Raw genomic sequence first — 57,179 nt, 5'->3', positions numbered from 1 at the left:
GCTGATGAATCGCGATAACAAACAAGACGAGCAGGTGGCCCTGGAAGTCGTCGATGCAGTGCTCGGTGGTGCGGCGTTGAAAGACGTGCAAGGCATCAGCGACGAGCACATGGGCAGTCTCTATGCCTTCGCCTTCCAGTTCTATGAACAGGGGCGATTGGATGATGCCGAGAAGTTCTTTCACTTCCTGTGCATCTACGACTTCTACAACAGCCATTACTGGATGGGACTGGCTGCGGTGCACCAGCTCAAGCAAAACCACCAAAAGGCGATCGACCTTTATGCGATCGCTTTTGCCCAGGGCAAGAACGACTACCGGCCAATGTTGTACACCGGCCAGTGCCATCTGGCCCTGGGCAAGGTCGGCAAGGCCCGGTTGTGTTTCGAATACGTGCTTGAACAAGCCACGGAAGACGATCTGCGCGAGCAGGCCAAGGTGTATCTCGACACCCTGGCTCACATGGAACAGCAATGTTCGGAGGACTGAACATGAGTGAAATCAGAAACACCGCAAGCCCCGCATTCCAGGGCGCAATGAGCCGCAGCGAGGCCTTTGAAAAATATGGTGCGGCTGCCAGCAAGGCCGCCAGGACCGTGGATTATCAGGAGGCCGGCCAGAAAGCGCTGGCAGACCTGATGTCAGTGACGTACGAAGGTCACAACTGCCCGCCCGCCACCAGTACGGGCCGGCCTGTGCTGCACCCGCCAGCGCCGCGCGCCGATGGCAACAAACAGGAAACCAACGGCGATCTGTTCACGTTATTGATGGCGATGATCAGTGAGCTGATCGGCGAGGTCGACGTCAAGAAACTGAAAAACCGCCTGGCGATGCTGCAGAGCATGGCCGGCGCCAGGCAGCAGGCCCATCAAAACCTGTCGGCGCAATACACCGCTGCCGTCGAGGCCATGGCGGCGGCCGAGGGCAATGTTGGAAGCGGCCAGGAACACCTCGATCAGTTACAGGAACGGGTCCTGCATTTCCAGGGGTTGCTGGCAGAAAGCGAAGCGCGGCTGGCGCAACTGGACCCTGAATCACCTGAGTATGCGCAGGAGCTGGCGCGTCGCGACCAACTCAGAGGCGACTTGGCGAGCCATACCCAAACCCTGCAAACAGCAACGGCTGCGCACCTGAAACTGATCGAGGTCGCCAACGCCTGTGCCAGAACAGTCACTGCCGTGGTCGCCAAAATGCAGGAGTCCAGCGTCAACGGTTCCGCCATCAAGGACACCGATGAAAAGGCCCTCAGCAGCAGTGCGCTGGCGTTGCTCAATCGCTTGAAAATCATCGAACTGCTCGGCGAATCAGCGCAGCACAAAGAAGAGCTCAGCCAGGAGCTTTTCCAGGAGCTGCAAGCCAGGCTGCAGGAACACATGCAGCGTGAGTCGGATAAATACCTGGAAGAAGTCCGCAAGGCCGAAGCACTGCAAAAAACCATGGGCTGCATCGGCAAGATCATCGGGGCGATATTGACCGTCGCGACCATCGTTGCCGGGGTCATGACCGCTAACTTGCCGCTGATCGTGATAGGGGTGGTTGGCGCGGGAGTCATGATTGCTGATGTGGTGGTGGAGGAAAAAACCGGCAAGTCGTTCATGGCCGAAGCCATGAAACCGCTGACCGTCGTCATGCAGGAAGCCATCAAGCGGTTCAGCGAGCTCTACACCCAATTGCTGATAGAGCTGGGCGTTGATGAAGACAAGGCCAAGGAAATCGGGCAGATCGCCGGCATGATCCAAGGCATCGTTTCGACGTTGGCCGCCGTGGCGCTGGTGGCCATTGTCGGGGCGCAGGTGATCGGGCCGATGGTCAGTGCCGTCGCCTCGAAACTGGCGTCGGTGGTCGCCCAGGCCGCGCCCGCCGCGATGCAAGCGATGAAGCAAGTGGCTACTTCGGTCGGCAACACGTTGACCCAGATGCTCACGCAGTTGCGTGGGTTCATCACCAACGGCGCCGATCCGGTATTGCTGGCCCGTTATGCCGCCAACCTGGAGATCGCCCAGGCTGTCACCGAGTTCGGCAACGTGGCGGTGCAAGGCGGGTTGCAAATAAAAAGCGGCCAGCACCAGGCCCAGGCTGCCGTGCACCTGGCCGATGTGCGTGTACGCATGGCGATCAGCGAAGAAATCAGCGCCTACCTCACCCAGGTGGTCGACGACTACGGCCAGGCGATGCGTGAGCGAACCCGCCAGATCGAACAGCTCTTCGCTGACATGCAGCGCAGCCATTCCGTCAGCCTGCTAATGGCTCGGCATGTTTGAACTTCACCGCTAACAGGTATCTACGATGACCCAATACGTTACGACCAGGATGGCTCCGGTTGTCATTGCCCACGAGCTGAGCAACGACGCGGGGCTGAGCGAATTAGTCGCCCAGGAACAGTTTTCGAAACGCAAGTCAGTGACGGGCTCGAGCCTCGACAACATCACCGCACAGCAAGTGCTCCAAAAAACCACCGTCCCAGCGCCCTCGGCGGCGGAGCTCGAGCGTCAGATCAACGCCTACCAGCCCACCGATTCGGACTGGCAAGACTTCCTGGCCGCTTCGATGATGCTCAGCGATGAGGTGCGCAACGAGCTGATCTTTGACCCAGGCGCCTGGGAGAAACACGTCAACGTGTTGGTGTCGGTGATCATTGCGTTGAATGTTGCGCGAGTGGTCAACGCGCAACTGCGTGGTCATTTCAACGTCATGGCCTCCGATGCCGCCAAGGCCCAAGGCGCGGCCATTGTCGAGTCGGGCAAGGCAGCGCTGTACGGCGCCATTACCGCCGCAGTGGTGTCCGGCGTTATCGCCGGGTTCGCCATGCTCAAGACTTTCCAGGGCCAGGCGTTGAAGCATGCGGACATCGACCTGCATAGGCGTAACGCGATGGATGCCGGCAATATCGAACGCGACCTCAAGCTGGGTCGTAACCGTGAGCACTGGGACCCAAAAGAGGTCTATGCATTCGACAGTTTCGATAAATCCGGTCATACGAAAGTCAGTACGTTCCAACCCAAGGGGTCGGTATTGACCGATCAGGAGAACGCCTGGTTCGACAAGCGAATCCTCAGGGCTCAGAAGGTCGGGCAGACCTCCGACTGGCTGAGCCAGATGAGCAGCAAGGGGATCGAAAGGAAACTGGAAACCGGCCGTGCACTGAGTGCCATGTCCACGAACCTGAGCCAGGTGGTGGCGAACCTGGTGCGCCTGTCCGAGCATGCCGCGCGGGAGAAAGAGGTGCTGATGCAAAGTGCGCAGAGCAGCCAGAAGAGCCTGGCCGATGAAGCCGGCCAGAAAGACGCGGCCGACGCGGCGCTGTTGCAGAAAATAATGGAGCTGGTGATGCAGCTGTTTCAATCGCGCAGTGATGTTGTTCGTGGCATGACGGCTTGAGGGATTAACGAGATGAATATTCAGGGTTCTACATCAACAACAAGCCAGCCACTGACCGACGTCCCCCTTGCAGACCATGCACCGACTCCACCTGAAATACCCACGGCAGTTGCACCAATGTTCAACCCGACGGAGTCGTTGGAGCGTTCGGTAAAGCAGCTCAATCGTCATCTAGAGCGCGGGCTCGTTTGTTCATCGGGGATCACCCTGATAGCCAAGGAGCTGATTGCCGAGGGCGCGGAAAAAGTCAACCTTGCAGACTTTGTCGAACAGACCCACGCCAAGCGGATCCGCTCGGAAATGTGGGCGCTGCAATTTCGCCAATGTTGCGCTGTGATGACCCATAGCCAGAGCGCAGGGCTTTTGGATAAAAGTCAGCTCCAGCCGCTCAATGACGAACAAAGCAAAAGCCTGCACGCCATCCGAGCACATCTGGAAGAGAAGAAGCCTCTTGAGATCGCCGAGGCTCTGGATGCGACGATAAATTCATCGAATGACTTCTTCGAAAAACTGCTCGAACTGATCGACCTGATCAAGAACGGCTACCTGGCCGGTTATGAACACGTCATTTCGGCCTATTCTGACTTCTTTGCCGATTTCAACGCCCAAATCACTGGAATGATGAAGAACTGGATCGAAGGCACGAGCGACGGCAAGGAGGTCAAGTTGAATGCGGGCGCATTGTTCGCCGCCTTGACTGACCTGATCGCTAAATACACCCATCCTAATCCTGACTCTGTTCTTTTCCCCAAACCGGGTGACGACGGGGTCGGCAGGGACGAAGCCGAGAAGTGGCGTATTGCACTGGGCCTGCCCCCGCAGTGCCTCAAGCCAAACGCCGATGGCACCTGGTGCGTCGTCATTGATACAGGCCCGCTCCATAGGATGAAAGACGGTTTGCCGCCCAGCGGCACGGTGACCTGGGATACCGCCAAATTCAACGCCTGGCAAAGCGGTATCAACGCTCAAGAGGAACGCATGAAAAACATGCTGCAGTCCTTCACGCAGAAATACTCGAATGCCAATTCTTATCATGACAATTTCAACAAGACGTTATCGGCGCATTTGAATCAGTATGCGGATATGTTGAGAGCGATGTTGAATTTCTGAAGTTGAGTAAAAGTAGTGATGTTTAATCTGGCTAGGTGTGTGTTTTTCACGCCTGTTTTTTAGGAAAGAAAAATGTCAGGAAGTCCAGTTGATCGGCTTGAAAGTATTCAGCTGATCATCAAGTCATTGGTGGCTGGTATTTCTCTTGGTGGTCGAGTCGTTGGAGGCGGTTCGCGGTTGGTCGAGGACCTGTATATCGATTCCACGGATTTGGTTGAGCTTGTCCTGGAAGTGAATAACGCTTTCGGTGTTGAATTGTCCGAAGATGAGGTGGGGGAGTGGCGGACGGTGCAGGATATATTCGATTCCGTGGTGCGGGACGTTTAAGTTTTTGTTCGCCCTTCCCAGTGCGCTTAGGTTTTATACCTTGATTCTATTGGATTCATTCCTACGATTCTGGTCGTGGTTTCCTACGTCAATAACATTCAACACCCTACGGAATCCCTCTACGCATCTTCCTATAGTCACGCAGCTCGCCATCCCGAGCCTGTTACCCACAGGCTCAATCGCGCTTCAGTAACTTTCTATAGAGAAACCTCAGAGTATGGACAGTACAACTGATCAAACGCTGGTGAAGTCATTCGTTTTTGACCACTGGCTATTGCAAAGCGATGGAACGCTGATGCGAGATGGACAAGGAGTTCATGTTCCACCCAAAGAACTGCACGTACTACGCCTGTTGCTGAAGTCAGCGGGTACGGTCGTCAGTAAGGATTATTTGCTGGACCAGGTCTGGCCGCGGATGGATACGGCGGAGGAGTCGTTGACCCGTTGTATCTACGCGTTGCGCAAGTTGTTCAAGGAGAACAAGGATTACATTGCGACGATTTACGGCCAGGGTTATCGATTCACCGGTTCTGTGGTTGAACTCGAGGTGCCGAGCCAGGCGAGAGCGGTGGCGCCCTCACTGGCTGTGTTGCCTTTTCGCAATCTGGACGAGACTGCCGCGCTGGATTTGCAGGATCTGATGATCCGCCAACTCACCACGGCGTTCGGCGAGGCGTTGCACGTCATTCCCTCGGGGGTAATCGCAGTCTGCGGGGCAGCAGACGATGTGCGTTCGTTGGCTGGGCGGTTGTCGGCGGATTATTGTTTGAGCGGGCGCTTTATCGGCTCGGGCGAGCAGCGACATTGGTCAGTGGAGTTGATTCATGGCCGCGACCAGGCCTTGCTGCATGGGCAAACGCTGGACGCCGGTGACCTCGGGGAGGCGCTTGGGGTGTTGACCTGCCTGGTTGCCCAACGCGTACCCGGGTTGCGTCCGGTCGGTGAGCGCTGTGGGTCGTATGCGGTGGCGGTGGCCTATCTCAATGGGTTGTGCAGTGTGCAGCAGCACACGGTGCAAAGCCTGCGCGATGCCCTTGTGCTGTTCAGGCAGTGCGTGAAGCTCGATGCCGGGTATGCACCACCCTGGTGTGGTTTGGCCGATGTGTGGCTGGGGCAAGCGTTGATGGGCCTGGGCGACCCGGTACGCGCAATCGACGAAGCGCATTCGGCGGTTTCCAGTGCCTTGGCCCTGGACCCCGGCAGCATTCCGGCGTTGACGCGCCTGGCGTTGCTCACCAGTTTGCGCGGCTGCGAGCAGGCGGCGCAGGTGTTGTTCCGGCGCTGCCTGTTGTCGGCCGATCAGGCTGACGTGCTGTACTTTCACGCCTGGCATCACTGGTTCTGGCGGCGCAACGAGCAGGCGGCGCACATGATCGACCAGTGCCTGGAGCAGGATCCGGGTTGTGTCCGGGCGCAGATCTTGCGGGTGCGCATTCATGAACAGCTGACTTGGATCAGCGAGAGGCGCCTGGCATGAAGCGGCGCCGGAAAACCTGGTTATGCGTGCCGGTGTGTCTTGGCCTGGGGTTAGGCATGTCCCAGGCGCACGCCTGGTGCTGGAGCAAGGCGGGGCAATTGCATGCCATCGAGCCCGAGCTGCTGCAAGCGATTGCCGATGTCGAATCCGGGCTGAAGCCAGATGCAATCAACCACAACCGCAATGGCACCCGCGATATCGGGCTGATGCAGATCAACAGCATTCACCTGTCGCGCCTCGGTGCCGAGGGCATCACCGAACAGCGCCTGCTGGAGGAGCCTTGTCTGTCGGTGGAAGTCGGGGCATCGGTGCTGGCCGGGTTTATCGCCCGCTATGGCTACAACTGGACGGCGGTCGGCGCCTATAACGCCGGCAATTCCCCCCATCGTCAAGCTGCGCGGCTGCGCTATGCGCGCAAAGTCTGGCAGCGCTACCAGGTGTTGACCCAGGCCCGGGAATGAGGGCGCCGTGAACAAGGGCTGGCTGAGGATTCTGATCCTATGCAGGACGCAATCGGCAGAATTGGATCAGGAATCCTGCGGCCAGCCTTTCTAACCTACCTGCTCATTCGACCTTCCTGGAGTTTGGACGGTGACAGTCCCGACGGCCCCCACGCTACAGCCCTGCATGCTGCGGATCCTCAACGGTCCGTTGCAGGGCTGCGAATTCCCGCTCGGCGAGGGCACGACCCTGTTCGTCGTCGGGGCAGTGGAGGTGTTGGGGGACGGCGCACGTGTTGCCAGCGTGCCGGCGGATACGATCTTCATCCCCCTGGAGGAAGGTGGCTGCAATTTCGAGGTATTGGCCGACCAGGCCACGCCGGACGGTGTGCCGTTGCGCTTGCTTGGCGATTCGGTCGAAGTTCGTCACTGCGTCTTCCAGGCTCGTATGCAACTCGGCGGGTTGCAAGTGGCCTTGCGTCCAGCAGATCAATCCTGGGCGCCCGAGTGCCTCGCTCCGGCAGATAGCCCGTGCAATGCCGCCGCGTTCAGAGGATGGCGTGTCCATTGGACCCGTTGGATTGCCGGTGCTCTGGCGCTGGTTGTGTTGGTCACCGCGGTCAGCCTCTGGTCGATGCCGGGGCCGTCACCTGAAACCGACATTCGTGCGTTGATTGCCGGCGCCAGTGCGCCGGTCCAGGTACTGCGCGGTCGTGATGAGGCGGTTTATGTCTTTGTGTCTTCCGAACGCGATGCCGGTTGGAGCCGGCAGGTGCTGACGCGTCACGCCCGCGTGAACAGCGAGGTACTGCTGCTGGACCAGGAGCGTCGCCGGCTGGAGCAACTGCTGGTCGACCATGATCCGCAGCTGGCTTGGCATTTCCTGGACCTCAAGGATCCGTCGGTGCCGCGCCTGTTGCTCAGCGCACAACGCAATCTGCTCACGCCCGACAAGGAGGCCAAGCTGCTCGATACCTTGCTCGCGGCTGCGCCTTATGCCCGCGACGTGGTGGTGCAGAGGCAGGATGACGCGCTGTTGGCCGCTGTTGCGCAGGCTGGGTTGCAACGTCTGGCACTGACCTTCAGCCGGCTCGAACACGAAGACGCGGTCGCGTTCGCTATCGAGGGCAACCTGCAGGATGCCGAGCTGGCTGCCGCTCGCCAGTATGTCGAGCGTTTTTACCGGCAGTGGGGTGATCGCTACGTGCATTTCACTGTCGAGCTCAAGGACGACGCGCTCAAGGGCAAGTCGTTTCAAACCGGCCCCCAGGGCTACGTCAAGACGAGCCCCTCGTCCTGGCATTTTTCCAACAAACAGAGCAGGTGACGTATGGCTGATACTGGTATCCCGATCATGTTTCCCCAATTCCCCGATGACTTTCTCGGAGAGCAGGCGGCTGCGTTCGAGCGTGGCGCCCAAGGCCTTAAAGATGCACTGGATCAAGCGCTGGAGGACCTCAAGCTCGATGCCTCGGACCCTGGAAAGCTGGCGGCCTACCAGACCGCGTTTTCCTCCTACACGGTGTTCCGCAACGCCCAGACCAACACGATCAAGGGCTTCAAGGATATCGACATGGCGATCATTCAGGCGGCCCGCTGACGCTTTCCCTTTCGATTGGCCATTGCTCGTGACGATGGCCATTTCATGAGTGCATCGTATGTCCATTCAGAATCTTGCCCCGTCGCTTATCGCCCGGTCCGCCTTCGTTGAGTTGCGTGGCGCGCAGGAAGGTCCGATCGTTTCCCTGGAGTCGCGCTTGATCGAAGCGTTTGCCGGTTCCGCCGTCGACAGCGCGCAAGAGGTCTCGGCGATCAATCAGTTGCTGCAACGTCCGGATATCACCGACCCTGAAGTATTGGCCCAGTTGCAGGAGCTGACAGGGCAATACAACGTGGATATCAACTTGCTCAACGTGCTGGTGCGCAAGGCCGTGGGCACGGCAGAAACCCTGTTGCGTGCATCATGAAACCGGGCGTGCTGTTGCTGCTGTTGTGCCTCGCGCTGGTGGGGTGCCGCCAGCCGAACCTGCTGGAAGGACTGGATCAGCAGCAGGCCAATGAAGTGCTGTCGGTGCTGCAGCGCAACAACATCGCGGCGGTGAAGGTCGACACCGGCAAAACCGGCTATGCGGTGAAAATCGACGCGCTCGATTTTTCCGCGGCCGTCGATCTGCTCAATCTCTATTCGTTACCTTCCCGGCCACGTCTGCAAGTGGCCGAGATGTTTCCGTCCGATTCCCTGGTGGCCTCCCCCCGTGCGGAAAAGGCCCGCTTGTATTCAGCGCTGGAGCAGCGCATCGAACAGTCGCTGAGTGTGCTCGAAGGCGTGGTGTCGGCACGGGTCCATGTCAGTTACGACCTGGAGGCAGGCGAGGGCGGGCGCAAGCCACCGCCGGTCCACCTGTCGGCGGTGGTGCTGCATGAACGCGATGTCGAAGCGCAATTGCTGATCACCGACATCAAGCGTTTCCTCAAGAACAGTTTTGCGGCGGTGGAGTACGAGAACGTCTCGGTGGTGCTGTCCAAACGCTCCCCGACCCAGCATGTGGCGCCGTCGGCAGTCGCCGCACCGGGGCCTTCACCGTGGCCATGGTGGGCGGCGATCAGCGCGCTGCTGCTGGCCGGTGGCGCCGCCTGGGTCTTCCGCCAGTGCAGCGCGGGGCGGCGTGATGTCGGACCTTGAGTGCCTGGAGCAAATCCTCGCCGAGCCTTTGTCGTATCTGCACCCCCAGCGCCTGGTTGTACCGGCGGGATTCGAAGGCGGCGAGGCCCACACTTTGCTCAACCGCATCGTGCTCGAGGGGCTGGGACTGCAAGAGCCGTGGCCTTCGACGCCGCTGACAAGCGTGGCGCAGCTATGGGTTCGCCATTGGCGACAATTACCCTATATCGCCTTGCTGATGGGCGCCTATCGCTTGATGCCCGACCTGGCGCGGGGCGCGGCGCTGCAGTGCTTGCCCGTGTCGGTTCGCCGGTTCGCCAGCTTCAATCTGGGAGTGCGAGGCGGTCTGCCGGTGGAGTGCGCGACGGTTTCAATGGCGCGGGTCGAGGCGGCCGGCCTCAATGCGTTGTGGAGCTGGAACGAGCACGTTCCTCATCTATTGCTCGAGCGCCTGAGCTTGCAGTTCTGCGAGCCGGTCGTTCGCTTGCATCGGCAATGGCCCGTGACGAAACCTGATCCAACCCTGTTCTTTTTGGCGGTGCAGCATGCTCGACTCCATCCGAACCCTGACTGACCTGCCCGCGTGCGAAGACGTGCGCCTGGCCCGCGAAGACATCGCCGCCGCGCGCCGTCGTCAGCGCTTGCAGTTGGAAGCCCAGCGCCGCGCGCGCGCGTGTGTCGAGCAGGCACACCGCGATGCCGAAGCGCTGCATGCCCGGGCGTTTCAACAAGGTTATGCCGAGGGCATCCTGCGTGCGACCGAGCATCTGGCCGATGGCTTGCTGAAATCGCAACGCCTGGGGCTGCAATTGCGCAGCGATCTGGCCCTGGCCGCCCGTGATCTGCTCGCGCAAGCCTTGAGCCACCCGCAATGGCTGGATGAAATGCTGGAGCGCTGGCTGGCGGGGCAGGCGGGCGACTCGGGCGCGGTCCTGCACCTGTTGTTGCCGCTGCATTGCCGCCCGCGCGGCAATGCACTGCGCGAACGCTTGCGCACGCGCTGGCCCGGCGAGCTGATGCTGGAATATCACCCACAAGACCGCTATGTGCTGCGGCTGGCGGATCAACTGTTGGAGTTCGATGTCGAGACGACCGGCGAACGGCTGGAATCCCGGTTATTAGCGAGCATCGCCAGCCTGCCGGAGGCGGTGCGCTTGTTGGATCAGGCCTCAAGGCAGGCGCTGGCGGACATGTGCGCAAGCTTCACCGATTTCGCGCCAACCGACACTGCCGAGGTTCGCCATGAAGATTGAATCCATGACGGTTTCCAGCCTGTTGGAGGGTGGCGCCAATTCATCGGTCGAGACGCTGGAATCACGGCTGCTGGCGGCCCGCGAGCAAGCACCTGACAGCAAACGCCCGGACCCTGAGTTCGAGCACTTGTATCAATTGTTACTGGCGATGGAGGGGCAGGGGGAAAAGGTGATTCATGAATTCCTCCGTACGTTGCGCGGGCCGGATGGCACAACGGCGGCGTACCCCACCGCCCAGGCGTTGATGGCGATCACGCTGCAGGTTTTGGTGCGATTGAAGGACGAGGGTTTGGAAAAATCGCAGCTCTATAAAGAGGTCAGCGGTGCCAATGGCCTGGCGTTCGCGATGGATCTGTTTACCAAAAGCTTTATGCGCGATGTGTTCCAGCCGATGGGGGATGAGGCTTGGGAGAAGAGTGAGTGGTAAAGACGGCAAGACGGGCGATGCCTGTCTGTTAAAGGAAGAGAGGGTAAACAGTGATTTCGTGGCGAGGGAGCTTGCTCCCGCTGGGGCGCGAAGCGGCCCTTCCTTGGGGCTGCTGCGCAGCCCAGCGGGAGCAAGCTCCCTCGCCACGGTTACGTGTATTCCAGGCAAGCCGATGAGTCAGGCGTTTGCTGCGGGAGTGGTGCGTGCGTTGACGTAAGCCGTGCCGGGACGTAGCGCGAACACGACGGCGGCGACTAGCGCGTTGACGATATGGTCGACTATTTCTTTTGAAATGGGCAAGGTTGAAAAGTATAGGGATGCCGAAGTGACAACGGCCATGATTATCTGGCCTATGGAGGTTCGTATCGCATTGGTGGACAAGAGCTGATTGGCCGCCTGCTCGGCAGTGGGTATTCGTACAGAGATGGGGTCGATCCGAAAGCCTCCTTCAGGCGGATCTTTTTGGAAGGCGCGCATTGCCTCGCCCATGAATATTTGGCCGAAGACGTCGGCTCCGGCGTTGAAGCCGCCCCGCTTGAAATCGTCTTCCAGTACCGGTTTCAGGGATTCGACAATTTGCTCGGCCCGGGCCTCAGCCGACAGATTTGGATCATGCGGCGTATTGGCCTGTTGTTCCATCCAAGCCGACAGTTGAAAGGCCAGGCCTTCCGTCTCAGAGGGTGGGGGTTTATTCCCTGCTGCCATGGCATACCCGGCGCCGGAGTGTGGCGCGGTGTAGTTCATGGCGGTGAAGGACAGGAACTGGAGCATAGCGTTCAGCGTGCCTGCGGCTGCCGTACCGCTGGGGTTGGGTTTTGTATTGTCGCCGGTGGGGCAAAACAGGCTCACCAGATCCTGGGCAAACGTGTAGAACAACATGGCCGGGCCGGAGGATGCCAATGCTGGCAGTGCGGAGGGCACGGCTATGGCAGCTGCCAGGGCCAAGGCCGATATTGTGAGGGTGATGAAACGTGCCAGGCGCGTTTCGGCGTTTGCGGTTCCATTGCACTCGTCCCTGATGGCTCCGAGGATATTCAGCAATGGGCCGATGCACTGGGCAATCCCACCGAGCACACTGCGTGTCAGTGGCGAAGCCGCATTGGATTGGAGGGCCTTTTCCTGGAGGAACCCGACCAGTTGCCTGATCACCGTAAGGGCAAAGGTGACCAGACCGCTGCGTAGGCCGGAAATGGTCAGGTTGCTGGCCCAGCGTCCGAGATCGCCTTCGAATTCGTTGCGGGCCAGTTTGCCTAGGCAATCACTGATCCAAGTAAGGATGGTCAGGGCGCGTTGTATGAATGTGTCGGAATCTGACGAATGCTTTGAGCCTTCGAACATCCCCATATCAATCACGAAATCTTCATCGTATGCCTCCTTTAGGATTTCCCTAAAGGCTGTATAAGCGCGCAAGTCGGCTTGATCTTCTCGCTCTGTAATGATTGTCTTGAGTGCTTCCTCAACCCCCTTCAGTCCAAACCTCAACTGTTCCGACGAAAGCGGGCTTCTCTGCTCGGCTGGGATGATGTCATCGAGCATCTCGATAATGGTATCGGTTGGCCCCCTCTCAATGTCGATGACCGTGTCCGGTTTATGGGCGCGAACGGAGTCGTTTGGAATGGGTTGCGCTATAGATGCGCCTAAAGATGAGACAGACATTTTTTGATCCTGCGTGACGAAGGGCTACTGGGTTGCTGCCATTGCAGCTGCATCGGTCTTTTGCAGGTTTTTGGCGCTTGCAACTATCAAATAGCGCTCCGACGCAAGGGCCGCAGCGTGTCGATACCCAGATGGAACCCGGAATCCAAGTGGTTCTCGCCGCTGACGCTCCTGCTCGGTATAATCCCGTCACTTTTTATCGCCCAGAGCCCACCCCACCCATGTACACCCTGGCCCGTCAGCTGCTGTTCAAACTTTCCCCGGAAACCTCCCACGATCTGTCCCTGGACCTGATCGGCGCGGGCGGGCGTTTGGGCCTCAACGGTCTACTGTGCAAGGCCCCGGCGAAATTGCCGGTGACGGTCATGGGCCTGGAATTCCCCAACCCGGTGGGGCTGGCGGCGGGCCTGGACAAGAATGGCGCGGCCATCGACGGGTTCGCCCAGTTGGGTTTCGGTTTCGTGGAAATTGGCACCGTCACCCCGCGCCCGCAGCCGGGCAACCCCAAGCCACGGATCTTCCGCCTGCCGCAAGCCGAGGCGATCATCAACCGCATGGGCTTCAACAACCTGGGCGTCGATCATCTGCTGGCTCGTGTGGCCGCGGCCAAATACAAGGGCGTGCTGGGCATCAACATCGGCAAGAATTTCGACACGCCGGTGGAGCGCGCCGTCGACGACTACCTGATCTGCCTGGACAAGGTCTACGCCCACGCCAGCTACGTGACCGTCAACGTCAGTTCCCCCAACACCCCGGGGCTGCGCAGCCTGCAGTTCGGTGATTCGCTCAAGCAACTGCTGGCCGACCTGGCTCGGCGGCGCGCCGAACTGGCGTTGATTCACGGCCGGCACGTGCCGCTGGCGATCAAGATCGCCCCGGACATGACCGACGAAGAAACCACCCAGGTGGCCCAGGCCCTGATCGAGACGGGCATGGACGCAGTAATCGCCACCAACACGACCCTGGGGCGTGAAGGTGTCGAAGGGCTGGAACACGGTGATGAGGCGGGCGGTTTGTCTGGCGCGCCAGTGCGTGACAAGAGCACCCACACCGTGAAGGTGCTGGCCGCTGAATTGGCGGGGCGCTTGCCGATCATTGCCGCGGGCGGAATTACCGAAGGCCGCCACGCCGCCGAGAAGATCACCGCCGGGGCGAGCCTGGTGCAGATTTATTCGGGCTTTATCTACAAGGGGCCGGCGTTGATTCGTGAATCGGTGGATGCGATTGCGGCGTTGGGTTGATTTCTTCAGGCTGGTCAGGTCCATTTGTGGCGAGGGGATTTATCCCCGCTGGGCTGCGCAGCAGTCCCCAAGACGGCTTGCCCGATAAACCAGACACACCGAGGCGCTGGTAATAAGGGCCGCTTCGCGCCCCAGCGGGGATAAATCCCCTCGCCACAATCGTGTCTTCAGCCCAGGCCGAAACCCAGGCATTAAAAAGGGCTCCTCGAAGGAGCCCCCTGGGCCGTAGCCCGCCGTCCGGATGGGACGTGCGTGGTTAAATCGATATGGGTGTCAGATTGTCGAGTTCTTGAGTATTAAGCCCTGTGTCAGCCGACGGCGTGAAGTTCGTTGAGTCTATGGATACCCGCAGTGCCGGTCATACCGTCCCAGTTGTCGCCGCGTCCTTCTCGCCAGCCATTGATCCAGGCTTGACGTACCGACGGTAGAGTAAAGGGGCAAAGCTCACGGGATTTACCACCAACGCCATATTGGTAACCACGTAAAAATGCTCTTTCCAACGGATCACGCTTAAGTCTTCTCATAGGGTGTTGCCCTCACTTGTTGACTGTTACTTAGCGTCGACCTCTATCGAGGCCGGGGCAGAATCATTCTGCCGTTGGTGGCTCGTTGCCGGCGTGACGAGCCGAGGTGTTGACGCCGTTGCGACGTCAACCTGTGTTGAGTTCTAACCAAAGCGTCACATGGATGGAATGATCGTTTTGTCATAAGCACGTAACAATAAAGATGTTAGGGCGATAAGTAACTTGATGTTCGTTGACCGCTTTTGAGCAAGACCCCTGTATGATCGGCCCTGCGCCGAAAGGGGTAGGTCTGGCTCGGATGAGAATGTCCTCCCGCTGCACTCGGGTACTATTCGACGAAAGGGTCGAGTTTTCACAATTTGTTGCACAGAATCTTTTATCTGCCTTCGCATCTAAGCTCTTTTAACCTGAGCGGCGAGGGTGGCACGGCACACTTTCGTGCCACGCGGGTGCTCTTGAGAAAAGCACCTGATTGAACCCGGCCCGGCAATGCGTTGCCCGGTCCACTTAGCCAAAGGCTCTGGAAATCCCATGTCCGATCGTTTCGAACTCTTCCTCACTTGCCCCAAGGGCCTCGAAGGCCTGCTCATCGAGGAAGCCGTCGGGCTTGGCCTTGAAGAGGCGCGCGAGCACACCTCGGCCGTGCGCGGCATGGCCGACATGGAAACGGCATATCGCCTGTGCCTGTGGTCGCGCCTGGCCAACCGCGTGTTGCTGGTGCTCAAGCGCTTCCCGATGAAGGACGCCGAAGACCTGTACCACGGTGTGCTGGATGTCGACTGGCAAGACCACATGCTGGCCGATGGCACCCTGGCGGTGGAGTTCAGTGGCCACGGCTCGGGCATCGACAACACCCATTTCGGCGCCTTGAAGGTCAAGGACGCCATCGTCGACAAGCTGCGCACGCCGTCGGGCGAGCGACCATCCATCGACAAGCTCAACCCGGACCTGCGCATCCACCTGCGCCTGGACCGCGGCGAAGCGATCCTCTCCCTCGACCTTTCCGGCCACAGCCTGCACCAGCGCGGTTATCGCCTGCAGCAAGGTGCCGCGCCGTTGAAGGAAAACCTCGCCGCCGCGATCCTGATTCGCGCCGGTTGGCCGCGCATTGCCGCTGAAGGCGGGGCGCTGGCCGACCCGATGTGCGGCGTGGGCACGTTCCTGGTGGAAGCCGGGATGATCGCCGCCGACATGGCGCCGAACCTGCGCCGCCAGCAGTGGGGCTTCACCGCCTGGCTCGGCCATGTGCCGGCGTTGTGGAAGAAACTCCACGAAGAGGCCACCGACCGTGCCGCCGCCGGGCTGGCCAAGCCGCCGCTGTGGATTCGCGGCTACGAAGCCGACCCACGGCTGATCCAGCCGGGCCGCAACAACGTCGAACGTGCCGGCCTGAGCGAGTGGATCAAGATCTATCAAGGCGAAGTCGCCACCTTCGAGCCGCGTCCAGACCAGAACCAGAAGGGCCTGGTGATCTGCAACCCGCCGTACGGCGAGCGTCTGGGCGACGAAGCCAGCCTGCTTTACCTCTACCAGAACCTCGGTGAACGCCTGCGCCAGGCCTGCTTGAACTGGGAGGCGGCGGTGTTCACCGGCGCGCCGGACCTGGGCAAGCGCATGGGTATTCGCAGCCACAAGCAGTATTCGTTCTGGAACGGCGCCTTGCCGTGCAAGTTGCTGCTGATCAAGGTGTTGCCGGACCAGTTCGTCACTGGCGAACGTCGCACCCCGGAACAGCGTCAGGCCGAGCGTGAACAGGCCGCCTACGATCAGGCCCCCGAAGTACCGCAAGAGCGCCAGTACAACAAGAACGGCAACCCGATCAAGCCAGCAGCGGCGCCGGCCCCAGTGGTCGAGCAGGCGCGGTTGAGCGAAGGCGGGCAGATGTTCGCCAATCGCCTGCAAAAAAACCTCAAGTTGCTGAGTAAGTGGGCCAAGCGTGAAGGCGTGGACTGCTATCGGGTCTACGATGCCGACATGCCGGAATATTCCATGGCCATCGACCTGTACCACGACTGGGTGCACGTCCAGGAATACGTCGCGCCGAAGTCCATCGATCCGGAAAAGGCCTCGGCCCGGCTGTTCGACGCCCTGGCGGCGATTCCCCAGGCGCTGAACGTGGACAAGAGTCGCGTGGTGATCAAGCGTCGCGAGCGCCAGAGCGGCACCAAGCAGTACGAGCGCCAGAGCGCCCAGGGCAAGTTCACCGAGGTCAACGAAGGTGGCGTGAAGCTGCTGGTCAACCTCACCGACTACCTGGACACCGGGCTGTTTCTCGACCATCGGCCGATGCGCCTGCGGATCCAGAAAGAGGCGGCCGGCAAGCGTTTCCTCAACCTGTTCTGCTACACCGCGACCGCCAGCGTCCACGCTGCCAAGGGTGGTGCTCGGAGCACCACCAGCGTCGACCTGTCGAAAACCTATCTGGATTGGGCACGGCGTAATCTGTCGCTCAATGGTTTTTCCGACAAGAACCGCCTGGAGCAGGGCGATGTGATGGCCTGGCTGGAAGCCAGCCGTGACGAGTACGACCTGATCTTCATCGACCCGCCGACCTTCTCCAACTCCAAGCGCATGGAAGGCGTGTTCGATGTGCAGCGTGACCACGTCCAGTTGCTGGACCTGGCCATGGCGCGCCTGGCGCCGGGCGGTGTGCTGTATTTCTCCAACAACTTCCGCAAGTTCCAGCTCGAGGACAACCTCGGCGAGCGTTATGCGGTGGAAGAGATCACCGCCAAGACGATCGATCCGGATTTCGCCCGCAACGGCAAGATCCACCGCGCCTGGAAGATCATGGCGCGTTGAGTCGGGGCTGATTGGATCCAAGAAGCCTTGTAATTCAAGGCTTCTAGCCTCGTTTGGGGACTGGCTAAAGTGATGGCGAATAGCTATAACTTAGGCTGTGTCCAGGGCTGTGCCTATGCCTGGTTCCTTTCTGAGTTGTATTTATGGCATTGCATCAGGTACGTCCCAGGATCCTGGGCTTTATCAGCGAAGACGTGTCGGCCTGGCTGGTCGCTTCGCTGGTCCTGCTGGCCGGTATGTTCCTGACCGGGTTGCTGACCTGGGCGATGATGAACCTGTTCAATCAGCAATTGCGCCAGCGCTTCGAGCTGCAAGCCGAGGAGCGCTTCAGCCGCATCGAAGAACGATTCCAGGATCAGGAGCAACGCCTCGACAGCCTCAGGCGTTTCTTTGCCAACTCCGAAGGGGTCTCCAACAACGAATTCCGTGGTTACGCCGACGCACTGTTGCGCCGCACCCGGGCCTTCGCCTGGGCGCCGAGGGTGCTGCCGGACGAACGGTACGCATTCGAACAGCAGGCGCAGGCTGAAGGGGCCACTCAATTCACGATCCGCGAGGTGGACGGTAGCGGTGGCCTGCGACGGGCCGCCGAACGGGACGAATACGCACCGCTGCTCTACATCCAGAGCCAGGCCTCCTACGGGACACCGCTGGGCCTGGACCTGCTTTCCGAACCCTTGCGCCGTGCCGCCGTTGAGCGGGCCCGCCAGCGAGGCGGACCGGTGGTCTCGCAGCCATTGGACCTGATGGGCGCCGACCCGGTATTTACCCGTGGTGTCCTGCTGGTTGCGCCGGTCATCCGGGAATCGGCCAGCGAACCGTTCGGCTACGTGGTGGCGGCCATCAGCATGCGGCAACTGGCGGGCGATGGACTGCCGGCGTCCGGCCACGACAATCTGTCGATGCGTATCATGGATCCGTCTCCCCAAAGCGGCGAGGAGGCGCTGTTCGAGTCCCGCAACCCGCCGGGCCAGAGCGATTTGGCGGCGACCCGCTTGCTACGCCTGGCCGATCGCGACTACCGGGTGGAGCTGCGACCCAGCCGGGTGTTCCTGTCTACCAATCATTCTTCAGTCACCAGCATGGTGATATTCGGCGGTTTGCTCAGCCTGCTACTCAGCGCCTTGCTCTATGTGCTGGTCAGCCAGCGGCAGCGGGCCTTGAAACTGGTGGAGCAGCGTACCCGTGAACTGCGCGCCCGGGAGCAGGAGCTGCGCGGTACCCATGGCCAGTTGCGCGGTGTGCTGGACGCCGCGACCCAGGTCGCGATCATCGCCACTGACCTGCGTGGCGTCATCACCACCTTCAACGCCGGTGCCGAACAGATGCTCGGTTACCAGAGCTGCGAGGTCCTGCAGAGCATGACCCTGGAAAGCCTGCATGTACCGCGCGAACTCCAGGCCCGCGCCGCCCAGCTTGGCGCGCGTTTTGGCAAGCCGATTCCGACGTGTCACGCGATGCTGCTCGAGGGCGGCGAGCAGGGTGGGCAACAGGCGCGGGAGTGGACCCTGGTGCGCCGCGATGGCAGCCACTTGACCGTGAACATGCTTGCCACACCGATGCTCGATGACCAGGGGCTGTGGGTCGGGCACCTGGCGATCTGCATCGATATCACCGAACGCAAGCGTGTCCACGAAGCATTGGCTGCCCGTGACTTGTTGCTGAAAAAGCTCAGTGCCCATGTGCCCGGTGGCATCTACCAGTTCAAAATGGATTTCAATGGTCGCTTCAGCGTGATCTATGCCAGCGACGGCATTCGCGACATCTATGAAATGGAACCCGATGTGCTGGTGCAGAACGCCGAGGCGATTTTCTCGCGGATCCACCCGTTGGACAGCACGCGCGTCCGCGCTTCGATTCGTGCTTCGGCCCATACCTTGAGCCCGTGGCGGGAAGAGTATCGGGTGCAATTGCCCCTGCGCGGGCTGCGCTGGGTACGTGGCGAGGCCACGCCCGAGGAACTGCCCGGCGGCGGAGTGTTGTGGCATGGCTATGTCTCGGATATTTCCGACCTCAAACGGGTGGAAGAAGAGCTGCGGGCCTTGTCCGTCACCGATGCGCTGACCGGCATTCGCAACCGCCGCTATTTCCAGGATCGCCTGACTTCGGAGATGGCTCGGGTCGAGCGCGGTTCCGGGGGGCTGGCGGTCATCATGCTCGACATTGACCACTTCAAGCGCATCAACGACCAGCATGGCCATGCAGTGGGCGACCGGGTATTGCAAGCGGTCTGCCAACGCGTCGCCCAGCGGTTGCGGCGCACCGATGTGTTTTGCCGGCTGGGTGGGGAAGAGTTCGTCGTGCTGTGCCCGGACACCGACAGCGAAAGTGCCTACACCTTGGCATTGGAGCTGTGGGAAGGCTTGCGGGCGGCGCCCATCGAGGGTGTGGGGTTTGTCACCGCCAGCTTCGGTATCGCCACCTGGCGTGCCGGGGAGGGCGCCGATGCGTTGCTGCTAAGGGCTGACTCGGGCGTGTATGCGGCCAAGCAGGCCGGGCGGGATCGGGTTGAGGTGCAGTTGGGCTAGCCACATATCATCGCGATATCGATGGTTCAGTTGATGAATAGGCTGAATGACATACCGCTATCGCGAGCAGGCTCGCTCCCACATTGGGTTTGTGCTGTGTTAGAGCACCGAAGCTGTCTGCGGCAGTTTCGGCTGGCGATACAGGTCCAGCAGCACCTGGTCCAGCACCGACGAGGCGCCCCATGGTTTTGGATCGTTGAGAATCGCCACCACCGCCCAGGTATTGCCATTGATGTCACGGCTATAGCCGGCGATGGCGCGGACGGTGTTCAGGGTCCCGGTCTTGACGTGGGCTTCGCCGGCCATCGCGGTGGTCTTCAGGCGTTTGCGCATGGTGCCGTCGGTGCCGGCAATCGGCATCGAACTGATGAACTCGGCCGAGTACGGGCTGCGCCAGGCGGCTTGCAGCATGGCCGCCATTTCCCGGGCGCTGACCCGTTCGGCGCGGGACAGACCGGAGCCATTCTCCATCACCAGGTGCGGCGCGGTGATGCCTTTCTTGGCCAGCCACTGGCGCACCACCCGCTGCGCCGCCTTGGCGTCATCACCGTCGGCTTCGTTACGGAACTGTGCGCCGAGGCTCAGGAACAGTTGCTGGGCCATGGTGTTGTTACTGTATTTGTTGATGTCGCGGATGATCTCCGCCAAGTCCGGGGAGAACGCCCGGGCCAGGACCTTGGCGCTGCTCGGGGTCGCTGCCAGGCGGTCCTTGCCCTGGATGCTGCCGCCCAGCTCTTTCCAGATCGCTCGCACCGCACCGGCAGTGTAGGTGGCGTGATCCAGCAACGACAGGTAGGTCTGGGAGCTGCAACCGTCCCCGAGCTGGCCGCCGACGGTCACTGTCACGCTGCCGTCTGCTTGCGGTACCGGGTTGTAGCGCACGCCGCCGGCGCATTGCTTGGAATTGACGGCCTTGACCTGGTTTTCGATGCGAATGCTGGCGATCGGCGGCTCCACCGACACCAGCACCCGGCCGCTGTCATTGCGGGCAACGAAGCGCAGGGCCTTGAGGTTGACCAGCAGCGAGTCGGGCTTGACCAGGAACGGTTTGTTTTCGTCGTTGCCGTCGTCGTTGAACTCGGGCAGTTGCGGCTGGATGAAGAATCCACGGTCCAGCACCAGGTCGCCGGTGACCTGCTGCACGCCGTTGGCCCGCAGATCGCGCATCAGCAGCCAGAGTTTTTCCATGTTCAGCTTGGGATCGCCGCCGCCCTTGAGATACAGGTTGCCGTTGAGGATCCCGCCGTTGAGAGTGCCGTCGGTGTAGAACTCGGTTTTCCACTGGTGATTGGGGCCGAGCATTTCCAGGGCCGCGTAGGTGGTCACCAGCTTCATGGTGGACGCCGGGTTCACCGAGACGTCGGCGTTGTACAGGGTAGGAGTGCCGGGGCCGTTGAGTGGCACCATCACCAGGGACAGCGCGTCGTTCTGCAGCTTGCTGTTCTTGAGCGCCTTTTGCACGTTGGGCGACAGGGCGGTGTTGATGGTGGCGGCGTAGGTGGTGACAGGGAGGGCCAGGGGAAGAAGAAGGCTGGCCAGAAGCAGTGGACGCAAAGATTTGATCATTTGAAATAAAACCCTACGGGCGAGGGGGAAAAGACGAGGGCATGAAAATGAACGCCCTCAACGGTCATGAAAGTGTCGGCATTATGCCCCAAGCCGCAACGGCTGGGGCCGTGCCTGAGCCCTTCGGCTGCTATTTTTTACCGACGGTAGGTCGATACGCCCGATCAGTCGGGCAATCGACGCATCAAACTGGTAAAGTGCCGGCCGTTATTACTTATGAGGATTGTTCCAATGGCGACTAACCGTTCCCAGCGTCTGCGCAAAAAACTGTGCGTGGATGAATTTCAAGAGCTGGGTTTCGAACTGAACCTGGATTTCAAAGAAGATCTGGCCGATGAGGCTATTGACGCTTTCCTCGACGCTTTCCTGAAAGAAGCCATGGAAGCCAACGGCCTGGGCTACGTCGGCGGCGACGACTACGGTCTGGTTTGCCTGCAGAAGCGTGGCTCGGTTTCCGAAGAGCAGCGCGCTGCCGTTGAAGCCTGGCTCAAGGCGCGTCCTGAGCTGACCAGCGTTGAAGTCAGCCCGCTGATGGACGTCTGGTACCCGGAAAAGCCGATCAATCCGGTCGCTTGATGGTCAGAAACCGGCAGCCCTTTCGGGCGCCGGTTTTTTTGTGCCAGTCTGTTGGGTGGCTGTTGCCCTTCAGGCCGCTATCGCGAGCAAGCTCGCTCCCACAGGGGATGTGTGTCGTTCACATCACTACTGTGGGAGCGAGCTTGCTCGCGATGCTTTCAATCGTTGCTCCAGTTCAGGATCAGCAGCGTCAGTATCCCCGCCACAATCCCCCAGAACGCCGAACCGATGGAGAACAGCGTCAGCCCCGACGCCGTGACCATGAAGGTGATCAGTGCCGCTTCCCGCTCCTTCACTTCGCTCATGGCGATGCTCAAACCGTTGATGATCGACCCGAACAGCGCCAAGGCCGCGATGGACAGCACCAGCTCCTTGGGCAGCGCCGCGAACAACGCCGCCAGCGTCGCGCCGAACACCCCGGCAATCCCGTAGAAAATCCCGCACCAGACCGCCGCCGTGTAACGCTTGTTGCGATCTTCGTGGGCATGGGGGCCGGTGCAGATGGCCGCGCTGATGGCCGCCAGGTTGATGCCATGGGAACCGAACGGTGCCAGCAGCAGCGAGGCGATGCCGGTGCTGGTGATCAGCGGCGATGCCGGCACGTTGTAGCCGTCGGCCCGCAGCACGGCGATGCCGGGCATGTTCTGCGAGGTCATCGCCACCACGAACAACGGAATGCCGATGCTGATGGTGGCCGCCAGGGAAAAGTGCGGCGTGGTCCAGACCGGCGTCGCGACTTCCAGGGCAAAGCCGCTGAAGTCCAACAGCCCCAGCAGGCCCGACAGCGCCGTGCCGATCAACAGTGCCGCCAGTACCGCGTAACGTGGCGACAGGCGCTTGACGATCAGGTAAGTGAAAAACATCCCCAGCACCAGGCCGGTGCGATGCTGGGTGGCGACGAAGATTTCGCTGCCGATCTTGAACAGGATCCCCGCCAGCAACGCCGCCGCCAGTGACGCCGGAATACGTTTGACCAGGCGCTCGAAACTGCCGGTCAGGCCGCAGATCGTCACCAATACTGCACAGGTAATATAGGCGCCGATGGCCTCGCCATAACTCACGCCACCCAGGCTGGTGATCAGCAGTGCTGCGCCGGGTGTCGACCAGGCGATGGTGATGGGCGTGCGATAGCGCAGCGACAGGCCGATGGAACACACCGCCATGCCGATGGAGATCGCCCAGATCCACGAGGAAATCTGCCCGCTGGTCAGCCCGGCTGCCTGGCCGGCCTGGAACATCAGCACCAGGGAACTGGTGTAGCCGGTCATCATCGCGATGAACCCGGCGACGATGGCTGAAGGCGAGGTATCGGCCAATGGACGAAGTGGCGTGGTCGTGACTTCGGTCATGGTGGGCGGTGGTCCTTGTTGTAGATTGGCTGGGCTTGATCGCGCCACAGATTTTGGGTTTGCAGCCTAAACTCAACGCAGTAGCCGATTGCAATACAGCCATGCCCGCAAACAGCCGTACAGTCGTGTTGCCATCAGAGGTTGTGTACAATCGAGCTGTTTTTTACGCGATACTTGCCAGCGACCCGCTGTGCCGTATTACAGTCACGGTCAATTCGCCGCAGTTCTCCCGACTCGAGTGCCCATGAACGAACAGTTGCAGCCCCTCAAGAAACAACCGCGAGCCGGTAAAGCCGGCCGCAGCGGAACCCAGGACGATATTGTCTATGCGCATATCTTCGAGGCCATCCTCGAACAACGCCTGGCGCCCGGTACCAAGTTGAGCGAAGAGGCACTGGGGGAGATTTTCGGGGTCAGCCGCACGATCATTCGCCGGGCGCTGTCACGCCTGGCCCACGAAGGCGTGGTGCTGCTGCGGCCCAACCGCGGCGCCGTGGTGGCGAGCCCGAGTGTCGAAGAGGCTCGCCAGGTATTCATGGCCCGGCGCCTGGTGGAAAGGGCGATCACCGAATTGGCGGTGCAGCATGCCACGGCCGAACAATTGGCTGAGCTGCGGCAGATGGTCAGCGACGAGCGCGACAGTTTTTCCCGTGGCGACCGCGGCGCCGGCATCCGTCTGTCGGGCGAGTTCCACCTCAAGCTGGCCGAAGCGGCGAAGAACGCCCCGCTGATCAGCTTCCAGCGCAGCCTGGTGTCCCAGACGTCGCTGATCATCGCCCAGTACGAAAGCGGCAACCGTTCCCACTGCTCCTACGACGAACACACCCAGTTGATCGACGCCATCGAGGCCCGCGATGCCACGCTGGCAGTGGACCTGATGATGCATCACATGGACCACATCGACAGCAAGCTCAACCTCGACGAGGAAAGTGCGTCGGATGACTTGCATGCGGTGTTCTCGCACCTGCTGCAGAGCAAGAAGCCTGGGCGGTCGACGGCCAAGCTCTGAGGGTTGAATCAGTCATACCGCCAATCGCGAGCAAGCTCGCTCCCACAGTGGATTTGTGTTGTTCACATAACCTTTGTGGGAGCGAGCTTGCTCGCGATGGCGATTCAACAGGCAATAAAAATCTACCGCTGATGCACCAACTTACCGGCCGCATACGTCTGCGCCACCGTCCGGTCATCCCCCAGCGTCATCAACACGAACAACCGCTCGGCAATGTCCTTGGCCTGCTTGAGGCGATAACCCAGCAGCGGCGTGGCGTTGTAGTCCAGCACCAGGAAATCCGCGTCGGTACCCGGCTGCAACGTGCCGATTTTGTCCTCCAGGCGTAGGGCTCGGGCGCCGCCGAGGGTGGCCAGGTACAGCGACTTGAACGGGCTCAGCCGCGCGCCCTGCAACTGCATCACCTTGTAGGCTTCGTTCAGGGTTTGCAGCAGCGAAAAACTGGTGCCGCCACCCACGTCGGTACCCAATCCCACGTTCACTTTATGCTTCTCAGCCATCGGCAGGTTGAACAGGCCGCTGCCGAGGAAGAAGTTCGAGGTCGGGCAGAAGGCGATGGCCGAACCGGTCTCTGCCAGGCGTGCACATTCGTCGTCGCACAAATGCACGCCATGGGCGAACACTGAGCGCTCGCCGAGCAACTGGTAGTGATCGTAGACGTCCAGATAACCCTTGCGCTCGGGGAACAGCTCCTTGACCCACTGCACCTCCTGCAGGTTCTCGCTGATGTGAGTCTGCATGTACAAGTCTGGGTATTCCCCCAGCAACTGACCGGCCAGGGCCAGTTGTTCCGGGGTGCTGGTGGGGGCGAAGCGCGGGGTCACCGCGTAGTGCAGGCGGCCCTTGCCGTGCCAGCGCTCGATCAGTGCCTTGCTCTCGGTGTAGCTGGATTCGGCAGTGTCGACCAGGTAGTCCGGGGCGTTGCGGTCCATCATCACTTTGCCGGCGATCATCCGCAGATCAAGCTTCTGGGCCACTTCAAAAAACGAATTCACCGATTGCGGGTGCACGCTGCCGAACACCAGTGCGGTGGTGGTGCCGTTGCGCAGCAACTCCTTGACGAAAATATCGGCCACGGCATCGGCGTGGGCCTTGTCGGCGAACTGGCTTTCGCAGGGGAAGGTGTAGGTGTTGAGCCAGTCCAGCAATTGCTCGCCATAGGCGCCGACCATGCCGGTCTGTGGCAGATGGATGTGAGTGTCGATCAAGCCGGGGGTGATCAGCGCGTCCTGGTAATGAGTGACTTCGATGTCCGCTGCCAGGGTCGGCAGCAGGTCATGGGCGTGGCCGAGGGCGCTGATCTGGCCGTTTTCCACCACCAGCAAGCCGTCTTCGAAATATTCATAGGACGCCTCGATACCGACTTCAGCTGGGTCGGCGAGGCTGTGGAGCAGGGCGGCGCGGTAGGCTTTGCGTGTCAGGGGCATGGGAATTCTCAACGAGTGTTCAACGGTTCGCCTGGCTACGGCGCGAGGCCGGCAGCAGCTTGGCAATCGGTTCGGCGCGGGCGGTGCGCTGGCCGAAATCGGCGTTATAGGTGGCGATGATTTCGCCGGCGATGGAGATGGCGATTTCCACAGGCAGCTTGCCTTTGACTTCGCCGATGCCCATCGGGCAACGCATGCGCTGCAAGGTGCTGCTGTCAAAACCACGATCACGCAGGCGATGCTCGAACTTGACCCGTTTGGTCTTCGAACCGATCAGGCCGAAGTAGGCAAAGTCGTTGCGCTTGAGGATCGCGGCGCTCAGTTCCAGGTCGAGCTGATGGTTGTGGGTCATGACGATGCAGTAGCTGCCGACGGGCAATTCGTCGACTTCATCCAGTGGCTCTTCGGTGACGATCTTGCGCACGCCATGGGGCAGGTGTTCGGGAAACTCCGTCTCCCGCGAGTCGATCCAGCGCACCTTGCAGGGCAGGCTTGCCAGCAGCGGCACCAGGGCGCGGCCGACGTGGCCGGCGCCGAACACGGCGATTTGCGCCTGGACCTGGCCCATGGGTTCGAACAGCAACACGGTGACGCCGCCACAGCACTGGCCCAGGCTCGCACCCAGACTGAAACGCTCCAGATGGGTGTTCTGCTGACCGCTGGCGAGCATGTGCCGGGCGATTTCCATGGCCTTGTATTCCAGGTGTCCGCCACCGATGGTGTCGAACGTCTGGCTGGCGCTGATGACCATCTTCGAGCCGGCGTTGCGCGGGGTGGAGCCGAGTTCTTCGATGATCGTCACCAGCACACACGGTTCACCGCGGGTTTGCAGGTCGGCGAGGGCGCTGATCCAGTTGTACATATTCACCTCGACATCTCTTTGTCTGTTCCGGCCTCATCGCGAGCAAGCTCGCTCCCACATTGGATCGGCGTACACAAATCCCCTGTGGGAGCGAGCTTGCTCGCGATAGCCGCGCGCGGTCTAAAGCGAAGCCAGCTCGGCCTCGGCTTGCGCAGGCTTCACGGTCTTCAACTGCCGCATCTGCTCACACCCCCACAACACCCGTTCCGGCGTTGCCGGGGCGTCGATGTTCGGTTGGTGCTGGTAATCCCCCAGGCTCGCCACGGCGTCCTTGATGGCGCACCACGCGGCGATGCCGAGCATGAACGGCGGCTCGCCCACGGCCTTGGAGTGGAACACCGTGTCTTCGGGGTTCTTGCGGTTTTCCACCAGCTTGACCCGCAGGTCCAGCGGCATGTCGGCCACGGCGGGGATCTTGTAGCTGGCCGGGCCATTGGTCATCAGCTTGCCCTTGTCGTTCCACACCAACTCTTCCATGGTCAGCCAGCCCATGCCCTGGATGAAACCACCCTCGACCTGGCCGATGTCGATGGCCGGGTTCAGCGAGGCGCCGACGTCGTGAAGGATGTCGGTGCGCAGCATCTTGTACTCACCGGTGAGGGTGTCGACGATCACCTCGGCACACGCCGCGCCATAGGCGTAGTAGTAGAACGGTCGGCCACGGGCCTGGCTGCGGTCGTAGTAGATTTTCGGGGTCTTGTAGAAGCCGGTGCTCGACAGCGAGACCTGGGCGAAATACGCCTGCTGCACCAGCGCCTCGAAGGTCAGGATGTGATCGCGCACCCGCACATGGCCGTTGTGGAACTCCACGTCCTCTTCGCTGACCTTGTACTGCCGCGCGGCGAATTCCACCAGGCGCCGCTTGATGGTTTCGGCGGCGTTCTGCGCCGCCTTGCCGTTCAGGTCGGCACCGCTGGAGGCGGCGGTGGGCGAAGTGTTCGGCACCTTGTCGGTGTTGGTCGCGGTGATTTGCACGCGGTCCATTTCCACCTGGAACACCTCGGCCACTACCTGGGCGACCTTAGTGTTCAGGCCCTGGCCCATTTCGGTGCCGCCATGGTTGAGGTGGATGCTGCCGTCGGTGTAGACGTGGATCAAGGCGCCGGCCTGGTTGAGGAAACTGGCGGTAAAGGAAATGCCGAACTTGACCGGGGTCAGCGCCAGGCCCTTTTTCAGGATCGGGCTATTGGCGTTGTAGCGACGGATCGCTTCGCGGCGCTCGGCGTACTGGCTGCTTTCTTCAAGTTCGGCGGTCATTTCCTCGAGCATGTTGTGCTCGACGGTCTGGTAGTAATGGGTGACGTTGCGTTCGGTCTTGCCGTAATAGTTGGCTTTGCGCACCGCCAGCGGATCGAGCCCCAGGTGCCGGGCGATGGCATCCATCACCTCTTCGATGGCGACCATGCCTTGGGGCCCGCCGAAACCGCGGTAAGCGGTGTTTGACGCGGTGTTGGTCTTGCAGCGGTGGCCGTTGATGGTCGCATCGCCCAGGTAGTAGGCGTTGTCGGCATGGAACATTGCCCGGTCGACGATCGAGGCCGACAGGTCCGGCGAGCACCCGCAGTTGCCGGCCAGTTCCAGGGCGATGCCGTGCAGGCGCCCGCGACTGTCGAAGCCGACGTCGTATTCGATGTAGAAGGGGTGGCGCTTGCCGGTCATCAACATGTCTTCGACACGGGGCAGGCGCATCTTGGTCGGCTGGCCGGTGAGGTGTGCGATGACGGCGCACAGGCACGCCGGGCTGGCGGCCTGGGTTTCCTTGCCGCCAAAGCCGCCGCCCATGCGCCGCATGTCCACCACGACTTTGTTCATCGACACGCCCAGCACTTCGGCCACCAGTTTCTGCACTTCAGTGGGGTTCTGGGTCGAGCAGTAGACGAGCATGCCGCCGTCTTCGGTGGGCATCACCGAGGAAATCTGGGTTTCCAGGTAAAAATGTTCCTGGCCGCCGATGTGCAGCGAGCCCTGGATACGATGTTCGGCGCTCGCCAGTGCCGCGGCCGAATCGCCGCGCTGGTGGGTGTGGCTGTCGAGCACGAAGTGCCGCTTGCGCAGGGCCTCGACCACGTCCAGCACCGGTTCCAGGTCTTCGTATTCGACGATGGCCGCCATCGCCGCCTTGCGCGCGGTGTCCAGGTCTTTGGCGGCGACAGCCAGCACCGGTTGGCCGACGAACTGCACGTCATCGATGGCCAGCAACGGATCGCCGGGCAGCAGCGGGCCAATGTCCTTCAGGCCGGGGATGTCTTGGTGGGTGATGGCGATGCGCACGCCTTCGAAGGTGTAGCAGGGCGTGGTATCGATGCGCAGGATACGGGCGTGGGCGCGGTCCGACAGCCGGGCATAGACGTGCAACTGGTTCGGGAATTCCAGGCGGTCATCGATGTACTGGGCCTCGCCGGACACGTGCTTGGCGGCGCTGTCATGCTTGACGCTGCGGCCCACGCCAGTGGTGAGATCGCGGGCGAACAGCTCGGCCAGTTCGGCTTGGGTCTTCTCTACGGTGTGATGGTTAGACATAAGCGGTCACCCGAGTCTCGATGTGCGGCGTTTGCAGTTCGATGAAGTATTTGCGCAGCAAGTTGCGGGCGCTGAGCAGGCGGTATTCCTTGCTGGCGCGGAAGTCCGACAGCGGCGTGAAATCCTCGGCCAGGGCTGCGCAGGCGCGTTCAATGGTGCTGTCGGTCCACGGCGCACCGATCAATACCGCCTCACAATGTTTGGCGCGTTTTGGGGTCGCGGCCATGCCGCCGAAGGCGACGCGGGCGTCGCGGACCATGCCGTTGTCGATGCGCAGGTTGAACGCCGCGCATACGGCGGAAATGTCATCGTCCAGGCGCTTGGACACCTTGTAGGCGCGGAACGCCTGTTCGGCGCTGGCTCGCGGCACGATGATCTTCTCGATGAATTCGCTTTCCTGGCGGGCGGTGACCCGGTAGTCGATGAAATAGTCTTCCAGGGCCAGGGTGCGGCGGGTCTGGCCCTTGCACAGCACGATCTGCGCGCCGAGAGCGATCAGCAGCGGTGGCGAGTCGCCAATTGGTGAGGCGTTGCCGATGTTGCCGCCCAGGGTGCCCTGGTTGCGGATCTGCAGCGAGGCGAAGCGCTGCAGCAATTCGCCAAAGTCCGGGTACTCGGCTTTCAGGGCTTCGTAGCAATCGGAGAGGGCGGCGGCGGCGCCGATCTCCAGGCGATCGTCGAAACGCTCGATACGCTTGAGTTCGGCGACGTTGCCCACGTAGATCATCACCGGCAGGGTGCGGTGAAATTGCGTGACTTCCAGGGCCAGGTCCGTGCCGCCGGCCAGCAGGCGCGCCTGGGGATAAGCATCGTAAAGATCAGCCAGGTCGGCGACGGTCAGAGGTACCAGACAGCGCTTGTCGCCAGTGTTGAGCTCACCGGTGTCGGTCGGTGCGATGGCTTTGAGGCGGGCGACGGTCTCGGCCTCACGGGCATCGAACTGGTCTGGCTGCTTGCCACAGCAGGCCTGCTCGGCGGCGGCCAGGATCGGCCGGTAGCCGGTGCAACGGCAGAGGTTGCCGGCCAGGGCTTCGTGGGCTTGATGGGCGTCGGGTTGTTCGCTGTTCTTTTGCAGGGCGAACAGCGACATGACGAAGCCCGGTGTGCAGAAGCCGCATTGCGAGCCGTGGCAATCGACCATCGCCTGCTGGACGCTGTGCAGTTGGCCCTGGTGCTTGAGGTCTTCGACGCTGATCAGTTGCTTGCCGTGCAGGGACGAGACGAAGGTCAGGCACGCATTGAGGCTGCGATAGCGAATGCGTTCGTGGCCATCGGCGTCCGTTTCCAATTCGCCTACCACCACAGTGCACGCGCCACAGTCGCCACTGGCGCAGCCTTCTTTGGTGCCTGGTTTACCAACGTGTTCGCGCAAATAGTTGAGCACGGTCAGGTTCGGGTCCAGGGCGTGCTCGCTACGGAGTTCCTGGTTGAGTAAAAACTGGATCACGGAAGGCCTCGCAGACTCATTATTGTTGTATCGACGTGGGCCTGAATTTATCAGGTCTGACTTTTCGGTCAACGATTTTCTGACTTAAAGGTCAAGAAAAGCCATTTGGTCGATGAACAACGATCTATGGACACTGTAGAACCCTGTGGGAGCTGAGCTTGCTCGCGATGACGGCGGTACATTAAGTATGGATGCAAGCTGATATACCGCTATCGCGAGCAAGCTCGGCTCCACAGGACTTTTTTGCTTGAATCGTGCCAAAAACCCGGTACAGGCCCTGCGCCATGACGTATCGAGTGCGCTACACTGCGCCGCTTGTGCAAATCGAAGAGTTTGAAGGACAACCATGACGTTCAAGGCCCCGGACAGCCTCGCCGAGCAAATCGCCCATCACCTCGCCGAACGCATCATTCGCGGCGAAATGAAACCGGGAGAGCGCATCCAGGAGCAGAAGGTCACGCTGGCGCTCAACGTCAGCCGCGGCTCGGTCCGCGAGGCCTTGCTGATCCTGGAACGACGCCATTTGATTGCGATCCTGCCGCGCCGTGGCGCACACGTCACCGAACTCACCGAACACAAGGTGCGCAGCCTCTGCACGCTGATGAGCGAGCTGTACATCCTGTTGGGCAACGCCGTGGCCCATGGCTGGAAAGAGCAAGCCGACATGGCGCCGTTCGTGGCGATCCAGCAGCGTCTTAACGACGCCTACGCGCGCCAGGACATCCGCACTTTCGTCGATGAAAGCTTCAGTGTGATGCGCGCTGCCTATCCCTTTGCCAACAACCCGTACTTGCAGGAAACCGTCGAGAACCTGCAACCGGCCATGAGCCGTGCCTATTTCCTGGCCCTGGACCAGCGCAAGGCTGAAATGAGCGAGTTCCTCGACCTGTTCCAGCGCCTGCTCGCTGCTGTGCTGGCCCGTGATTTGCCGCAGATCCGCATCGTGCTCACGGCCTACGCCCAGCGCAGTTGCGATCTGGTGGTCTCTGCACTGACGAAGGCCTGAACGTGCGGCTCAAGTGCATCAAGCTGGCGGGGTTCAAATCCTTCGTCGACCCGACCACGGTGAACTTCCCCAGTAACATGGCGGCGGTGGTCGGGCCCAATGGTTGCGGCAAGTCGAACATCATCGACGCCGTGCGCTGGGTGATGGGCGAAAGTTCGGCCAAGAACCTGCGCGGCGAGTCGATGACCGACGTCATCTTCAACGGCTCCACCAGTCGCAAGCCGGTGAGCCAGGCCAGCATCGAGTTGGTGTTCGATAACTCCGACGGCACCCTGGTGGGTGAATACGCGGCCTATGCGGAAATATCCATTCGTCGCAAAGTGACCCGCGACAGCCAGAACAGCTATTTCCTCAATGGCACCAAGTGCCGGCGTCGCGACATCACCGATATCTTCCTCGGCACCGGCCTGGGCCCGCGCAGCTACTCGATCATTGAGCAGGGCATGATCTCCAAGCTGATCGAAGCCAAGCCCGAAGACCTGCGCAACTTCATCGAAGAAGCCGCCGGTATCTCCAAATACAAGGAACGGCGACGCGAGACCGAAAACCGCATTCGTCGCACCCACGAAAACCTCGCGCGCCTGACCGACCTGCGCGAAGAACTCGAACGCCAGCTCGAGCGTCTGCATCGTCAGGCCGAGGCCGCGAAGAAATACCAGGAATACAAGGGCGAGGAGCGCCAGCTCAAGGCCCAGCTTTCCGCCCTGCGCTGGCAAGCGTTGAACGAGCAGGTCGGCCAGCGCGAGGCCGTTATCGGCAACCAGGAAGTCAGCTTCGAGGCCCTGGTGGCCGAGCAACGCAACGCCGACGCCGCCATCGAGCGACTGCGTGATGGGCACCACGACCTGTCCGAGCGCTTCAATCTGGTGCAGGGGCGCTTCTATTCCGTGGGGGGCGACATCGCCCGGGTCGAGCAGAGCATCCAGCACGGTCAGCAACGGCTGCGGCAGTTGCAGGATGACTTGAAGGAAGCCGAGCGGGCGCGTCTGGAAACCGAATCGCACCTGGGTCACGACCGCACGCTGCTGCTGACCCTTGGCGAAGAACTGGACCGGCTCACGCCAGAGCAGGAAATCACCAGCGCCGCCGCCGAAGAGGCCGCCGCAGCCCTGGAAGAAGCCGAGCTGACCATGCATGGCTGGCAAGAGCAGTGGGACAGCTTCAACCTGACCTCGGCCGAGCCCCGGCGCCAGGCTGAAGTCCAGCAGTCGCGCATCCAGCAGTTGGAAACCAGCATGGAGCGCCTGGCCGAACGTCAGCGCCGCCTGTCCGAAGAACGCGCCTTGCTCGCGGCGGACCCGGAAGACGCTGCGATTCTGGATCTGAGCGAGCAACTGGCGGCCAGCGAAGCCACCCTCGAAGACTTGCAGGCCAGCGAAGACGCCCAGGTCGAACGGCTCGAGCAACTGCGCCAGGCCTTGCAGCTGGCCTTGCAGAACCAGCAGCAGGCCCAGGGCGAATTGCAGCGGCTCAATGGGCGATTGGCCTCGCTGGAAGCTTTGCAGCAAGCCGCGCTGGATCCGGGCACCGGCACCGCCGAATGGCTGCGCGACCAGCATCTGGCCGAGCGTCCGCGACTGGCCGAGGGCCTGAAGGTCGATGCCGGTTGGGAACTGGCGGTGGAAACCGTGCTGGGTGCCGATCTGCAGGCGGTGCTGGTGGATGACTTTGGCGGCTTCGACCTCTCGGGTTTCACCCAGGGCGATCTGCGCCTGCTCAGCCCGGCTGGCGACGGGGTACGAATCCCAGGCAGCTTGCTGGACAAGGTTGAGGCCCAGGTCGACCTGTCGCCCTGGCTGGGGCAGGTCAAGCCGGTGGACAGTCTTGAGCAGGCCTTGGCCCTGCGTGGGCAATTGGCGGCCGGCGAAAGCCTGATCAGCCGTGACGGGTATTGGGTCGGCCGGCATTTTCTGCGAGTGCGCCGGGCCAGCGAAGCCGAGAGCGGTATGCTCGCCCGTGGTCAGGAAATCCAGCGCCTGGGCGCCGAGCGCGAAGAGCGCGAGGCCAGCGTCGAAGCCCTGGAAACCGAATTGCAGAACCTGCGGGCGCAGCAGCGTCAACAGGAAAATGGCCGCGAACACCTGCGGCGGCTGTTGCAGGATGAGGCGCGCCAGCAAGGCGAACTCAAGGCGCAGTTGTCGGCCGGCAAGGCCAAGGTCGAACAGCTGGCGCTGCGCCGTACCCGCCTCGAAGAAGAAATCGCCGAACTGGGCGAGCAGCGGGCGCTGGAGCACGAACAGATCGGCGAGGCGCGCTTGCAACTGCAAGAAGCCCTCGACGCCATGGCGCTGGACACCGAGCAGCGCGAACTGCTGCTGGCCCAGCGTGACAGTCTGCGCGAGCGCCTGGACCGGGTGCGCCAGGAAGCACGCCAGCACAAGGACCATGCCCATCAGTTGGCGGTGCGCCTGGGCTCGCTCAAGGCCCAGCACGATTCCACGCGCCAGGCCTTGGAACGGCTGGAAATGCAGTCCGAGCGCCTGACCGAAAAACGCGAGCAGTTGAGCCTCAATCTGGAGGAGGGCGAAGCGCCGCTGGAAGAGCTGCGCCTCAAGCTCGAAGAGTTGCTCGACAAGCGCATGAGCGTCGACGAAGAGCTCAAGACTGCGCAGATCGCCCTGGAGGACGCCGACCGTGAACTGCGCGACGCCGAGAAGCGCCGCAGCCAGGCCGAGCAGCAATCGCAACTGATCCGCGGCCAGATGGAACAGCAGCGCATGGAGTGGCAGGCCCTGACGGTGCGGCGCAAAGCCTTGCAGGACCAATTGCTGGAAGACGGCTACGACCTCGACGGCGTGCTCGCCACCCTGGTGGCCGGGGCGAACGAGAAGGAAGCCGAGGAGGAATTGGAACGCATTGCCCAGCGCATCCAGCGCCTGGGGGCAATCAACCTGGCGGCCATCGACGAGTACCAGCAGCAGTCCGAGCGCAAGCGTTACCTGGACGCCCAGAACGACGATCTGGTGGAAGCGCTGGAGACCCTGGAAAACGTCATCCGCAAGATCGACAAGGAAACCCGCAACCGCTTCAAGGATACCTTTGATCAGATCAACGGCGGTTTGCAGGCACTTTTCCCAAAAGTTTTCGGTGGCGGCAGCGCTTACTTGGAACTGACGGGCGAAGATTTACTCGATACAGGGGTGACAATCATGGCGCGTCCTCCTGGCAAGAAGAACAGCACCATCCATTTGCTCTCCGGTGGCGAAAAGGCGCTGACCGCGCTGGCCCTGGTCTTTGCCATCTTCAAATTGAACCCGGCGCCGTTCTGCATGCTCGACGAGGTCGACGCACCATTGGACGACGCCAACGTAGGCCGTTACGCACGGCTGGTGAAGGAGATGTCTGAAACGGTGCAGTTCATCTACATCACCCACAACAAGATCGCCATGGAAATGGCCGATCAGTTGATGGGCGTGACCATGCATGAGCCGGGCTGTTCGCGGCTGGTGGCGGTGGATGTGGAGGAGGCCATGGCCATGGTGGATGCCTGAACAACGGCTTGTAGGGCTTCTACTTGGAACGCTGTAGGTATTTTTTACCCTTAGGCCTGTTGTTCAAATCACAGATTGGGCACAAGCCTGTGCGACAGACGGTGTAAAGTTATCTTTGGTCGTGCTAGTTTAATGTCAATTTTTCGTATGCGTGGGCAAAATGCCATTCAGAACATAGAGTTGGCGCCACGTTTTAAAGCGGTTTGCAAATAGCTAAGCCCCTTATTTTTCAGCATTTTTATAGAGGCACGGGATTACATGGAAATCGGTCTGCGCGAGTGGCTGATCGTCATCGGCATCATAGTCATTGCCGGTATTCTTTTCGACGGCTGGCGTCGCATGCGCGGCGGCAAGGGGAAACTGAAGTTTCGCCTGGATCGCAGCCTGTCGAACCTGCCCGATGAGGATGACAGCGCCGAACTGCTGGGCCCGCCGCGGGTGCTGGACACCCACAAGGAGCCGCAGCTGGACGAGCACGACTTGCCGTCTATGAGCGCACCTGCCCGTGAGCCACGGGAATCGGGTTCCAAGCGCGGCAAGCGCAACAGCGAGCCGTCCCAGGGCGATTTGAACCTGAACCTCGACCTGGATGGTGGGCCGAGCTTCAGCAGCCGCGACAACGATTTCCCGGACGAGAACAAAACTTCGGGCGCTGACAAAGACCAGGCCCAGGCTGAAGAAGTGCTGGTGATCAGCGTGATCTGCCGCGACCCGGCTGGCTTCAAGGGCCCGGCGTTGCTGCAGAACATCCTCGAAAGCGGCCTGCGTTTCGGCGAGATGGACATTTTCCATCGTCACGAGAGCATGGCCGGCAATGGCGAGGTGCTGTTCTCCATGGCCAACGCCGTCAAGCCTGGCGTGTTCGACCTCGACGACATCGATCATTTCAGTACGCCGGCGGTGAGTTTCTTCCTCGGTCTGCCGGGCCCGCGTCATCCCAAGCAGGCCTTCGACGTGATGGTGGCCGCGGCTCGCAAGCTGTCCCAGGAGCTCAATGGCGAACTCAAGGATGACCAGCGCAGCGTGCTGACTGCCCAGACGATCGAGCACTACCGCCAGCGCATCGTCGAATTCGAGCGCCGGGCACTGACCCAGAAACGCTGAAGTCGCCAGAGTCTTTATGGCTGGGGCTTTTTGTGGCGAGGGAGCTTGCTCCCGCTGGAGGGCGAAGCCCTCCCAAAAAGTCTTGAAAAAATGAGCAGCCCAGGCTGCTCTTTTGCTTTATGAGAGAACACCCATGAACGCCGTTGAAACCCGCATCCAAAAGCTGCGTACCGAGCTGGATCAGCACAACTACCGTTACCACGTCCTCGATGAGCCAAGCATCCCGGACGCCGAGTACGATCGCTTGTTCCACGAGCTCAAGGCCCTGGAAGAGCAACACCCGGAACTGGTAACCAGTGATTCCCCAACCCAGCGGGTCGGCAGCGTGGCACTGTCGGCGTTCAGCCAGGTGCGCCACGAGATCCCGATGCTCAGCCTGGGCAACGCCTTCGACGAAACCACCATGCGTGAATTCGACCGCCGGGTGACCGAAGGCCTCGACCTGCCCATGGGCGATTTGCTGGGCGGTGGCGCGGCGGTGGAATACAGCTGCGAGCCGAAGCTCGATGGCCTGGCGGTCAGCCTGTTGTATCAGGACGGCATGCTGGTGCGCGGAGCCACGCGCGGTGACGGCACCACGGGCGAGGACATCAGCGTCAACGTGCGTACCGTGCGCAACATCCCCCTCAAGTTGCAGGGCAGTGGCTGGCCGCCAGTGTTGGAAGTGCGCGGCGAGGTGTACATGTCCAAGGCCGGCTTCGAGCGCCTCAACGCCACGCAACTGGAAGCGGGTGGCAAGACCTTCGCCAACCCGCGCAACGCCGCGGCGGGGAGCCTGCGCCAGCTGGATTCCAAGATCACCGCCAACCGCCCGCTGGAATTCTGCTGCTACGGTATCGGTCAGGTGACCGCGGACATTGCCGATACCCACATCGGCAACCTCAAGCAGCTCAAGGCCTGGGGCCTGCCCATCAGCCGTGAATTGAAGCTGGCCCACGGTATTGACGAATGCCTGGATTACTACCGCGACATCGGCGAGCGGCGCAATGCGTTGCCTTATGAAATCGACGGGGTGGTGTTCAAGGTCAACAGCATCGCCTCTCAGCGCGAGCTCGGTTTCCGCGCCCGGGAACCGCGCTGGGCCATTGCCCATAAGTTTCCCGCCTCTGAAGAACTCACCGAATTGCTGGACGTCGAGTTTCAGGTCGGCCGTACCGGCGCTGTCACGCCCGTGGCACGCCTCAAACCAGTCAAGGTCGCTGGCGTGACCGTGGCCAATGCCACCTTGCACAACATGGACGAAGTGGCGCGCCTGGGTCTGATGATCGGCGACACCGTGATCATCCGCCGTGCCGGCGACGTGATCCCGCAAGTGGTGCAAGTGATCATCGAGCGCCGCCCGGACGATGCCCGCCCCGTGGAGATCCCCCAGCAGTGCCCGGTGTGTGGTTCCCATGTCGAGCGCACGCAACTGATCAAGCGCAGCAAGGGCCGTGAAACCATCAGCGAAGGCGCGGTGTACCGCTGCGTCGGTCGCCTGGCCTGTGGTGCGCAGCTCAAGCAGGCCATCATTCATTTTGTGTCGCGCCGGGCCATGGACATCGAGGGGCTGGGGGAGAAGAGCGTCGAGCAGCTGGTGGATGAGGGCCTGGTGGGATCGCCCGCCGATCTGTATGCCCTGACCTTCGAGCAGGTGGTCGACCTGGAAGGCTTCGCCGAACTGTCGAGCAAGAACTTGCTGGCAGCTATCGTCGACAGCAAAAAACCGAGCCTGGCGCGTTTTATCTACGCCCTCGGTATCCCGGATGTGGGTGAGGAAACCGCCAAGGTCCTGGCTCGCTCTCTTGGTTCGCTGGAGCGTGTACAGGCGGCTTTACCCCAGGTGCTCACCTACTTGCCTGACGTCGGCCTGGAAGTCGCCCACGAGATCCACAGCTTCTTCGAAGACCCACACAACTGCCAGGTGATCAAGGACCTGCTGCGCCACGGCCTGGAGATCCAGGACCAAGGCGAGTTGGGCGCCGAGTTCTCCGCCAGCACCACCCTGGGTGGCTTTCTCGACAAGCTGAACATCCCTTCGGTCGGCCCTGGCGGGGCGCAGAAACTGGCGGACAAGTTCGGCTCACTCGAGGCGGTGATGAACGCCGACTGGCTGGACATGCGCCAGGCGTTGCCGGAAAAACAGGCCAACGCTGTGCGCGAGTTCTTCGCCATTGCCGCCAACCGTCAGCAGGGCCAAGCAGCGGAGCAACAGCTGCGCGACTTTGGCATGCATTGGCAGAGCGAGAAAAAGGTCGTCGAAGGCTTGCCCGAGGCGGGTCACACCTGGGTGCTGACCGGTTCGCTGGAGTTGATGAGCCGCGACGTCGCCAAGGACAAGCTGGAGAGCCTGGGGGCCAAGGTCGCCGGTTCCGTGTCGGCGAAAACCCACTGCGTGGTGGCGGGGCCGGGCGCCGGTTCGAAACTGACCAAGGCCAATGAGCTGGGGCTCAAGGTGCTCGATGAACAAGCCTTTGTCGATTTCTTGACAGGGCATGGCATCACGCTCTGAGCATGGGCTCCCGGCTCTCGTGGCGAGGGAGCTTGCTCCCGCTCGGCGGCGCAGCCGTCGTAAAGCCGGATAACGCGTCCCTCTGAAGGCATGCGTCGTCCCGATTGGGGTGGCTGCGCCACCCAGCGGGAGCAAGCTCCCTCGCCACGGTCTATGGCGCTATGACGCAACGCGTTGGAACGATCATGAACGTAAGGTGATCTAGTCTTGCAGGCTCCAGGGAGAGATCGCCATGTACCGCTTCTTCGAACAACTGAGCTCACGCATCGCCGCGCCATTCATGGGCGACCGTTCACGCAACAGCAAGGTCTGGCCGTGCCGCTGTGGCCAGTCGTTGTTTTTTCGCAATAGCCAGTGCCTGGCCTGCCTGGCGGCGCTGGGTTATCAACCTGAGCAGAGTCGCCTGACGTCCCTGCAACCTGGCGAGCAAGCCGGGACCTGGACGCTGGACGCCGATCCCCAGGCCGGGCTGTTCCGCCGTTGCGCCAACCTGGACACCGCGGCGGCCTGCAATTGGCTGCTGCCGGACAATGGGCGCGATACCCTGTGCGTAGCCTGTAGTCTGAACCGCACCATTCCCGACCTGTCGATCCCGGAGAACCCTGAACGCTGGCGCAAGGTCGAGACCGCCAAGCGCCGACTGGTCGCGCAGTTGATTACTTTCGGCTTGCCGGTCATTCCGAAAACCGTCGACGAAAATACCGGCTTGGCGTTTGATTTCATCGGTGTCGATCCCGATGGCAAATCGCCGATGACCGGCCATGCCAGCGGGCTGATCACCCTCGATATCAAGGAAGCTGACGATGCCCATCGTGAATCCGTGCGCCAGCAGATGCGCGAGCCGTATCGCACCTTGCTCGGGCATTTTCGTCATGAGGTGGGGCACTATTACTGGGACCGGCTGATCGCCAACAGCCAGTGGCTCGAAGCCTTTCGCGAGCTGTTCGGTGATGAGCGCGCCAGCTACACCGAAGCCCTGGAGCGGCACTACCAGCAAGGCGCGCCGCAGGACTGGCAAACCCGCTACGTCAGCGCCTATGCCACCATGCACCCGTGGGAAGACTGGGCGGAAACCTGGGCCCATTACCTGCACATGATGGATGCGGTCGACACCGCCCTGGGCTTCGGTATGAGCGCTCGGGAAATGGATTTCGACTACCAGCCGTTTCCGCCCGAAACCCTATACGATTCCGAGCACGCTGGCGGTGCGGCCTTCCTCTCGTTCGTCAACGCCTGGATCGAACTGGCTGGCATGCTCAACGAACTGTCCCGCAGCATGGGCCAGCCGGATTTCTACCCGTTCGTCGTACCGGCTGCCGTTATTACCAAGCTGCATTTCATCCATCTGGTGATTCAGGAAGAGGGCGGTCGGGCGGATGAGGTGCTGTTGTAGTTTTGCTCACGCAGCGAATGATTGAACATCCAAGTCGCTATTGAACTCATCTAATACATTGCCAGCTCTTCATGAAAGGCTGGCAAAGTTAAGTGATACCATTTGTTTTGATTGTGCCTGTCATTCATATTTTCCTTTAGCATGAAAACCGCCATGGATGATGGCGTTTTTATTATGGAAGATACGATGAAAAATCATGAGATGGATAAAACAGCGATAGTGCCTAATGCACCACGGAGGCTTTCCCAGGCCGGGCAAAGCCGATACACGATCATATTGGCCTGGCAGATCCCGGACAATATCCGTCCCGACCAGATTGCCGCGCACACCTTCAGGGTGACGGCCGTGACAGGTGGGCAGGGGCAGTTTGTCCCTGCAACCAGGGTGCAGCCGGATCACCGTGGCTGGTATCGACATGAGATCGGTGTCAGCGGGGCAGCCCAGCCGGTTTATTTCAATGTTCAAGTTCGGGCTCAAGCCGTTAATGGCCAATATGGACCGTTCTGTCCGGTGGTGGTTTGTAATACTTCGTCGTAAGTTGGAGGGTGGGCAAGCAATAATCTAGGCGAAACTAAAAGTGTGTAATCAGTTATGAGTGCTTAGTGCAAGCCTTCAATCTATTAGAGGTTCGCTCCATGCAGGCAAGCTCATTCCCACACGGGCGCTCGGATGTTCACGGATCCAGCCTCACCTCGATCCCCTGTGGGAGCGAGCTTGCTCGCGATAGCGCAGGCCAGCTTGCATCAATGTTGAATGTACCGACGCCTTCGCGAGCAAGCTCGCTCCCACCCACCAGGCATTCGGATGTCCGCAGAATTGACGCCCACCCCCGATCCCCCTGTGGGAGCAAGTGCTTGAACACCTTCATTTTTTTAATCCGGCACGAACGGTTGTAACTTCTTGCCAGATAGGTACAATGGCGCGGCTCGCCGTCAGGCGGGCGTCGTTATGGTGACCCCATCGGTCCCCCCGCAACGATTACCCGTGAACCTGGTCAGATCCGGAAGGAAGCAGCCACAGCGGGAACATTGTGTGCCGGGGTGTGGCTGGTGGGGTTGCCTCCATAACGCCCAAGCCTTCGTTCGCAAGGTTTGCCAAATCCATAATTTTTTTGTTCTGTTGATCGATATCGATCGGTGCTTTCTGCTGTTCAGGTTTTAGCCGGATAGGGCAGGCGAATGCCAAAGAGAATCCCAGTCGTCTCGCATCGACAGACCAGGTTTCTCTTTTACTGCATCAAGGCTTGGACAAGGCCTGGTCGACCGCTGCGATCAGCTTTCCCAGGTCCTTGGAGGGGGCTTTGTGTATGACACCGAACAGATACGCCCGCTGTTCGTCCTCATCGCCCATGTCGGCAAAAAAGGCTTTGAGTTGTACATCCAGCACATTGGCAAGCAGGAACAAGGCTTCGACGCTGGGGGTGTAGGTGCCGGTTTCGAAGCGGCTGATGGTTTTGGGGTCAAAACCGGTTTTTTCGCCAAGTTCAGCCTGAGTAAGCCCCGCTACTTTGCGGTAGCGTCTGATGGCTGGACCCAAACTTGAAATTTGCATCGCTTAATTCCCATTTAGAATCAAGAACTTAACGATAGATTTTCGCATTAGGCAACCGCGTGATCCATCACCTTGCTTTGCAAAATGTGATGTCTTTCGTAGAATCGGCCTTTGGCACGGGTATTTGGTGACCTGCTTCAGAAACCGGGGTGTGTGCAGAGACCGGGCCTTGCGTTTCTTGCCGCGATACAAGGCAAGGGTTGAAGCCCTCCCTTGGCACCACCAGGGCCCGCGCTCCAGCTGTTCTCAAAGTGTTTGAGCCTAGTTGATTTTCGCCTGTATTGGAGGCGGTGCAACCGCGCGCGACAAATGAGCCTGACTCATGGATGACTGCTTCGATGGATAAGAAGTACCGCAGAGCCGTTGACGCCGCCGCGATTTTTTCCGAAACCGATCTGAGCGGGCGCATCACCTACGTCAACGATCAATTTTGCAGCCTTTTTGGTTACCGGCGCGATGAGTTGCTGGGGGTGAACCATCGCCTGCTCAATTCCGGCGAGCACCCTGACGAATTCTTCAGCGCCATGTGGCGCACCATTGCCCTGGGCCAGGTCTGGAAAGGGGAAATCTGCAACCGGGCCAAGGACGGTACGTTGCACTGGGTCGACACCACCCTGGTGCCGGTGATCGATGACGAGACAGGGCACATCGAACGCTACCTGGCGATTCGCTTCGACGTCAGCGAAAAGCGTCGCCTGCTGCATTCGCTGCAATGGCGGGTCGGTCACGATGTGCTGACCGGACTGCCCAACCGCACTTATCTGTCCGATCTGCTGGACCAGGCCCTGGAGTTTTCCCGTGCGGAAAACTTGCCCCTGGCAGTGTGCATGCTCGATCTCGATGGCTTCAAGGCCGTCAACGACGGTTATGGCCATGCCAGCGGTGATCGGCTGTTGGTGGAGGTCGCCAGGCGCCTGCGCAGCATTGTGCGTGGCGAGGACGTGGTGGCGCGGCTGGGTGGGGACGAGTTCGTGCTGGTGCTGCGCCATGTGCGTGGGATGGATGAGTTGCATGCCGCGTTGAACCGGGTGTTGATCGCCGTTTCCATGCCGTATGGTATTGATGGCAAGGACATCAAGGTCTTCGCCAGCATTGGCGTCACGCTGTTTCCGTGGGACAACGAAGACGCCGAGACCTTGTTGCGCCACGCCGACCAGGCGATGTACGTGGCCAAGCAGAGCGGGCGCAACCGTTTCCACTTGTTCGATGTGTCCCGGGACAAGGAAGTGCGAGCCACTTACCAGACCGTCGAGCGGGTCCGCCAGGCTCTGGCCGGTAACGAGTTGCGGCTGCATTTCCAGCCCAAGGTCAATATGCGTCATGGCACCGTGGTCGGCCTGGAGGCGCTGCTGCGCTGGAAACATCCGCAACGTGGCCTGGTGCCGCCGAGGGAGTTCCTGCCGTTGGTGGAAGAGACCGACCTGATCGTCGAGATCGGCGAGTGGGTCATGGAGCAGGTATTGACCCAGTTGCAGCAATGGCAGCAAGCGGGGCAGGGCTGGCCGGTGAGTATCAATATCTCGGCGCGGCATTTTCAGCGGGCGGATTTTGTCGAGCGGCTGCGACAGGTGTTGGAAAGGCATCCGGCGGTACCGCCACGCCTGTTGGATCTGCAGATTGTCGAATCCGTCGCGGTGGAAAACCTTGCTCACGTCAGCGCCTGCCTCCAGGCCTGCCAGGCCTTGGGCGTGGGGTTTTCGCTGGGTGGTTTCGGCACTGGCTACTGCTCGCTCAACGACCTCAAGCACCTGCGCACGCAAACCATCAAGATTGACAAGACCTTTGTCCGCGACATTCTCCACGACCGCGACGACCTGGCACTGACCGAAGCGGTGATCGGCCTGGCCCGGGCGTTTGGCCGCGAGGTGGTCGCCGAGGGGTTGGACAGCCTTGAGCACGGCCAACTGCTGCTGCGCCTGGGCTGCGAGGTGGCACAGGGTTATTTCATCGCCCGACCCATGCCGTCCGAACAGATACCCGGGTGGGTGCAGGGGTTCATCCCGCCGTCGCAATGGCAGCAGCGGTCAGGCGATCAGGGGGAGGGTGCCTCGCTCCTGGCCCGCGATGCTTCGCTGCGGCCAGTGTAAAGCTGGATGATCGCGTCGATCTCCCCTGACGTTTTCATGTTCAGCAAGGTCCTCAGGATGCGTTGTGCTGGAATGTTCGGATCGTTGCGCACATAACAGCTCAACTGCTGTTCCTGAAGCATTGCCACTTCATGAAGTTGTCGATCAGCGGTATGGCGTTGATTGAACCAGTCCAGCGCCCACTGGTTACTGATCCCGTAGCGATATCTCCCGGCCAGCAGTTTCGCCAGCACTTGTTCCTGGCTGCGGGCATCGTCGCGGTGCAGTTGTCCGCGGTTGAACAGGGGCTGCAAGGTCGGATAGGTATAGCCGAGCACCGTGCCAATGCGCTGTTGCGGCAACGTGGCCAGTGTGATCGCCGCAGGGGCGCTTGCCGTGGCGACGATCAGGTCGCGCTGGAAAAACAACGGGATGCTCCACAGGTAATCGCCACTGTCCTTTACCCAGTCGGGGCTGACATAACAACGCATGTCGATCTCGCCTTGCTTCATGGCGCCGTCGAGCCGGGCGCGGGACAGAACGTGGAATTGCGCCGGCAGTCCCATCTGGGTCGCCAGGCTGGTCATGATATCGGGAAGGATGCCCTGGGTCGGGCGACCTCGTTCGATCTGCACCATGGGCATCGCCCAGCCGTCGGTAATGGCGAAACGCAAGGGCTCTTCCTCGGCAAAGCAACTGGTACCCAACAACAGCAAAGCCCCCATGGCTGAGCGCATAAACTCTCCTGACTGTGCAAAATCGTGTCGACAACCGAGTCTCTGACCCAATCTTAGTCAGATTAGACGAGCGCACCGGATGCAATTTCGCCCCTGCTCCGCTAGCATTAGCCGCTTATGTTCCTTCGTTGCGACGGTTTTCGATGAGTTATCAGGTTCTTGCACGTAAATGGCGTCCGCGCTCGTTCCGCGAAATGGTCGGCCAGACCCATGTGCTCAAGGCTCTGATCAATGCCTTGGACAGCCAGCGGCTGCACCATGCCTACCTGTTCACCGGCACCCGCGGCGTGGGCAAGACCACCATCGCGCGAATCATTGCCAAGTGCCTGAACTGTGAAACCGGCATCACCTCCACGCCTTGCGGCGAGTGCTCGGTCTGCCGGGAAATCGACGAGGGCCGTTTCGTCGACCTGATCGAGATCGACGCCGCCAGTCGCACCAAGGTCGAAGACACCCGCGAGCTGCTCGACAACGTGCAGTACGCGCCGAGCCGTGGGCGCTTCAAGGTCTACCTGATCGACGAAGTGCACATGCTTTCCAGCCATTCCTTCAATGCGCTGCTCAAGACCCTTGAGGAGCCGCCGCCCTACGTCAAGTTCATCCTGGCGACCACCGACCCGCAGAAACTTCCTGCAACGATTTTGTCGCGGTGCCTGCAGTTCTCCCTCAAGAACATGACGCCGGAACGGGTCGTCGAGCACCTGACCCACGTACTGGGCGTTGAGAACGTGCCCTTCGAGGACGATGCGCTGTGGCTGTTGGGCCGCGCCGCCGATGGTTCGATGCGCGACGCCATGAGCCTGACCGACCAGGCCATCGCGTTCGGTGAAGGCAAGGTCATGGCTGCCGACGTCCGGGCCATGCTTGGTACCCTCGATCATGGCCAGGTCTATGACGTCTTGCATGCGCTGATCGAAGGCGATGCAAAGGCGCTGCTCGAAGCGGTGCGTCACCTGGCCGAGCAGGGCCCGGACTGGAATGGCGTGCTCTCGGAAATCCTTAACGTGCTGCACCGGGTCGCCATCGCCCAAGCCTTGCCTGATGGCGTCGACAACGGTCATGGCGACCGTGATCGCGTATTGGCCCTGGCCCAGGCGCTGCCGGCCGAAGACGTGCAGTTCTATTACCAGATGGGCCTGATCGGCCGTCGCGACCTGCCCCTGGCACCGGATCCGCGCGGCGGCTTCGAAATGGTCCTGCTGCGAATGCTCGCGTTCCGGCCAGCCGATACGACGGACGTCCCGAGGCAAGCGCTAAAGCCAGTGGGGATCAGCCAGGCCACAGCTGATTCCGCCAAGCCAGTGGCTGCCGCGCCCGTCGTTGCGCCGGCAGTGGCTTCGGCTCCGGTAGCGCCGGCACCTGTGGCAGCACCGGCCCCGACACCTGTTGTCGCGGCCCCTGAGCCAGAACCTGAACCTGTCGTCGAGGCGCTGCCCGAACCGGTCGTCGAAGCCGTTGTCGACCTGCCCTGGAACGATCCGATCGAGCCCGAGGTTGTCCAGCAACCTGCCGTGGAGCCGGTCCTGGAGACCATCGCCGAGCAGCCTGAGTTGCCGCCGATGCCTTTGCCGACGCCTGACAGCGTGGTACTCGATGCACCAGAGTGGGTCGCCGCGCCGGTGCCTGAGCCGACGGTGGCCGACGTCGACGTCGCCACGCCGGGTATCGACCAGGACGACGAGCCACCGCTGGACGAGGATTACATCGAGCCGGACATGGATTCGGCCTACAGCTACCTGGACGACCTGGCCAGCGAGCACGCCGCTGAGCCGGCCCCGGAGCCCGAGCCGGAACCGGCGGCGATGCCAGCCACCGGGCTGGCCCTGCAATGGCTGGAACTGTTTCCTAAACTGCCGATCAGCGGCATGACCGGCAGCATCGCCGCCAACTGCACGTTGATGGCCGTGGAAGGTGACCATTGGCTGCTGCACCTGGACCCGGCCCACAGCGCACTGTTCAACGCGACCCAGCAACGTCGCCTCAACGATGCGCTGAACCAGTATCACCAGCGCACCCTGACGCTGACCATCGAGCTGATCAAGCCCGAGCAGGAGACCCCGGCCCAGGCTGCGTCCCGACGCCGTGCAGACCGTCAGCGCGAAGCCGAGGAGTCGATCCACGGTGATCCATTCATCCAGCAGATGATGCAACAGTTCGGCGCCGTGGTCCGTCACGATACTATCGAACCTGTCGAGGCCCCGGTCACCCAGGGCTCATAACTGAAGGCGCCGGGCCGAACGGGCCGGGCGCGTTGTTTATCCAAGTACTTTCGAGGTGATTCCCATGATGAAAGGTGGCATGGCCGGCCTGATGAAGCAGGCGCAGCAGATGCAGGAAAAAATGGCCAAGATGCAGGAAGAACTGGCCAACGCCGAAGTCACCGGCAAGTCCGGCGGCGACATGGTGACCGTGGTCATGACCGGTCGCCACGACATCAAACGCGTCAGCATCGACCCAAGCGTGGTCGAAGGCCTGAGCGAAGACGACAAGGAAATGCTCGAAGCCCTGTTCGCCGCCGCCGTCAATGACGCCGTGCGCAAGATCGAAGCCAACAGCCAGGACAAGATGTCCGGCATGACGGCCGGCATGCAACTGCCACCGGGCATGAAACTGCCGTTCTGATTCGCCATCCCGGTCGGGATGGGCTACACACAATGCCAGGCATCGCGCCTGGCATTTTTGTTTCTGTCTAGGGGCGAGCGAAACCTTACTTGTGGGAGCAAGGCTCTGTGGGAGCAAGGCTTGCCCGCGATGCAGACGCCTCGGTTTGTCGGAACTGCGCGCCATCGTTCATCGCGGGCAAGCCTTGCTCCCACAAGTACCCGCTGAACAAACATCGAACGCCGCCCCCTCGGCAATGGTCTGCTCCCTATACGTGCCACTCAACGATCAAGGAGACGCTTCCATGTCACAAGCATCGACCTCCAACCAGCGCATCGTCCTTGCCTCCCGACCCCACGGCGCCCCGACCCCGGAGAATTTGCGCCTGGAGCACGTGACACTGCCGGATCTGGCGGAGGGACAAATTCTGCTCAAGACACTGTTCCTGTCCCTGGACCCCTACATGCGCGGGCGAATGAGTGACGCGCCTTCCTACGCTGCTCCGGTAAAACTCGACGAGGTGATGACCGGCGGGGCCGTCAGCCGAGTGGAACGCTCGATGCACCCGAAATTCCAGGAGGGTGATCTGGTGGTGGGGGCCACCGGTTGGCAGAGCCACAGCATCAGCGACGGGCGCAACGTGATGCCCATCCCCTCGGGGCTGCCCAGCCCGTCGATGGCCCTGGGTGTGCTGGGCATGCCAGGCATGACCGCTTACATGGGGCTGATGGATATTGGCCAGCCCAAGGCCGGCGAGACCCTGGTGGTCGCGGCCGCTTCGGGCGCTGTGGGCTCGGTGGTCGGCCAGGTGGCGAAGATCAAGGGCCTGCGTGTCGTCGGCGTCGCGGGTGGCAGCGAGAAATGCAAGTACGTGGTCGACGAGCTGGGCTTTGACGCCTGTGTCGATCACAAGAGCGCGCATTTTGCCGAGGAACTGGCGCGGGCCTGTGACAAGGGCATCGACATCTATTACGAAAACGTCGGCGGCAAGGTCTTCGATGCCGTCGTGCCGCTGCTCAACGCCAAGGCGCGGATCCCGCTCTGTGGCCTGATCGCTTCCTACAACGATCATCAAGCGCCGAGCGGCCCGGATCGTTTGCCGCAGTTGCAGCGCACCTTGCTGAACAAGCGCGTGCGGATCCAGGGGTTTGTTGTGTTTGACGACTACGGTGATCGTCAGCCGGAGTTCATCAGCGCCATGGCCCCTTGGGTGCGCGATGGCAAGGTCAAGTTCCGTGAAGACGTGGTCAATGGCCTTGAGAATGCGCCACAGGCGTTTATCGGCCTGTTGGAAGGGCGCAACTTCGGCAAGTTGGTGGTGCGGGTCGCGCAGGATTGAGTATTTGACGCTAATCGGAGGCGCGGGTATAAACCGCGTCTCGTTGTTATGTCGGACATTTCCTCCATGAGCTTCAGCCCTTTGATTCGCCAACTGATCGATGCCCTGCGAACGTTGCCGGGTGTAGGTCAGAAAACTGCCCAGCGCATGGCGTTGCAATTGCTCGAGCGTGATCGCAGCGGCGGTTCGCGCCTGGCCCAGGCCCTGAGCCAGGCCATGGAAGGCGTAGGGCATTGCCGTTTATGTCGCACCCTCACCGAAGACGACCTTTGCCCGCAATGCGCCGACCCGCGTCGGGACGACAGCCTGCTCTGCGTGGTGGAAGGGCCGATGGATGTGTATGCGGTGGAGCAGACCGGCTTTCGTGGCCGTTATTTCGTGCTCAAGGGCCACTTGTCACCGCTCGACGGCTTGGGGCCTGAAGCCATCGGCATTCCACAGTTGATCGCGCGGATCGAAGAAGCGGGTACCTTCACGGAAGTCATCCTTGCTACGAACCCGACGGTCGAAGGCGAAGCCACCGCCCATTACATTGCCCAATTGCTCAACAACAAAGGCCTGATCGCCTCGCGCATCGCCCACGGCGTGCCGCTGGGTGGAGAGCTTGAGTTGGTGGATGGCGGGACACTGGCGCATTCGTTTGCGGGGCGCAAGCCGATCGCCTTGTAACAGCAGCAAAAATCCCTGTGGGAGCGAGCTTGCTCGCGATGGCGGTAGATCAGCCAATATCTATGTTGGCTGACACATCGCTATCGCGAGCAAGCTCGCTCCCACAGGGGTTGTGTTTCGTTGGCGAGATTATTTTTCGCTGAGCGAGAACTGCGTCAGGCAGAACGTCGGTATTCCCATGTCTTCCAGGCGCTGGGAGCCGAGCAGCTCCGGCAGGTCAATGATCGCCGCGGCTTCATGGACCTTGGCGCCCATGCGGCGGATCAGGTTGGCAGCGGCGATCAGCGTGCCGCCAGTGGCGATCAGGTCATCGAACATCACCACCGAATCACCCTCGCACAAGCTATCGGCGTGCACTTCAAGGAAGGCTTCGCCGTATTCGGTCTGGTAACCCTCGGCCAGCACATCGGCCGGCAGCTTGCCTTGCTTGCGGAACAAGATCAGCGGCTTGTTCAACTGATAGGCCAGGATCGAGCCGATCAGGAAACCCCGCGCATCCATCGCGCCGATATGAGTGAAGTCGGCCTCGACATAGCGGTGGGCGAAACTGTCCATGACCAGTCGCAGGGCAGTTGGAGATTGGAAGAGCGGGGTAATGTCGCGAAAGATCACGCCGGGCTTGGGGAAGTCGATCACGGGGCGGATCAGGGATTTGATGTCGAAGGAGTCAAAGACCATCGTGGAAGTGTCCTGGCAGGGCTGCAAACGCGGCAGTATAGCGCGGCTGGGAACATCCCTCAGCCGCGCTGGCTCATCAGCCGTCGATCGAGCCGCCGGCCAGGGCGCAGAGCTGGATCGGGTCGAGAATGTGAATTTCCTTGCCTTCTGCGGCAATCAACTCGTTCTGCTGGAAGCGTGTGAAGACCCTGGACACGGTTTCCACCGCCAGGCCCAGGTAATTGCCGATTTCGTTGCGCGACATGCTCAAGCGGAACTGGTTGGCCGAGAACCCGCGGGCGCGGAAGCGTGCCGAGAGGTTGACCAGGAACGTGGCGATACGCTCGTCGGCGGTTTTTTTCGAAAGCAGCAGCATCATTTGCTGATCGTCACGGATTTCCCGGCTCATGACCCGCATCAACTGGCGGCGCAGTTGCGGCAGCTGTATGGCCAGCTCGTCCAGGCGATCGAAGGGGATTTCGCACACCGAGGTGGTTTCCAGCGCCTGGGCCGAGACCGGATGGGACTCGGTGTCCATTCCGGACAGGCCCACCAGTTCACTGGGCAGGTGGAAGCCGGTGAGCTGTTCTTCGCCGCCGTCGCTCAGGTTGAAGGTCTTCAAGGCGCCCGAGCGCACCGCATAGACCGAATCAAAGGTATCGCCCTGGCGAAACAGGAATTCACCTTTTTTCAACGGGCGGCCCCGTTTAACGATGTCATCCAGCGCGTCCATGTCCTCCAGGTTCAGCGAAAGTGGCAGGCAGAGGGGGGCCAGGCTGCAATCCTTGCAATGGGCCTGGTTGTGGGCGCGCAGTTTGACTGGCTCGGACATTTCTTAAATCCTTGTGGGAAATCACGCATAAGGCGTAAGGGTACCCCAGAGATGGCACTCCGGCCAGTGCGGTGTCGTCGTCAAATTGTCGCGCTCAAATAACTCGGGAGAAGCGTTGGCGATTGTGCTGCTCCAGGTAGGCATCGAACACCATGCACACCGATCTCACCAGTAGGCGCCCGGCGGGCAATACCCGGATATGGGTGTCATCCAGCTCGATCAGCCCATCCGCGGCCATGGCCTGCAATTGCGGCCATTGCTGCGCGAAGTAACCACGAAAGTCGATGTTGAAGGTTTGCTCGATCTCGGCGAAGGGCAGGTGGAAATGACAGATCAACTGCTGGATCACCGCGCGCCGCAACCGGTCGTCGGCATTGCAGATCAGCCCGCGACTGGTCGTCAGTTGCCCGTCGGCGAGGGTGTTCTGGTAATGGTTCAGGTCACTGCTGTTCTGGCAGTACAAATCGCCGATCTGGCTGATGGCTGACACGCCAAGGCCGATCAGATCGCAATGGCCGTGGGTGGTGTAGCCCTGGAAGTTGCGCTGCAACGTGGCCTCTTCCTGAGCGATCGCCAGTTCGTCGTCGGGCAGGGCGAAGTGGTCCATGCCGACATAGCGGTAACCGGCGGCGGTCAGTTGTTCGATGGTGCCTTGCAGCATCGCCAGTTTCTGCTCCGGGGTAGGCAAGTCCTGGCTATTGATGCGCCGCTGGGGCATGAAGCGTTCCGGCAGGTGGGCGTAGTTGAACACCGAGAGCCGGTCCGGTTGCAGGTGGATGACTTCCTGGACGGTGCGGGCGAAGTTTTCCGGGGTCTGCTTGGGCAGGCCGTAGATCAGGTCAATGTTGATCGAACGGAATTGCAAGGTCCGGGCGGCTTCGACCACTGCACGGGTTTCCTCGAGGCTTTGCAGGCGATTGACGGCCCGCTGCACCGCTGGATCAAGGTCTTGCAGGCCGATACTGACCCGGTTGAAGCCCAGTTCGCGCAACAGACCCATGGTCGACCAGTCGGCTTCCCTGGGGTCGATTTCGATGCCGTAGTCGCCGGAATCGTCGTCCAGCAGGTTCAGGTGCTGGCGCAGCTTGGCCATCAGTTGGCGCAGTTCATCGTGGCTGAGGAACGTCGGGGTACCGCCGCCAAAGTGCAACTGTTCTACGCGCTGGGTGGGGTCCAGGTGGCAGCCGATCAGTTGGATTTCCTGTTCCAGGCGCTGCAGATAGGCGTGGGCGCGGCCGCGGTCCTTGGTGATGACCTTGTTGCAGGCGCAGTAGTAGCAAATGTTCGCGCAGAACGGTATGTGCACGTACAGCGACAGCGGCCGCAGGGCCTTGCGGCTGTCGCGCAGGGCGTGGAGCAGGTCGAAGGTGCCCACCTGGCTGGCGAACTGCGCCGCAGTGGGGTACGAGGTGTAGCGTGGTCCCGCCAGGTCGTAACGGCGGATGAGATCTGAGTCCCAACAAATGGTGTCGAGCATGCGGGCATTCCCCGGATAGACTGGCATGCGGCGAGTCTAGGGGCGCGTGGGCGTGGCCGTTTTGATTTGCGTCAACGGGCTCGCTGCGAAGGAGGGTGTGCATGGTTTTTGAGGACGACGCATGACCTGTGGGAGCCGAGCTTGCTCGCGATGACGGCGGCACATTCAACAGGGATGTCAGCTGAACCACCGCTATCGCGAGCAAGCTTGGCTCCCACACTTGATCTAGGGCGCTCACAAATGTGGTGTTCACCACAAGTCTTCTGTGGGAGCGAGCCTGCTCGCGATGGGGGCAACTCGGTCAATGCCCCATGAGCCAATGCTGGTGCGGCCCCGGTAGTGTCCATATGCCGAAAATAATCACCAGCAACCCACCGGCCATGCGCACGCTGCGTTTGCGCAGCAGGGCGGTGACGCGTTCGGCGGCCAGGCCCGTGGCGAGCAGCACCGGCCAGGTGCCCAGGCCGAAGGCGAGCATCAGCAGCGCGCTGTCCAGTGCATTGCCCTGGCTGGCGGACCAGAGCAGGGTGCTGTAGACCAGGCCGCACGGCAGCCAGCCCCACAGCGCGCCGAGCAGCAAGGCCCGGGGCAGGCTCGACACCGGCAGCAACCGGTTGGCGACGGGCTGGATGTGCCGCCACAAACCACGCCCCACGCTTTCGATGCGCGTCAGGCCGCTCCACCAGCCCGCCAGGTACAGGCCCATGGCAATCAACAGCAAGCCGGCCAGCACCCGCATGATCATCGCTGCCGGACTGTTGGACACGGCCCAGCCGGCCAGGCCGATCAGCAACCCGGCGGTGGCGTAGCTCAGGATCCGTCCCAGGTTGTACGCCAGCAGCAACCGAAAGCGGCGGCTGCGTTGTTCCTTGGGGATCGCCAGGGTCAGGGCGCCCATCAGGCCGCCGCACATGCCCAGGCAGTGGCCGCCGCCGAGCAGGCCAAGGATAACCGCCGAAACCAGCAGTGGCGCCAGATCAAGCATGGGGCGGAGCCTTATCGTCCGGCTTGCGGGCCTCGCCACTGGCTTCGTCCACCGCCGCCTTGTGGTTCGGGTCCTGGTCGTCGAACAGAATGCTGTGGGCCGGACCGTCGAGGTCGTCGTACTGGCCGCTGTCCACGGCCCAGAAGAAAATGTACACGGCGATGGCCACGATCAGCAGCGCGGCCGGGATCATCACGTAGAGAGCTGGCATGTCGGAACTCCATGCCCGCGCGGCTCAGGCCGGCAGCGGGCGGGTATCGGGCGTGGCGTCGAAAGCCTGCGCCTTGGGCTGACGCGTCAGCCTCAGCGCATTCAACACCACGGTCAACGAACTGATGGACATGCCGACCGCCGCCCACACCGGCGTAATCCAGCCGAGGGCGGCGAACGGCAACATGAGGCCATTGTACAACCCTGCCCACACCAGGTTCTCAATGATCACCCGGCGGGTGCGTCGGGCCAGGCTGAAGGCGTGGATCAGGGCGTCGAGGCGGTTGGACAGCAGCACGGCGTCGGCGCTGGTCTTGGCCAGGTCGGTGGCCGAGCCCATGGCGACACTGATGTCCGCCGCCGCCAGCACGGGCACGTCGTTCACCCCATCGCCGAGCATCAATACCTTGCGGCCCTGTTGATGCAACTGCTGCAACACGGCCAGTTTGTCGTCCGGGCGCAGGCCGCCGCGGGCTTCATCGATGCCCAGCTCGGCGGCGACGCTGGCAACCATGGGTGAACTGTCACCCGACAATAGCAGCGTCCGCCAGCCCCGTGCCTTGCAGGCCGCCAGCAGTGCAGGGGCATCGACGCGCAAGCGGTCATCGAGGACGAACCAGGCCAGCGGCCCGATCTCATCGCCCAGCAACAGCCATTGCCCGGGCTCATCCGGCATCACCGGCACCGTCGCGCCACTGAGTTCGCAGACAAAACCGGGTTGGCCGATGCGCAGGCGCTGTTCCGCCACGAGGCCTTCCAGCCCCAGCCCCGGGGTGCTTTGTACCTGCTCGGCGGCCAGTGGTGCGCGGCCGAAGGCGCGGGCGATGGGGTGTTCGGAACGGTTTTCCAGGGCGGCGGCCAGGCCCAGGCATTGATCGCTGTCGAGGGCCGCCAATGGCCGAATGGCGCGCAACGCCAGGCGACCTTCGGTGAGGGTGCCGGTTTTGTCGAAAATCACCGTGTCGATCTGGTTCAGGCCTTCCAGCACATGGCCGCGCGTCAGCAGCAGGCCGAGCTTGTGCAGGGTGCCGGTAGCAGCGGTGAGGGCAGTTGGCGTGGCGAGGGACAACGCGCAAGGGCAGGTGGCGACCAACATCGCCAGGACGATCCAGAAGGCCCGCGAGGCATCCAGTTGCCACCACAACAGGCCGATGGCCGCAGCCGCGACCAGGGAGAACAACAGGAACCATTGGGCAGCGCGATCGGCGATTTCCGCCAGTCGCGGCTTCTCGGCCTGGGCCCGTTCCAGCAGCCGCACAATGGCCGACAACCGGGTGTCTTGCCCGAGGGCCAGCACCTCGACCGTCAAGGCCCCTTCGACGTTCAGCGTGCCGGCGGTGACCGCGTCGCCCACTTGCCGAGGTTGTGGCAGGTATTCGCCGGTCAGCAGCGATTCGTCGATGCTGGACTGGCCATCCAGGATCCTGCCATCGGCCGGCAGGACCGCCCCGGGATGCACCAGCACCCGGTCACCGGTGCGCAATTCGCTGAGCAGGATGCGTTCACTCTGGCCGTTATCCTCCAGGCGCAGGCATGAGGCCGGCAACAGATTGACCAGTTGGGCGGTGGCAGCAGCCGTGCGCTCCCGAGCCCGGCGTTCCAGGTAACGGCCGGCCAGCAGGAACAGGGCGAACATGCCTACGGCATCGAAGTACAACTCGCCAACGCCGGTAATCGACGTCCAGATCCCGGCGACGTAAGCGCCGCCGATGGCCAGGGAGACTGAAACGTCCATGGTCAGGTGACGAGTGCGCAGGTCGCGCATGGCGCCTTTGAAGAACGGCGCGCAGCTATAGAACACGATGGGCGTGGTGAGAAACAGGGCAACCCAGCGCAGGATGGTGTGCATCTCCGGGCTCAGGTCGATGTTGAATTCCGGCCAGGTGGCCATGGTCGCCATCATCGCCTGGAACCACAACAGACCGGCTACACCCAATTGGCGCAGGGCCAGGCGGTTTTGTGCGGCGAGTTGTTCACAGGCCTGGTCGGCCTGGTACGGGTGGGCGACGTAGCCGATCTGGCGCAATTCGGCGAGCAGCGTGCTCAGCGGCAGTTGAGCGTCGGCCCAGCGTACATGCAGGCGATGATTGGACAGGTTCAATCGCGCTTCGGCCACGGCGGGCAGGCTGCGTAATTGTTTTTCGATCAACCAGCCGCAGGCGGCGCAACTGATGCCTTCCATCAACAGGGTGGTTTCGGCCAGTTCGCCTTCATGGCGGACGAATGATTGCTGCACGTCAGGGCGATCGTACAGCGCCAGTTCATCGGTTAACTGGACGGGCAGGGATTCGGGGTTGGCCGACGCTTCGCTGCGATGCTGGTAATAACTTTCCAGGCCGCCGGCGACAATGGCCTCGGCCACCGCCTGGCAGCCCGGGCAGCACAACTCGCGGGTTTCACCGAGGACAACGGCGGTGAAGCGACTGCCAGGGGGGACGGGCAGGGCGCAGTGGTAGCAGGGCTGTGGAGTGGTCATGGGTATCGCATGAAGCCTTTTGTGGCGAGGGAGCTTGCTCCCGCTCGGCTGCGAAGCAGTCGTAATCTAAGAGCGCAATATGCCTGAAGGATCGCTGGATCAAAAAGCAGGGCCGCTTCGCGACCCAGCGGGAGCAAGCTCCCTCGCCACAAAAGCGGCTTATTTTTTCAGGTCTTCAGCGCCTTGCAGCGGCTCATCGCCGAGCAGGATGTCCTGGTCGTGGTTGATCTGTTCTTCTTCGAACAGGCGCCAGGTCTTGTCGTTCTCCACCCCCAGCAATTCGACAAAGCGCCGGCCTTCGATCTTGTCCGTCAGCTGACCGACGTAGCGTCCCGGTTCGCTGTCGTTGCGGGTCAGGACGATCTTGCGGTCCTTCTCCGGCTGGGTCGGCGAGATCAGGCTCAGTTCCAGGGTCTGGGGCCGGCTGTTGCCGTTCAGGCGCAGGTTCACTTCGCCGGTAACGTCATCCAGTTGCACGTTGGCATGCAGTTGCAGGGTCTGGGCGAGCAATTCGCGCTCCAGCGAGCGGTTGATGCCCTTGCCGGCTTCGTAATAGTTGTCGTTGACCAGGTTATCCGGGTTCTTCACCGCAATGGTCACCATCGTCAGGCTCAGTGTCACCGAGCAGGTCAGGATCGCGATGATGATCCAGGGCCAGAGGTGCTTGTACCAAGGGCTGGTGGCGGTTGCTGCAGGCATGTTCAGTTCTCTCAACGAGTTTGTGGGCCGATGAACCGGCTCTTGGCTTCGACATGTACGCTTTCGTCATCGGCGTCCTTGAGGATGAAGGTCACCTCGTTGGTGCTCGATGGCAGTTGCTCCGGTGCGCTGGACAGTTCAACCGGCTGGCTGTAGATCTCGCCGGCCGCGACCTTGATTTCCCGCCGGCCTTGCAGCTTGAGGTCGGGCAGGCCGGCGGCTTCCAGGACGTACGTATGGTCGCGCTGGTCTTTGTTCATGATCTTCAGGCTGTAGACGTTCTCGATCCGGCCTTCGGCGTTTTCGCGGTAGAGCACGCGGTCCTTGCTGACGTCGAAACCCACCAGCGAGCGCATGAAGAACGCCGTCGCCAACAGGCTCATCATGGTCAGCAGCACCAAGGCATAACCGATCAGGCGCGGGCGCAGTTTATGGGTTTTCTGCCCCGAAAGGTTGTGTTCGGTGGTGTAGCTGATCAGGCCGCGTGGATAATCCATCTTGTCCATGATGTTGTCGCAGGCATCGATGCAGGCCGCGCAGCCGATGCACTCGATCTGCAGGCCGTCACGGATATCGATGCCCGTAGGGCAGACCTGGACGCACATGGTGCAGTCGATGCAATCCCCGAGGCCCAGGGCTTTGTAATCAACGCCCTTCTTGCGCGGGCCACGGCTTTCGCCACGACGCGGGTCGTAGGAAACGATCAGGGTGTCCTTGTCGAACATCACGCTCTGGAAGCGCGCGTAAGGGCACATATAGATGCACACCTGTTCACGCAGCCAGCCGGCATTGCCGTAGGTGGCGAGGGTGAAGAAG

Annotated in this window: 49 protein-coding genes and 1 other RNA gene (1 of these 50 cut by a window edge); 32 read left to right on the top strand and 18 right to left on the bottom strand. The window is 61.3% G+C overall.

All coding sequences use genetic code 11. The annotated features are described in order from the left end of the window. The first annotated feature begins 4 nt into the window (after nt 1-4). The 14 genes from sicA (at nt 5) to Q7F16_RS22795 (ending at nt 11,072) form a co-directional block, all read left to right on the top strand. On the top strand, nt 5-487 hold the full coding sequence (gene sicA, locus Q7F16_RS22860; protein ID WP_046063818.1) for a type III secretion system translocator chaperone SicA: 483 nt from the start codon (nt 5-7) through the stop codon (nt 485-487). Between the two features lie 2 nt (nt 488-489). Next, nucleotides 490-2,259, top strand: a complete 1,770-nt coding sequence (gene sctE / locus Q7F16_RS22855) for a type III secretion system translocon subunit SctE (RefSeq protein ID WP_046063819.1) — start codon at nt 490-492, stop codon at nt 2,257-2,259. Nucleotides 2,260-2,284: 25 nt separating this feature from the next. After that, the gene (locus Q7F16_RS22850) at nt 2,285-3,376 is read left to right on the top strand and encodes a cell invasion protein (protein ID WP_409556923.1); all 1,092 of its coding nucleotides are present in this window, start codon (nt 2,285-2,287) and stop codon (nt 3,374-3,376) included. Nucleotides 3,377-3,388: 12 nt separating this feature from the next. Beyond that, nucleotides 3,389-4,486 (top strand): IpaD/SipD/SspD family type III secretion system needle tip protein, encoded by a 1,098-nt coding sequence (locus Q7F16_RS22845; protein WP_409556922.1) that lies wholly within the window; start codon nt 3,389-3,391, stop codon nt 4,484-4,486. A gap of 72 nt (nt 4,487-4,558) precedes the next feature. After that, a complete protein-coding gene (locus tag Q7F16_RS22840; protein ID WP_409556921.1) occupies nt 4,559-4,813 on the top strand; it encodes an acyl carrier protein in 255 nt (84 codons plus the stop codon). A 295-nt stretch (nt 4,814-5,108) separates the two neighbouring features. Continuing rightward, nucleotides 5,109-6,290, top strand: a complete 1,182-nt coding sequence (locus Q7F16_RS22835) for a winged helix-turn-helix domain-containing protein (protein ID WP_409556920.1) — start codon at nt 5,109-5,111, stop codon at nt 6,288-6,290. Beyond that, on the top strand, nt 6,287-6,751 hold the full coding sequence (locus Q7F16_RS22830) for a transglycosylase SLT domain-containing protein (protein ID WP_046063822.1): 465 nt from the start codon (nt 6,287-6,289) through the stop codon (nt 6,749-6,751). The genes Q7F16_RS22835 and Q7F16_RS22830 overlap by 4 nt, the downstream gene beginning before the upstream one ends. A 130-nt stretch (nt 6,752-6,881) precedes the next feature. After that, on the top strand, nt 6,882-8,057 hold the full coding sequence (locus tag Q7F16_RS22825; RefSeq protein WP_409556919.1) for a PrgH/EprH family type III secretion apparatus protein: 1,176 nt from the start codon (nt 6,882-6,884) through the stop codon (nt 8,055-8,057). 3 nt (nt 8,058-8,060) lie between these two features. Then, entirely contained in the window at nt 8,061-8,330 is a 270-nt protein-coding gene (gene sctF / locus Q7F16_RS22820) for a type III secretion system needle filament subunit SctF (protein WP_046063824.1), read from the top strand. A gap of 58 nt (nt 8,331-8,388) precedes the next feature. Further along, a complete protein-coding gene (gene sctI / locus Q7F16_RS22815; protein WP_409556918.1) occupies nt 8,389-8,697 on the top strand; it encodes a type III secretion system inner rod subunit SctI in 309 nt (102 codons plus the stop codon). Next, nucleotides 8,694-9,413 carry an EscJ/YscJ/HrcJ family type III secretion inner membrane ring protein gene (locus Q7F16_RS22810; protein ID WP_409556917.1) on the top strand — a complete coding sequence of 240 codons (720 nt, stop codon included), beginning with the start codon at nt 8,694-8,696 and terminating at the stop codon, nt 9,411-9,413. Before sctI ends, Q7F16_RS22810 begins: the two co-directional genes overlap by 4 nt. After that, the gene (locus Q7F16_RS22805; RefSeq protein WP_409556916.1) at nt 9,400-9,966 is read left to right on the top strand and encodes a secretion system protein; all 567 of its coding nucleotides are present in this window, start codon (nt 9,400-9,402) and stop codon (nt 9,964-9,966) included. Before Q7F16_RS22810 ends, Q7F16_RS22805 begins: the two co-directional genes overlap by 14 nt. Further along, on the top strand, nt 9,938-10,645 hold the full coding sequence (locus Q7F16_RS22800; RefSeq protein ID WP_409556915.1) for an oxygen-regulated invasion protein OrgB: 708 nt from the start codon (nt 9,938-9,940) through the stop codon (nt 10,643-10,645). The genes Q7F16_RS22805 and Q7F16_RS22800 overlap by 29 nt, the downstream gene beginning before the upstream one ends. Continuing rightward, nucleotides 10,635-11,072, top strand: coding sequence for a hypothetical protein (locus Q7F16_RS22795; protein ID WP_409556914.1), 438 nt, complete (start codon nt 10,635-10,637; stop codon nt 11,070-11,072). The genes Q7F16_RS22800 and Q7F16_RS22795 overlap by 11 nt, the downstream gene beginning before the upstream one ends. Before the next feature lie 177 nt (nt 11,073-11,249). On the opposite strand, the gene Q7F16_RS22790 is transcribed toward Q7F16_RS22795, so the two are convergent. Beyond that, a complete protein-coding gene (locus Q7F16_RS22790) occupies nt 11,250-12,728 on the bottom strand; it encodes a hypothetical protein (protein ID WP_409556913.1) in 1,479 nt (492 codons plus the stop codon). A gap of 221 nt (nt 12,729-12,949) precedes the next feature. Between Q7F16_RS22790 and Q7F16_RS22785 the strand changes: the two genes are divergently transcribed. Then, nucleotides 12,950-13,969, top strand: coding sequence for a quinone-dependent dihydroorotate dehydrogenase (locus Q7F16_RS22785; RefSeq protein ID WP_409556912.1), 1,020 nt, complete (start codon nt 12,950-12,952; stop codon nt 13,967-13,969). Between the two features lie 308 nt (nt 13,970-14,277). Here Q7F16_RS22785 and rmf read toward each other — a convergent pair whose 3' ends face one another. Beyond that, nucleotides 14,278-14,493, bottom strand: coding sequence for a ribosome modulation factor (gene rmf, locus Q7F16_RS22780; protein WP_003223300.1), 216 nt, complete (start codon nt 14,491-14,493; stop codon nt 14,278-14,280). 531 nt (nt 14,494-15,024) lie between these two features. Between rmf and rlmKL the strand changes: the two genes are divergently transcribed. Next, nucleotides 15,025-17,295 (top strand): bifunctional 23S rRNA (guanine(2069)-N(7))-methyltransferase RlmK/23S rRNA (guanine(2445)-N(2))-methyltransferase RlmL, encoded by a 2,271-nt coding sequence (gene rlmKL / locus Q7F16_RS22775; protein ID WP_079302155.1) that lies wholly within the window; start codon nt 15,025-15,027, stop codon nt 17,293-17,295. A gap of 143 nt (nt 17,296-17,438) precedes the next feature. Further along, nucleotides 17,439-19,823, top strand: coding sequence for a sensor domain-containing diguanylate cyclase (locus Q7F16_RS22770; RefSeq protein ID WP_046063832.1), 2,385 nt, complete (start codon nt 17,439-17,441; stop codon nt 19,821-19,823). 99 nt (nt 19,824-19,922) lie between these two features. On the opposite strand, the gene dacB is transcribed toward Q7F16_RS22770, so the two are convergent. Continuing rightward, complete coding sequence (gene dacB, locus Q7F16_RS22765; RefSeq protein ID WP_046063833.1) at nt 19,923-21,389, bottom strand: D-alanyl-D-alanine carboxypeptidase/D-alanyl-D-alanine endopeptidase; 1,467 nt, start codon at nt 21,387-21,389, stop codon at nt 19,923-19,925. Nucleotides 21,390-21,430: 41 nt separating this feature from the next. On the opposite strand from dacB, the gene Q7F16_RS22760 reads away from it, so the two are divergent. Next, nucleotides 21,431-21,631, top strand: a complete 201-nt coding sequence (locus Q7F16_RS22760) for a hypothetical protein (protein WP_152667556.1) — start codon at nt 21,431-21,433, stop codon at nt 21,629-21,631. Further along, nucleotides 21,621-21,965 (top strand): YggL family protein, encoded by a 345-nt coding sequence (locus Q7F16_RS22755; protein ID WP_003199553.1) that lies wholly within the window; start codon nt 21,621-21,623, stop codon nt 21,963-21,965. Before Q7F16_RS22760 ends, Q7F16_RS22755 begins: the two co-directional genes overlap by 11 nt. A 158-nt stretch (nt 21,966-22,123) precedes the next feature. Here Q7F16_RS22755 and Q7F16_RS22750 read toward each other — a convergent pair whose 3' ends face one another. After that, entirely contained in the window at nt 22,124-23,314 is a 1,191-nt protein-coding gene (locus Q7F16_RS22750; protein ID WP_409556911.1) for a benzoate/H(+) symporter BenE family transporter, read from the bottom strand. A gap of 244 nt (nt 23,315-23,558) precedes the next feature. Between Q7F16_RS22750 and Q7F16_RS22745 the strand changes: the two genes are divergently transcribed. Beyond that, entirely contained in the window at nt 23,559-24,323 is a 765-nt protein-coding gene (locus Q7F16_RS22745; RefSeq protein WP_003183531.1) for a GntR family transcriptional regulator, read from the top strand. Between the two features lie 122 nt (nt 24,324-24,445). Here Q7F16_RS22745 and guaD read toward each other — a convergent pair whose 3' ends face one another. From guaD to xdhA, 4 genes are all read right to left on the bottom strand, one after another. Continuing rightward, a complete protein-coding gene (guaD, locus tag Q7F16_RS22740) occupies nt 24,446-25,750 on the bottom strand; it encodes a guanine deaminase (RefSeq protein ID WP_409556910.1) in 1,305 nt (434 codons plus the stop codon). Nucleotides 25,751-25,769: 19 nt separating this feature from the next. Then, nucleotides 25,770-26,612 (bottom strand): xanthine dehydrogenase accessory protein XdhC, encoded by an 843-nt coding sequence (xdhC, locus tag Q7F16_RS22735; RefSeq protein ID WP_409556909.1) that lies wholly within the window; start codon nt 26,610-26,612, stop codon nt 25,770-25,772. A gap of 120 nt (nt 26,613-26,732) precedes the next feature. Further along, complete coding sequence (gene xdhB, locus Q7F16_RS22730) at nt 26,733-29,132, bottom strand: xanthine dehydrogenase molybdopterin binding subunit (protein ID WP_409556908.1); 2,400 nt, start codon at nt 29,130-29,132, stop codon at nt 26,733-26,735. Further along, on the bottom strand, nt 29,125-30,579 hold the full coding sequence (xdhA, locus tag Q7F16_RS22725) for a xanthine dehydrogenase small subunit (RefSeq protein ID WP_409556907.1): 1,455 nt from the start codon (nt 30,577-30,579) through the stop codon (nt 29,125-29,127). Before xdhA ends, xdhB begins: the two co-directional genes overlap by 8 nt. A gap of 346 nt (nt 30,580-30,925) precedes the next feature. Here xdhA and Q7F16_RS22720 point away from each other — a divergent pair, with 346 nt between their 5' ends. The 7 genes from Q7F16_RS22720 (at nt 30,926) to ffs (ending at nt 41,119) form a co-directional block, all read left to right on the top strand. Next, nucleotides 30,926-31,585, top strand: a complete 660-nt coding sequence (locus Q7F16_RS22720) for a GntR family transcriptional regulator (RefSeq protein ID WP_053186814.1) — start codon at nt 30,926-30,928, stop codon at nt 31,583-31,585. 2 nt (nt 31,586-31,587) lie between these two features. Next, on the top strand, nt 31,588-35,076 hold the full coding sequence (smc, locus tag Q7F16_RS22715; RefSeq protein ID WP_409556906.1) for a chromosome segregation protein SMC: 3,489 nt from the start codon (nt 31,588-31,590) through the stop codon (nt 35,074-35,076). Between the two features lie 258 nt (nt 35,077-35,334). Continuing rightward, the gene (gene zipA / locus Q7F16_RS22710; protein WP_014339395.1) at nt 35,335-36,180 is read left to right on the top strand and encodes a cell division protein ZipA; all 846 of its coding nucleotides are present in this window, start codon (nt 35,335-35,337) and stop codon (nt 36,178-36,180) included. Between the two features lie 133 nt (nt 36,181-36,313). Beyond that, the gene (ligA, locus tag Q7F16_RS22705; protein WP_409556905.1) at nt 36,314-38,671 is read left to right on the top strand and encodes an NAD-dependent DNA ligase LigA; all 2,358 of its coding nucleotides are present in this window, start codon (nt 36,314-36,316) and stop codon (nt 38,669-38,671) included. Nucleotides 38,672-38,903: 232 nt separating this feature from the next. Then, nucleotides 38,904-40,064 (top strand): zinc-binding metallopeptidase family protein, encoded by a 1,161-nt coding sequence (locus tag Q7F16_RS22700; protein ID WP_095961976.1) that lies wholly within the window; start codon nt 38,904-38,906, stop codon nt 40,062-40,064. Nucleotides 40,065-40,217: 153 nt separating this feature from the next. After that, complete coding sequence (locus tag Q7F16_RS22695) at nt 40,218-40,601, top strand: hypothetical protein (RefSeq protein ID WP_046063838.1); 384 nt, start codon at nt 40,218-40,220, stop codon at nt 40,599-40,601. A 421-nt stretch (nt 40,602-41,022) separates the two neighbouring features. Continuing rightward, an RNA gene (gene ffs / locus Q7F16_RS22690) (signal recognition particle sRNA small type) lies at nt 41,023-41,119 on the top strand. Nucleotides 41,120-41,300: 181 nt separating this feature from the next. Here ffs and Q7F16_RS22685 read toward each other — a convergent pair. Next, a complete protein-coding gene (locus Q7F16_RS22685) occupies nt 41,301-41,615 on the bottom strand; it encodes a helix-turn-helix domain-containing protein (protein ID WP_014339392.1) in 315 nt (104 codons plus the stop codon). A 338-nt stretch (nt 41,616-41,953) separates the two neighbouring features. Between Q7F16_RS22685 and Q7F16_RS22680 the strand changes: the two genes are divergently transcribed. Next, complete coding sequence (locus tag Q7F16_RS22680; RefSeq protein WP_014339391.1) at nt 41,954-43,702, top strand: putative bifunctional diguanylate cyclase/phosphodiesterase; 1,749 nt, start codon at nt 41,954-41,956, stop codon at nt 43,700-43,702. Here the strand turns inward: Q7F16_RS22680 and Q7F16_RS22675 are convergent. After that, nucleotides 43,648-44,418: a substrate-binding periplasmic protein gene (locus Q7F16_RS22675; protein WP_409556904.1), complete on the bottom strand. Its 771-nt coding sequence runs from the start codon at nt 44,416-44,418 to the stop codon at nt 43,648-43,650. The two genes, Q7F16_RS22680 and Q7F16_RS22675, sit on opposite strands and share 55 nt — an antisense overlap. 143 nt (nt 44,419-44,561) lie before the next feature. On the opposite strand from Q7F16_RS22675, the gene dnaX reads away from it, so the two are divergent. From dnaX to recR, 4 genes are all read left to right on the top strand, one after another. Further along, nucleotides 44,562-46,637, top strand: a complete 2,076-nt coding sequence (gene dnaX / locus Q7F16_RS22670) for a DNA polymerase III subunit gamma/tau (protein WP_014339390.1) — start codon at nt 44,562-44,564, stop codon at nt 46,635-46,637. Nucleotides 46,638-46,701: 64 nt separating this feature from the next. Continuing rightward, the gene (locus tag Q7F16_RS22665; protein WP_003183512.1) at nt 46,702-47,040 is read left to right on the top strand and encodes a YbaB/EbfC family nucleoid-associated protein; all 339 of its coding nucleotides are present in this window, start codon (nt 46,702-46,704) and stop codon (nt 47,038-47,040) included. 283 nt (nt 47,041-47,323) lie between these two features. After that, entirely contained in the window at nt 47,324-48,358 is a 1,035-nt protein-coding gene (locus tag Q7F16_RS22660) for an NADP-dependent oxidoreductase (protein WP_409556903.1), read from the top strand. 66 nt (nt 48,359-48,424) lie between these two features. Further along, on the top strand, nt 48,425-49,027 hold the full coding sequence (recR, locus tag Q7F16_RS22655) for a recombination mediator RecR (protein WP_003199585.1): 603 nt from the start codon (nt 48,425-48,427) through the stop codon (nt 49,025-49,027). A gap of 129 nt (nt 49,028-49,156) precedes the next feature. Here the strand turns inward: recR and Q7F16_RS22650 are convergent, their stop codons facing one another. The 8 genes from Q7F16_RS22650 to ccoG all read right to left on the bottom strand — a co-directional run. Then, nucleotides 49,157-49,705, bottom strand: coding sequence for an adenine phosphoribosyltransferase (locus Q7F16_RS22650; RefSeq protein WP_046065271.1), 549 nt, complete (start codon nt 49,703-49,705; stop codon nt 49,157-49,159). Nucleotides 49,706-49,781: 76 nt separating this feature from the next. Beyond that, entirely contained in the window at nt 49,782-50,516 is a 735-nt protein-coding gene (gene fnr, locus Q7F16_RS22645; RefSeq protein ID WP_046065272.1) for a fumarate/nitrate reduction transcriptional regulator Fnr, read from the bottom strand. A 94-nt stretch (nt 50,517-50,610) separates the two neighbouring features. Next, nucleotides 50,611-51,993 carry an oxygen-independent coproporphyrinogen III oxidase gene (hemN, locus tag Q7F16_RS22640; RefSeq protein WP_409556902.1) on the bottom strand — a complete coding sequence of 461 codons (1,383 nt, stop codon included), beginning with the start codon at nt 51,991-51,993 and terminating at the stop codon, nt 50,611-50,613. 301 nt (nt 51,994-52,294) lie between these two features. Continuing rightward, complete coding sequence (locus Q7F16_RS22635) at nt 52,295-52,978, bottom strand: sulfite exporter TauE/SafE family protein (protein ID WP_046065274.1); 684 nt, start codon at nt 52,976-52,978, stop codon at nt 52,295-52,297. Next, on the bottom strand, nt 52,971-53,189 hold the full coding sequence (gene ccoS, locus Q7F16_RS22630; RefSeq protein ID WP_003183505.1) for a cbb3-type cytochrome oxidase assembly protein CcoS: 219 nt from the start codon (nt 53,187-53,189) through the stop codon (nt 52,971-52,973). The genes Q7F16_RS22635 and ccoS overlap by 8 nt, the downstream gene beginning before the upstream one ends. 24 nt (nt 53,190-53,213) lie before the next feature. Further along, nucleotides 53,214-55,664 carry a heavy metal translocating P-type ATPase gene (locus Q7F16_RS22625; protein ID WP_409556901.1) on the bottom strand — a complete coding sequence of 817 codons (2,451 nt, stop codon included), beginning with the start codon at nt 55,662-55,664 and terminating at the stop codon, nt 53,214-53,216. Nucleotides 55,665-55,823: 159 nt separating this feature from the next. Beyond that, entirely contained in the window at nt 55,824-56,363 is a 540-nt protein-coding gene (locus Q7F16_RS22620) for a FixH family protein (RefSeq protein WP_014339383.1), read from the bottom strand. A gap of 11 nt (nt 56,364-56,374) precedes the next feature. Then, a protein-coding gene (ccoG, locus tag Q7F16_RS22615; RefSeq protein WP_046065276.1) for a cytochrome c oxidase accessory protein CcoG crosses the window boundary here: on the bottom strand, nt 56,375-57,179 show its 3' portion. The gene runs 611 nt beyond the window's last position; 805 of the gene's 1,416 nt are visible here — the last part of the coding sequence; its start codon lies off the right edge, out of view — the gene reads right to left on this strand; its stop codon occupies nt 56,375-56,377.

The sequence above is a fragment of the Pseudomonas sp. Lb2C2 genome (genome assembly GCF_052112205.1).
Classification (GTDB): domain Bacteria; phylum Pseudomonadota; class Gammaproteobacteria; order Pseudomonadales; family Pseudomonadaceae; genus Aquipseudomonas; species Aquipseudomonas kilonensis.
This window is presented reverse-complemented; position numbering and strand designations above follow the sequence as displayed.

Bases quoted from the DNA above. Each gene is read 5' to 3' on its own strand.
- sicA (WP_046063818.1), top strand. From the start codon at position 5: ATGAATCGCGATAACAAACAAGACGAGCAGGTGGCCCTGGAAGTCGTC.
- sctE (WP_046063819.1), top strand. From the start codon at position 490: ATGAGTGAAATCAGAAACACCGCAAGCCCCGCATTCCAGGGCGCAATG.
- Q7F16_RS22850 (WP_409556923.1), top strand. From the start codon at position 2,285: ATGACCCAATACGTTACGACCAGGATGGCTCCGGTTGTCATTGCCCAC.
- Q7F16_RS22845 (WP_409556922.1), top strand. From the start codon at position 3,389: ATGAATATTCAGGGTTCTACATCAACAACAAGCCAGCCACTGACCGAC.
- Q7F16_RS22840 (WP_409556921.1), top strand. From the start codon at position 4,559: ATGTCAGGAAGTCCAGTTGATCGGCTTGAAAGTATTCAGCTGATCATC.
- Q7F16_RS22835 (WP_409556920.1), top strand. From the start codon at position 5,109: ATGCGAGATGGACAAGGAGTTCATGTTCCACCCAAAGAACTGCACGTA.
- Q7F16_RS22830 (WP_046063822.1), top strand. From the start codon at position 6,287: ATGAAGCGGCGCCGGAAAACCTGGTTATGCGTGCCGGTGTGTCTTGGC.
- sctF (WP_046063824.1), top strand. From the start codon at position 8,061: ATGGCTGATACTGGTATCCCGATCATGTTTCCCCAATTCCCCGATGAC.
- sctI (WP_409556918.1), top strand. From the start codon at position 8,389: ATGTCCATTCAGAATCTTGCCCCGTCGCTTATCGCCCGGTCCGCCTTC.
- Q7F16_RS22810 (WP_409556917.1), top strand. From the start codon at position 8,694: ATGAAACCGGGCGTGCTGTTGCTGCTGTTGTGCCTCGCGCTGGTGGGG.
- Q7F16_RS22805 (WP_409556916.1), top strand. From the start codon at position 9,400: ATGTCGGACCTTGAGTGCCTGGAGCAAATCCTCGCCGAGCCTTTGTCG.
- Q7F16_RS22800 (WP_409556915.1), top strand. From the start codon at position 9,938: ATGCTCGACTCCATCCGAACCCTGACTGACCTGCCCGCGTGCGAAGAC.
- Q7F16_RS22795 (WP_409556914.1), top strand. From the start codon at position 10,635: ATGAAGATTGAATCCATGACGGTTTCCAGCCTGTTGGAGGGTGGCGCC.
- Q7F16_RS22790 (WP_409556913.1), bottom strand. From the start codon at position 12,728: ATGTCTGTCTCATCTTTAGGCGCATCTATAGCGCAACCCATTCCAAAC.
- Q7F16_RS22785 (WP_409556912.1), top strand. From the start codon at position 12,950: ATGTACACCCTGGCCCGTCAGCTGCTGTTCAAACTTTCCCCGGAAACC.
- rmf (WP_003223300.1), bottom strand. From the start codon at position 14,493: ATGAGAAGACTTAAGCGTGATCCGTTGGAAAGAGCATTTTTACGTGGT.
- rlmKL (WP_079302155.1), top strand. From the start codon at position 15,025: ATGTCCGATCGTTTCGAACTCTTCCTCACTTGCCCCAAGGGCCTCGAA.
- Q7F16_RS22770 (WP_046063832.1), top strand. From the start codon at position 17,439: ATGGCATTGCATCAGGTACGTCCCAGGATCCTGGGCTTTATCAGCGAA.
- dacB (WP_046063833.1), bottom strand. From the start codon at position 21,389: ATGATCAAATCTTTGCGTCCACTGCTTCTGGCCAGCCTTCTTCTTCCC.
- Q7F16_RS22760 (WP_152667556.1), top strand. From the start codon at position 21,431: ATGAAAATGAACGCCCTCAACGGTCATGAAAGTGTCGGCATTATGCCC.
- Q7F16_RS22755 (WP_003199553.1), top strand. From the start codon at position 21,621: ATGGCGACTAACCGTTCCCAGCGTCTGCGCAAAAAACTGTGCGTGGAT.
- Q7F16_RS22750 (WP_409556911.1), bottom strand. From the start codon at position 23,314: ATGACCGAAGTCACGACCACGCCACTTCGTCCATTGGCCGATACCTCG.
- Q7F16_RS22745 (WP_003183531.1), top strand. From the start codon at position 23,559: ATGAACGAACAGTTGCAGCCCCTCAAGAAACAACCGCGAGCCGGTAAA.
- guaD (WP_409556910.1), bottom strand. From the start codon at position 25,750: ATGCCCCTGACACGCAAAGCCTACCGCGCCGCCCTGCTCCACAGCCTC.
- xdhC (WP_409556909.1), bottom strand. From the start codon at position 26,612: ATGTACAACTGGATCAGCGCCCTCGCCGACCTGCAAACCCGCGGTGAA.
- xdhB (WP_409556908.1), bottom strand. From the start codon at position 29,132: ATGTCTAACCATCACACCGTAGAGAAGACCCAAGCCGAACTGGCCGAG.
- Q7F16_RS22720 (WP_053186814.1), top strand. From the start codon at position 30,926: ATGACGTTCAAGGCCCCGGACAGCCTCGCCGAGCAAATCGCCCATCAC.
- zipA (WP_014339395.1), top strand. From the start codon at position 35,335: ATGGAAATCGGTCTGCGCGAGTGGCTGATCGTCATCGGCATCATAGTC.
- ligA (WP_409556905.1), top strand. From the start codon at position 36,314: ATGAACGCCGTTGAAACCCGCATCCAAAAGCTGCGTACCGAGCTGGAT.
- Q7F16_RS22700 (WP_095961976.1), top strand. From the start codon at position 38,904: ATGTACCGCTTCTTCGAACAACTGAGCTCACGCATCGCCGCGCCATTC.
- Q7F16_RS22695 (WP_046063838.1), top strand. From the start codon at position 40,218: ATGGATGATGGCGTTTTTATTATGGAAGATACGATGAAAAATCATGAG.
- Q7F16_RS22685 (WP_014339392.1), bottom strand. From the start codon at position 41,615: ATGCAAATTTCAAGTTTGGGTCCAGCCATCAGACGCTACCGCAAAGTA.
- Q7F16_RS22680 (WP_014339391.1), top strand. From the start codon at position 41,954: ATGGATAAGAAGTACCGCAGAGCCGTTGACGCCGCCGCGATTTTTTCC.
- Q7F16_RS22675 (WP_409556904.1), bottom strand. From the start codon at position 44,418: ATGCGCTCAGCCATGGGGGCTTTGCTGTTGTTGGGTACCAGTTGCTTT.
- dnaX (WP_014339390.1), top strand. From the start codon at position 44,562: ATGAGTTATCAGGTTCTTGCACGTAAATGGCGTCCGCGCTCGTTCCGC.
- Q7F16_RS22665 (WP_003183512.1), top strand. From the start codon at position 46,702: ATGATGAAAGGTGGCATGGCCGGCCTGATGAAGCAGGCGCAGCAGATG.
- Q7F16_RS22660 (WP_409556903.1), top strand. From the start codon at position 47,324: ATGTCACAAGCATCGACCTCCAACCAGCGCATCGTCCTTGCCTCCCGA.
- recR (WP_003199585.1), top strand. From the start codon at position 48,425: ATGAGCTTCAGCCCTTTGATTCGCCAACTGATCGATGCCCTGCGAACG.
- Q7F16_RS22650 (WP_046065271.1), bottom strand. From the start codon at position 49,705: ATGGTCTTTGACTCCTTCGACATCAAATCCCTGATCCGCCCCGTGATC.
- fnr (WP_046065272.1), bottom strand. From the start codon at position 50,516: ATGTCCGAGCCAGTCAAACTGCGCGCCCACAACCAGGCCCATTGCAAG.
- hemN (WP_409556902.1), bottom strand. From the start codon at position 51,993: ATGCTCGACACCATTTGTTGGGACTCAGATCTCATCCGCCGTTACGAC.
- Q7F16_RS22635 (WP_046065274.1), bottom strand. From the start codon at position 52,978: ATGCTTGATCTGGCGCCACTGCTGGTTTCGGCGGTTATCCTTGGCCTG.
- ccoS (WP_003183505.1), bottom strand. From the start codon at position 53,189: ATGCCAGCTCTCTACGTGATGATCCCGGCCGCGCTGCTGATCGTGGCC.
- Q7F16_RS22625 (WP_409556901.1), bottom strand. From the start codon at position 55,664: ATGACCACTCCACAGCCCTGCTACCACTGCGCCCTGCCCGTCCCCCCT.
- Q7F16_RS22620 (WP_014339383.1), bottom strand. From the start codon at position 56,363: ATGCCTGCAGCAACCGCCACCAGCCCTTGGTACAAGCACCTCTGGCCC.